40 protein-coding genes and 2 pseudogenes (1 of these 42 only partly in view) are annotated in these 57,671 nt (G+C 70.4%); 28 read left to right on the top strand and 14 right to left on the bottom strand.

Annotated elements, in window-relative coordinates:
- On the top strand, positions 1-289 hold the final stretch of the coding sequence (locus N5I75_RS22920; RefSeq protein WP_476680050.1) for a M1 family metallopeptidase. The gene continues 1,187 nt to the left of window position 1, outside the view; 289 of the gene's 1,476 nt are visible here — the last part of the coding sequence; its start codon lies beyond the left edge, outside the window; the stop codon is at positions 287-289.
- A 188-nt stretch (positions 290-477) separates the two neighbouring features.
- Complete coding sequence (gene hflX, locus N5I75_RS22915) at positions 478-2,001, top strand: GTPase HflX (protein ID WP_476680048.1); 1,524 nt, start codon at positions 478-480, stop codon at positions 1,999-2,001.
- A gap of 84 nt (positions 2,002-2,085) precedes the next feature.
- On the opposite strand, the pseudogene N5I75_RS22910 reads toward hflX, so the two are convergent.
- Positions 2,086-3,299, bottom strand: a pseudogene (locus N5I75_RS22910) (trypsin-like serine peptidase).
- A gap of 262 nt (positions 3,300-3,561) precedes the next feature.
- Positions 3,562-4,785, bottom strand: a complete 1,224-nt coding sequence (locus N5I75_RS22905) for a trypsin-like serine peptidase (protein WP_476680046.1) — start codon at positions 4,783-4,785, stop codon at positions 3,562-3,564.
- Positions 4,786-5,414: 629 nt separating this feature from the next.
- Here N5I75_RS22905 and N5I75_RS22900 point away from each other — a divergent pair.
- The 5 genes from N5I75_RS22900 (at position 5,415) to N5I75_RS22880 (ending at position 14,515) form a co-directional block, all read left to right on the top strand.
- Entirely contained in the window at positions 5,415-6,926 is a 1,512-nt protein-coding gene (locus tag N5I75_RS22900) for a diaminobutyrate--2-oxoglutarate transaminase family protein (RefSeq protein WP_476680130.1), read from the top strand.
- Between the two features lie 601 nt (positions 6,927-7,527).
- Positions 7,528-9,336 carry an IucA/IucC family protein gene (locus N5I75_RS22895; RefSeq protein ID WP_476680128.1) on the top strand — a complete coding sequence of 603 codons (1,809 nt, stop codon included), beginning with the start codon at positions 7,528-7,530 and terminating at the stop codon, positions 9,334-9,336.
- Positions 9,337-9,414: 78 nt separating this feature from the next.
- Positions 9,415-10,389: a GNAT family N-acetyltransferase gene (locus N5I75_RS22890; protein ID WP_476680044.1), complete on the top strand. Its 975-nt coding sequence runs from the start codon at positions 9,415-9,417 to the stop codon at positions 10,387-10,389.
- Between the two features lie 99 nt (positions 10,390-10,488).
- Complete coding sequence (locus N5I75_RS22885) at positions 10,489-12,477, top strand: IucA/IucC family protein (protein ID WP_476680042.1); 1,989 nt, start codon at positions 10,489-10,491, stop codon at positions 12,475-12,477.
- A 40-nt stretch (positions 12,478-12,517) separates the two neighbouring features.
- A complete protein-coding gene (locus tag N5I75_RS22880) occupies positions 12,518-14,515 on the top strand; it encodes an ATP-dependent DNA helicase (RefSeq protein WP_476680040.1) in 1,998 nt (665 codons plus the stop codon).
- A 156-nt stretch (positions 14,516-14,671) separates the two neighbouring features.
- On the opposite strand, the gene lexA is transcribed toward N5I75_RS22880, so the two are convergent.
- Positions 14,672-15,457: a transcriptional repressor LexA gene (gene lexA, locus N5I75_RS22875; protein WP_476680038.1), complete on the bottom strand. Its 786-nt coding sequence runs from the start codon at positions 15,455-15,457 to the stop codon at positions 14,672-14,674.
- A 549-nt stretch (positions 15,458-16,006) separates the two neighbouring features.
- On the opposite strand from lexA, the gene nrdR reads away from it, so the two are divergent.
- Together nrdR and N5I75_RS22865 are read left to right on the top strand one after the other, a co-directional pair.
- Positions 16,007-16,555 (top strand): transcriptional regulator NrdR, encoded by a 549-nt coding sequence (gene nrdR / locus N5I75_RS22870; RefSeq protein WP_476680036.1) that lies wholly within the window; start codon positions 16,007-16,009, stop codon positions 16,553-16,555.
- Between the two features lie 135 nt (positions 16,556-16,690).
- Positions 16,691-19,597 (top strand): vitamin B12-dependent ribonucleotide reductase, encoded by a 2,907-nt coding sequence (locus tag N5I75_RS22865; RefSeq protein WP_476680034.1) that lies wholly within the window; start codon positions 16,691-16,693, stop codon positions 19,595-19,597.
- 60 nt (positions 19,598-19,657) lie between these two features.
- Here the strand turns inward: N5I75_RS22865 and N5I75_RS22860 are convergent, their stop codons facing one another.
- On the bottom strand, positions 19,658-20,197 hold the full coding sequence (locus N5I75_RS22860) for a TerD family protein (RefSeq protein WP_476680032.1): 540 nt from the start codon (positions 20,195-20,197) through the stop codon (positions 19,658-19,660).
- A 125-nt stretch (positions 20,198-20,322) separates the two neighbouring features.
- On the opposite strand from N5I75_RS22860, the gene N5I75_RS22855 reads away from it, so the two are divergent.
- The 4 genes from N5I75_RS22855 to N5I75_RS22840 all read left to right on the top strand — a co-directional run bounded on the left by N5I75_RS22855 (position 20,323) and on the right by N5I75_RS22840 (position 23,525).
- Positions 20,323-21,144 carry an arylamine N-acetyltransferase family protein gene (locus tag N5I75_RS22855; protein ID WP_476680030.1) on the top strand — a complete coding sequence of 274 codons (822 nt, stop codon included), beginning with the start codon at positions 20,323-20,325 and terminating at the stop codon, positions 21,142-21,144.
- A gap of 34 nt (positions 21,145-21,178) precedes the next feature.
- On the top strand, positions 21,179-21,784 hold the full coding sequence (locus tag N5I75_RS22850) for a YdbC family protein (protein ID WP_476680028.1): 606 nt from the start codon (positions 21,179-21,181) through the stop codon (positions 21,782-21,784).
- A gap of 160 nt (positions 21,785-21,944) precedes the next feature.
- Positions 21,945-22,604, top strand: coding sequence for a histidine phosphatase family protein (locus N5I75_RS22845; RefSeq protein WP_476680026.1), 660 nt, complete (start codon positions 21,945-21,947; stop codon positions 22,602-22,604).
- 12 nt (positions 22,605-22,616) lie between these two features.
- The gene (locus N5I75_RS22840; protein ID WP_476680024.1) at positions 22,617-23,525 is read left to right on the top strand and encodes an ADP-ribosylglycohydrolase family protein; all 909 of its coding nucleotides are present in this window, start codon (positions 22,617-22,619) and stop codon (positions 23,523-23,525) included.
- Between the two features lie 79 nt (positions 23,526-23,604).
- Here N5I75_RS22840 and N5I75_RS22835 read toward each other — a convergent pair whose 3' ends face one another.
- Positions 23,605-25,161 (bottom strand): MFS transporter, encoded by a 1,557-nt coding sequence (locus tag N5I75_RS22835; RefSeq protein WP_476680022.1) that lies wholly within the window; start codon positions 25,159-25,161, stop codon positions 23,605-23,607.
- 145 nt (positions 25,162-25,306) lie between these two features.
- On the opposite strand from N5I75_RS22835, the gene N5I75_RS22830 reads away from it, so the two are divergent.
- The 3 genes from N5I75_RS22830 (at position 25,307) to N5I75_RS22820 (ending at position 27,369) form a co-directional block, all read left to right on the top strand.
- Positions 25,307-25,933, top strand: coding sequence for a TetR/AcrR family transcriptional regulator (locus N5I75_RS22830; protein WP_476680126.1), 627 nt, complete (start codon positions 25,307-25,309; stop codon positions 25,931-25,933).
- Between the two features lie 51 nt (positions 25,934-25,984).
- The gene (locus N5I75_RS22825) at positions 25,985-26,686 is read left to right on the top strand and encodes a ribonuclease HII (protein WP_476680020.1); all 702 of its coding nucleotides are present in this window, start codon (positions 25,985-25,987) and stop codon (positions 26,684-26,686) included.
- Positions 26,687-26,754: 68 nt separating this feature from the next.
- A complete protein-coding gene (locus N5I75_RS22820; protein WP_476680018.1) occupies positions 26,755-27,369 on the top strand; it encodes a hypothetical protein in 615 nt (204 codons plus the stop codon).
- Between the two features lie 81 nt (positions 27,370-27,450).
- Here N5I75_RS22820 and N5I75_RS22815 read toward each other — a convergent pair whose 3' ends face one another.
- Complete coding sequence (locus tag N5I75_RS22815) at positions 27,451-28,077, bottom strand: hypothetical protein (RefSeq protein ID WP_476680016.1); 627 nt, start codon at positions 28,075-28,077, stop codon at positions 27,451-27,453.
- A 216-nt stretch (positions 28,078-28,293) separates the two neighbouring features.
- Positions 28,294-30,456, bottom strand: a complete 2,163-nt coding sequence (locus tag N5I75_RS22810; RefSeq protein ID WP_476680014.1) for a RecQ family ATP-dependent DNA helicase — start codon at positions 30,454-30,456, stop codon at positions 28,294-28,296.
- A gap of 133 nt (positions 30,457-30,589) precedes the next feature.
- Here N5I75_RS22810 and N5I75_RS22805 point away from each other — a divergent pair, with 133 nt between their 5' ends.
- The 7 genes from N5I75_RS22805 to N5I75_RS22775 all read left to right on the top strand — a co-directional run bounded on the left by N5I75_RS22805 (position 30,590) and on the right by N5I75_RS22775 (position 41,975).
- Positions 30,590-31,990: a DUF4192 domain-containing protein gene (locus N5I75_RS22805; RefSeq protein ID WP_476680012.1), complete on the top strand. Its 1,401-nt coding sequence runs from the start codon at positions 30,590-30,592 to the stop codon at positions 31,988-31,990.
- A 503-nt stretch (positions 31,991-32,493) separates the two neighbouring features.
- Positions 32,494-34,416, top strand: a complete 1,923-nt coding sequence (locus N5I75_RS22800; protein WP_476680010.1) for a glycogen debranching N-terminal domain-containing protein — start codon at positions 32,494-32,496, stop codon at positions 34,414-34,416.
- Positions 34,417-34,558: 142 nt separating this feature from the next.
- A complete protein-coding gene (locus N5I75_RS22795; RefSeq protein WP_476680008.1) occupies positions 34,559-35,329 on the top strand; it encodes an NUDIX hydrolase in 771 nt (256 codons plus the stop codon).
- A 309-nt stretch (positions 35,330-35,638) separates the two neighbouring features.
- Positions 35,639-37,837: an ABC transporter ATP-binding protein gene (locus tag N5I75_RS22790; RefSeq protein WP_476680006.1), complete on the top strand. Its 2,199-nt coding sequence runs from the start codon at positions 35,639-35,641 to the stop codon at positions 37,835-37,837.
- Positions 37,838-38,146: 309 nt separating this feature from the next.
- Entirely contained in the window at positions 38,147-39,031 is an 885-nt protein-coding gene (locus N5I75_RS22785) for a FadR/GntR family transcriptional regulator (protein ID WP_476680004.1), read from the top strand.
- Positions 39,032-39,416: 385 nt separating this feature from the next.
- Positions 39,417-40,961 carry an RNA polymerase sigma factor gene (locus tag N5I75_RS22780; protein WP_476680002.1) on the top strand — a complete coding sequence of 515 codons (1,545 nt, stop codon included), beginning with the start codon at positions 39,417-39,419 and terminating at the stop codon, positions 40,959-40,961.
- Positions 40,962-41,144: 183 nt separating this feature from the next.
- Positions 41,145-41,975 (top strand): serine protease, encoded by an 831-nt coding sequence (locus tag N5I75_RS22775; RefSeq protein ID WP_476680000.1) that lies wholly within the window; start codon positions 41,145-41,147, stop codon positions 41,973-41,975.
- Between the two features lie 93 nt (positions 41,976-42,068).
- Here N5I75_RS22775 and N5I75_RS22770 read toward each other — a convergent pair whose 3' ends face one another.
- Positions 42,069-42,299 (bottom strand): DUF7455 domain-containing protein, encoded by a 231-nt coding sequence (locus N5I75_RS22770; RefSeq protein WP_361077104.1) that lies wholly within the window; start codon positions 42,297-42,299, stop codon positions 42,069-42,071.
- Between the two features lie 438 nt (positions 42,300-42,737).
- On the opposite strand from N5I75_RS22770, the gene N5I75_RS22765 reads away from it, so the two are divergent.
- The 3 genes and pseudogenes from N5I75_RS22765 (at position 42,738) to N5I75_RS22755 (ending at position 47,562) form a co-directional block, all read left to right on the top strand.
- Entirely contained in the window at positions 42,738-44,861 is a 2,124-nt protein-coding gene (locus tag N5I75_RS22765; RefSeq protein ID WP_476679998.1) for a DNA gyrase/topoisomerase IV subunit B, read from the top strand.
- 485 nt (positions 44,862-45,346) lie between these two features.
- Positions 45,347-45,829 (top strand): annotated as a pseudogene (locus N5I75_RS22760) (DUF485 domain-containing protein); the annotation flags it as partial.
- A gap of 137 nt (positions 45,830-45,966) precedes the next feature.
- On the top strand, positions 45,967-47,562 hold the full coding sequence (locus N5I75_RS22755) for a solute symporter family protein (RefSeq protein ID WP_476679996.1): 1,596 nt from the start codon (positions 45,967-45,969) through the stop codon (positions 47,560-47,562).
- Positions 47,563-47,594: 32 nt separating this feature from the next.
- On the opposite strand, the gene N5I75_RS22750 is transcribed toward N5I75_RS22755, so the two are convergent.
- The 3 genes from N5I75_RS22750 to N5I75_RS22740 form a co-directional block, all read right to left on the bottom strand.
- Positions 47,595-48,272, bottom strand: coding sequence for a response regulator (locus tag N5I75_RS22750; protein ID WP_476679994.1), 678 nt, complete (start codon positions 48,270-48,272; stop codon positions 47,595-47,597).
- Complete coding sequence (locus N5I75_RS22745; protein ID WP_476679992.1) at positions 48,269-49,936, bottom strand: sensor histidine kinase; 1,668 nt, start codon at positions 49,934-49,936, stop codon at positions 48,269-48,271. Before N5I75_RS22745 ends, N5I75_RS22750 begins: the two co-directional genes overlap by 4 nt.
- Before the next feature lie 114 nt (positions 49,937-50,050).
- Positions 50,051-51,328, bottom strand: a complete 1,278-nt coding sequence (locus N5I75_RS22740; RefSeq protein WP_476679990.1) for a citrate synthase — start codon at positions 51,326-51,328, stop codon at positions 50,051-50,053.
- Between the two features lie 97 nt (positions 51,329-51,425).
- Here N5I75_RS22740 and N5I75_RS22735 point away from each other — a divergent pair, with 97 nt between their 5' ends.
- Entirely contained in the window at positions 51,426-52,628 is a 1,203-nt protein-coding gene (locus N5I75_RS22735) for a citrate synthase/methylcitrate synthase (protein ID WP_476679988.1), read from the top strand.
- Positions 52,629-52,755: 127 nt separating this feature from the next.
- Here N5I75_RS22735 and N5I75_RS22730 read toward each other — a convergent pair whose 3' ends face one another.
- Positions 52,756-52,992 carry a hypothetical protein gene (locus N5I75_RS22730; protein WP_324769141.1) on the bottom strand — a complete coding sequence of 79 codons (237 nt, stop codon included), beginning with the start codon at positions 52,990-52,992 and terminating at the stop codon, positions 52,756-52,758.
- A 165-nt stretch (positions 52,993-53,157) separates the two neighbouring features.
- Positions 53,158-53,667, bottom strand: coding sequence for a DUF6082 family protein (locus tag N5I75_RS22725; protein WP_476679986.1), 510 nt, complete (start codon positions 53,665-53,667; stop codon positions 53,158-53,160).
- A 379-nt stretch (positions 53,668-54,046) separates the two neighbouring features.
- On the opposite strand from N5I75_RS22725, the gene N5I75_RS22720 reads away from it, so the two are divergent.
- Positions 54,047-55,249: a CobW family GTP-binding protein gene (locus tag N5I75_RS22720; protein WP_476679984.1), complete on the top strand. Its 1,203-nt coding sequence runs from the start codon at positions 54,047-54,049 to the stop codon at positions 55,247-55,249.
- On the opposite strand, the gene N5I75_RS22715 is transcribed toward N5I75_RS22720, so the two are convergent.
- A partial coding sequence (locus tag N5I75_RS22715) for a DNA gyrase/topoisomerase IV subunit A (RefSeq protein WP_476679982.1) occupies positions 55,246-57,671 on the bottom strand: 2,426 nt, incomplete at its 5' end. The genes N5I75_RS22720 and N5I75_RS22715 overlap by 4 nt on opposite strands.

Below are 57,671 nucleotides of genomic sequence, written 5' to 3'. Positions count from 1 at the left end.
GAAGATCAGCATTTTCCGCCCGGTCGTCTACGACGGCAGCGCCCTGGTCCTCTACGCGCTGCGCCAGGAGATCGGCAAGGAGGCGTTCGAACGCCTGGAGCGCGCGTGGGTGAGCACCCACGCCGACGAGAGCGCGACCACGGCGGACTTCGTCGCCCTCGCCTCCCGGGTCGCCGGACGCGACCTGACCGGCTTCTTCCAGGACTGGCTCTACGCGAAGAAGACGCCGCCGATGCCCGGCCACCCGGACTGGAAGTCCGACCCGGTGGGGAAGGCGGCGAAGAAGTAGGGCGCGCGGCAGGGCTTCGGCCCGGCTGTCACGGGAAATAACCCGGATGACGAGACGGCCCGTCCCGTGCGACCATCTTCGGGTCGGGAATCCCGGGGGCGGGCCGAGCGTTGTGCCTGATACCGGAGGCTCTGGGCAGCCAGGGCCCCGACCATCGAAGACCAGTCCTCCAGCGACGTAAGGATCCAATGACCTCCTCTTCTTCCCCTTCCCAGGACGCGCAGAGCTTCGCCCGGAGCCTTGCGCCGAACACCACCGAAGGTCTTCGGGCCGATGCCCTGATGGAAGAGGACGTCGCCTGGAGCCACGAGATCGACACGGCGCGGGACGGTGATCAGTTCGACCGCACCGAGCGCGCGGCCCTGCGCCGCGTGGTGGGCCTCTCCACCGAGCTCGAGGACGTCACCGAGGTCGAGTACCGCCAGCTCCGCCTGGAGCGCGTGGTCCTCGTCGGCGTCTGGACGTCCGGCACGGTCGACGACGCGGAGAACTCCCTCGCGGAGCTCGCCGCCCTCGCCGAGACCGCGGGCGCTCTGGTCCTCGACGGCGTCATCCAGCGCCGCGACAAGCCGGACGCGGCCACGTACATCGGCTCGGGCAAGGCGCAGGAGCTGCGGGACATCGTCCTGGAGACCGGTGCCGACACGGTCGTCTGCGACGGTGAGCTGAGCCCCGGCCAGCTCATCCACCTCGAGGACGTCGTCAAGGTCAAGGTGGTCGACCGGACCGCGCTGATCCTCGACATCTTCGCCCAGCACGCCAAGTCCCGCGAGGGCAAGGCGCAGGTCGCGCTCGCGCAGATGCAGTACATGCTGCCGCGCCTGCGCGGCTGGGGTCAGTCGCTCTCCCGGCAGATGGGTGGCGGTGGCTCCTCCGGCTCCGGCGGCGGCATGGCCACGCGTGGTCCCGGTGAGACCAAGATCGAGACGGACCGGCGCCGGATCCGCGAGAAGATGGCGAAGATGCGCCGTGAGATCGCGGAGATGAAGACGGGCCGCGAGATCAAGCGCCAGGAGCGCCGCCGCAACAAGGTGCCCTCGGTCGCCATCGCCGGTTACACGAACGCGGGCAAGTCGTCCCTGCTCAACCGCCTCACGGGCGCGGGCGTCCTGGTGGAGAACGCGCTGTTCGCCACCCTCGACCCGACCGTGCGCCGGGCCGAGACGCCGAGCGGCCGGCTCTACACGCTGGCCGACACGGTCGGCTTCGTCCGGCACCTGCCGCACCACCTCGTCGAGGCGTTCCGCTCCACGATGGAGGAGGTCGGCGACGCCGACCTGATCCTGCACGTGGTCGACGGTTCGCACCCCGCGCCCGAGGAGCAGCTCGCCGCCGTGCGCGAGGTCGTCCGCGACGTCGGGGCCACCAAGGTCCCCGAGATCGTGGTGATCAACAAGGCGGACGCGGCCGACCCGCTGGTCCTCCAGCGGCTGATGCGCCAGGAGAAGCGCTCGATCGCCGTCTCGGCCCGTACGGGCGCCGGGATCGAGGAGCTGCTCGCGCTCATCGACGTCGAGCTGCCGCGGCCCGAGGTCGAGATCGAGGCGCTCGTGCCGTACACGCACGGCAAGCTGGTCGCGCGGGCGCACACCGAGGGCGAGGTCATCTCCGAGGAGCACACCCCGGAGGGCACCCTGCTCAAGGCCCGCGTCCACGAGGAACTGGCGGCGGACCTCGCGCCGTACGTCCCGACGGCGGCGGGCACGCGCTGACGCCGAGCACCACGCGCCGTAAATGAAGGAGCCCCGCCCGGTCGACCGGGTGGGGCTCCTTGCTGCGTTCCGGCTGCTCAGCGCCTACTGGCCGCCGTGCTTCTCGCTCATCATGTCGAAGACCTGCTGCGCCTCACGGCCCAGCTGCGGTCCCGCGAGCCAAGTGTTGCCGGCCGGGCCGATCGACGTGTTCGACACCAGGACGGTCTTGCCGCTCCGCACGCGGAACCAGCCGCCGCCCGACGAACCGCCCGTCATCGTGCAGCCGATCCGGTACATCGTCGGCTGCTCGGGCTGAGCGAGAGCCGGCCGGGCCGGTCGAGGCACTTGTTCATCAGCAGACCGTCGAACGGGGGAGCGGCCGGGTAGCCCCACGCGCCCATCGACCCCACCGACTGGGCGGACGGCGCCGAGAAGTCCACCTCGAGCGCGTTGCCGACCGTTTCCTCCAGGGACTTGGTGCCCTGCTCAGGCTTCACGTGCAGCACGGCGAAGTCGTACGGCGCGCCCGCGCCGCCCGACTCGGCGCCCTGGTCGATCCACTCCTGCGAGGTGGAGGCCCAGTCGGCCCAGTAGGTGCCGTACGGGGCGATCTCCGTCTGCGTCGCATTGCGCAGCGCGCTCGCCGACTTGCCCTGGTCGTTGTAGGAGGGCACGAACGCGATGTTGCGGTACCAGCCGCCCGCCGAACCCGCGTGCACGCAGTGGCCCGCGGTCCATACGAGGTTCGACCTGCCCGGGTTGCGGGGGTCCTTCACGACGGTGCCGGAGCAGACCATCGAGCCCTCGGGGGAGTCGAAGAAGACCTTGCCGACCGGTGCCGCGTTCTCGTGGTACGGCGTCTTCTCGGCCCGCGCGGGAACCGGCTCGGGCTCCGGGTCGGTGACGCCCTGGTCGGTCGCGTAGTCCTTCGCCGCGATCGTCTTCTTCGGCTCCTCGGCGGACTTCATCCGCTCGGGCTTCCACAGGCCCTCGATGACCGGGTTGACGAAGTCGCCCGCCTCGCGCAGCCAGTCGTCCTTGTCCCAGTTCTTCCAGGCCCCGTTCTTCCACTTGTCGGGGTCGATGCCGTGCTTCTTCAGCTGATCGGCGAGGCCGGCCGCCAGCTCGGCACCGCCCTCGGAACCGCCGGACGCCTGCGACGAGGCGTCGGCCGTGCTCCCCGCCGCGCCCTCCTTGCCGTCCGAACCGTCATTGCAGGCGGTGGCGGTGAGTGCCAAGGCGGCGGCGACAGCGGTGGCGGCGACGACGGTGCGCCGTCTCCGGTCGCGGACGACGGACGGACGTGTGAAACGCATGGTGCAATTACCCCCGTGAGAAACGCAAGATCAAATGCAATCGAACGCAAGGTCTGACAGCTGTGTTTGTCATGTATTTGTCATTAGCTTGTCAGTGCCTAACAGCTGTAACTTCCTGAGCTTGTCAGTGAGGTCGCGGTCTCCGCGCGTACCCGTTCCGACACAGCACCCCACTATGCCTGGGGATGTGAGGACGAACGGCGGCGGGCCGGTGAAGGTTTCCGCACCCCCCAGCCGCCGCTCGGTGACACCGCCGGGCCGGTTACTGCCCGGCGTACTTCTTGCTCACGGCGTCATAGATCCCCTTGGCCTCCTTGCCGAGACGCGGACCGGCGAGCCACCCCGCCGTCACCGGACCGATCGAGGTGTTGGAGATCAGCGCCGGCTTGCCGTCGGAGCCCTGGCCGATCCAGCCGCCACCGGACGAACCGCCGGTCATCGTGCAGCCGATGCGGTACATCGTCGGGTCCGTCGTGTTCAGCGAGAGCCGCCCGGGCTTGTCCGCGCACTGGAACAACTGCTGGCCGTCGTAGGGCGGCGCCGCGGGGTATCCCTTGGCCGTCAGCTCGGAGATCTTCGGCACCGCCGGCGCGTTGAAGTCCACCGGAAGCGACGCGCCCACCGTCTCCTCCAGGGACTTGCCCGAACCGCCCTTCTCCGGCGTCACATGAATGACGGCGAAGTCGAACGGCGCACCCGCACCTCCGGTCGGCCCGCCCCGCTCGATCCACTGGTCGGACGTCTGCGCCCAGTTGCCCCACCACACACCGTACGGAGCCACCTCGCTCCTGGGTGCGCCCTGCAGATCGGCGGCCGACTTGCCCGCGTTGTTGTACGACGGCACGAACGCGATGTTGCGGTACCAGCCGCCCTTCGCACCCGCGTGCACACAGTGACCGGCCGTCCAGATCATGTCGGACTTGCCGGGGTGGGCGGGGTCGGAGACCACGGTGGCCGAGCAGACCATCGACCCCTCGGGGCCGTCGAAGAACAACTTGCCCGCGTACGGCGCGCTGTCGTGGTACGGCGTCGCGGCGACCGCCGCCTTCACCGGCTGCGGCGTCGGGTCCGTCACGCCCTGGTCACCGGAGATGTCGTTCTCGTCGACTTCGCCGCCAGGGTTCTTGTCGGCGTCCTGCATCCGGTCCGAGTCCCACAGGCCCTCGATGATCGGGTTGACGAAGTCCTGCGCCTCACGCAGCCACTTGTCCCGGTCCCAGTTCTTCCACTCGCCGTTCTTCCACTTGTCCGGATCGATCCCGTGTTCCTTCAACTTCTCCTTGATGTTGTCCGGGATCTGGAACGAGCCGCCGCCCGCGCTCGCGGAGGACGACGCCTTGTCGCTCGCCTCGTCCTCGCTCGGGCCGCACGCGGTCGCGGTGAGGGCGAGCACCGCGCCGAGAGCAACGGCCGCCGCCACGGGGGACGTTCTGCCGCGCACGCTCCTCGCGCGGCGATCGGCGAACAGCGGACGTATGGATCGCATGGTGGGACTCCCCCTGGGCTTCGAGATCAGTGCACTGCCGAAACAGTCGAACATGCGCGGTGGACGGGCCGCTTCGCCCCTCCCCGAACGGCAACCCACACTATGCCGGTGCCGTCGGGGACGACCGACGGAACAGCAACGGTTCCGTCACGGAGGGATCTTGGGGGTGGGGTGGGATGGGGTGGGGATGGGGTGGGCGTGATTCGAGGCGGGACGGGTGTGATCCGGTGCGGGGTGCGGGGTGCGGGGCGGTGGGGACCGGTGCGGGGCGGGTGGGGTCCGGTGCGGTCCGGCGTGGCTTGGGTGCGAACTAGTACGGCTCGGGTGCGAACTGGTACGGCTCGGGTGCGATTGGGTGTGATCTGGTGCGACCTGGTGCGGGCGATCTGTGGCGCAGGTCTCCCAAGGAGTCTGCGGCTGGGCCGTGTTTCCGCCGCGCCCTCGTCGTTAGGGCCTACTGGGGGTCCGCGGTCGGCACTCAGCCCTCGAACCGTCCTGGCGTGCTGCCGGGACGGCCCTTCGCTGCTGTGTCCGCCGACTCGGTCCGCCCTTCGGTGTGCCGACGAGCCCAGTCGGCCGTCTACGCAGCGGGAGGACCAGCAGCCGTGGCCTTGACCGGAGAGGCCCCCTTGGAAGGGGATGCGCGCGGGACATCCGCACGCGAAAGCGCCCTGCACGACGGCATCCTGCGCCGCCAGTCCGCGCGGGAGTCGGCCGCGCGGACCTACGCGCGCGCCCTGCCGATCGTGCCGGTACGGGCCCGCGGCCTCACCATCGAGGGAGCGGACGGCCGCCGATACCTGGACTGCCTCTCCGGCGCGGGCACCCTCGCCCTCGGCCACAACCACCCGGTGGTGCTCGAAGCCATCCGCAAGGTGCTCGACTCCGGAGCGCCGCTGCACATCCTCGACCTGGCCACCCCGGTCAAGGACGCCTTCACCACCGAGCTGTTCCAGACCCTGCCGCCCGCCCTCGCCGACCGGGCCCGCATCCAGTTCTGCGGCCCGGCCGGAACGGACGCCGTCGAAGCCGCCCTGAAACTGGTCCGCGCCGCCACCGGCCGCCCCGGCCTCCTCGCCTTCGCCGGTGCCTACCACGGCATGACCGCCGGGGCCCTCGAAGTATCGGGCGGCGCCCAGGACATCCGGGTCGCGCGCCTCCCCTACCCGCAGGACTACCGCTGCCCGTTCGGTATCGGCGGCCCGCGCGGGGCCGAACTCGCCGCCCGCTGGACCGAGACGCTCCTCGACGACACCAAGTCGGGGGTGCCGCTCCCGGCCGGCATGATCCTTGAACCGGTGCAGGGAGAGGGCGGCGTCATCCCCGCCCCCGACACCTGGCTCCGCCGCATGAGGGCGCTCACCGAGGCCCGGGGGATCCCGCTGATCGCCGACGAGGTGCAGACCGGGGTCGGCAGGACCGGCGCTTTCTGGGCCGTCGACCACAGCGGTGTCGTGCCGGACGTGATGGTCCTGTCCAAGGCGATCGGCGGGAGCCTCCCGCTCGCCGTTGTCGTCTACCGTGACGACCTCGACGTCTGGGGCCCCGGCGCCCACGCCGGAACCTTCCGCGGCAACCAGCTCGCCATGGCCGCCGGCACCGCGACCCTCGCCTACGTACGCGAGAACGGCCTCGCCGAACGCGCCGGCGCCCTCGGGACCCGCATGATGGCCCAACTCCGCGCACTGGCACGGGAGTACCCCTGCATCGGCGACGTGCGAGGGCGCGGCCTCATGATCGGGGTGGAACTGGTCGACCCAGCAGGGGCCACACGCCCCACCACCCATGTGGCGCCGGCCGCCGCCACCGCCCGTACCGGCAACGAGGCCGAGGGCGCGATCACCGCCACTGACGCCGGGGGATCCGCTTATCCCGCCGGCGCCTTGCACACCGGCCCCGACGACCTCACAGCCGACCCCCTCCTCGGCGAACCGGCGACCATGCCGCTCCCCGCCGCCCCGGCGCTGGCCGCGGCCGTCCGCGACGCCTGCCTGGACCGCGGCCTGATCGTCGAACTCGGCGGCCGCCACTCCAGCGTCGTACGCCTCCTGCCTCCCCTCACCATCACCGATGAACAGGCAGCGGCGATCGTCGACCGGCTCGCGGACGCCCTGGCCGCCGTAGCCCGGACGCACTCCTAGCCACAGCAGCACACGGCGGCACGCCCTGCCCCAGCGACAGCCGCGGTAACCGGAAAAGCCGGACCACCGCCCCACGGAGCCTCTCACCCCACGCAAGGAAGCCCTCTTGAACGCCACTCCCGCATCCGACGGCCGCCCCCGCCCCCTCGCCGCAGGCGCCTGCGACCCGCAGACCGCGAGCGACCCGGAGCACGAAGCGGCCCCCCGGCTCAAGACCGGCGTCCAAGAGGCCGAACGTCCGCACACCTCACTCACCGACGCCACCGGCACTCTCAACGCCGACGGGGCCACGGACATCGTCGACGCCACGGATGCGTTCCGCACCACGGACGCGTTCCAGCCGACGGACGCCATCCAGGCCAAGGGCGCTTTCCCAGACACGGACGCTATCCAGGCCGAGGACGAGGACCTTTTCCAGATGACGGATGCCATCCAAACCAAGGCCGCGATCCAGACCAAGGCCGCGATCCAGAACGCGGACGCTATGCAGGCCAAGGGCGGCTTCCAGAACGCGGACGCCGTCCAGGCCAAGGGCGGCTTCCAGAACACGGACGCCTTGCAGGCCAAGGGCGCCGTCCAAACCAAGGGCGCCATCCAGGCGATGGACGCCGTCGACCTGCTGGAGCACCCCGATCCGGCTACGGCCGCCCAGCTCGCGGCCGTGGAGAACCTGCTCCGCTGTTGGGTTCGCGAGAACAACCTCACCCCTCCTCCCGTCGGCGCCCTCCGCATCGCCCTGCCCGCGAGCGGCACAGCCCTCCTCGTCCCGATCCACTACTGGTCCCTCACCGGCTGGCACCGCTTCGGCCTGCCCTACCTGGAGGACGGCCCCCAGGGCGCCCCTTGCGTGGACGCGGTCACCCTCGCCGCCCTTTTGAGCCGGGAATCCGCACCGCCGGAGGGCGCTGAGTCCGGCTCCACCGCGACCGAGGACGGGGCCACGGGCTCGGGCGAGGGCGGCGACCTCGTGGCCCGCGTAGCCGACTCCGTCCGCCGCACAACCGAGTTCATCGCCGACCGCCGTCAACACCGCGAGGACGACCCCGACCGCTTCCTCGCCGGGGAACAGGCACTGCTCCTCGGTCACCCGTTGCACCCGACGCCCAAGAGCCGCGAGGGGCTGTCCGAGACCGAAACACGCCTGTACTCACCGGAACTGCGCGGCTCCTTCTCCCTGCAGTGGATCGCCGTCGCTCCGGACGTCCTCGCCCACGACTCGGCCTGGACCGAACGCGGCCGCACCATCCCCGCTCCCCACCTCACCTCCCAACTCGCCGGACCCGGCCTCCCTCTGCCGGACGGCTACGCCGCCCTGCCTCTGCACCCCTGGCAGCTCCGCGAACTGCGGCACCGCCCGACCACCGCCGCCCTCCTGGACGCCGGCCTGCTGCGCGAACTCGGCCCGCACGGCGAGCCCTGGTTCCCCACCTCCTCCGTCCGCACCCTGTACCGGCCCGGCACCCAAGCGATGCTGAAGCTCTCCCTCGGCCTGCGGATCACCAACTCCCGGCGCGAGAATCTCCGCAAGGAACTGCGCCGAGGCGTCGAGGTCCACCGGCTGCTCCGCAACGGCCTCGCCGAGCAGTGGCGCGCCGCCCACCCCGGGTTCGACATCGTCCGCGACCCGGCCTGGCTCGCGATCGACGACGCTTCCGGCGACCCCGTCCCCGGGATCGATGTCATGATCCGCAACAACCCCTTCCGCCCTGGCGACGACGTCTCGTGCATCGCCGGTTTCGTCTCGCCCCGGCCCCCGTACGACCCGGCGGGCCAAGTGGACCGCACCCCGATGAGCTCCCGCCTCGCCGAGACCATCGCCCGCCTCACGACGCGGACCGGACGATCGCGCGGCGCCGTCGCGACCGAGTGGTTCCTGCGCTACCTGGAGCACGTGGTGCGCCCCGTGCTCTGGCTCGACAGCGAAGCCGGTGTCGCCCTCGAAGCGCACCAGCAGAACACCCTCCTCCTGCTCGACACCGACGGCTGGCCCATCGGCGGCCGCTACCGCGACAACCAGGGCTACTACTTCCGCGAGTCCCGCAGAGCCGAACTCGACAAGCGCCTCCCCGGCATCGGCGCGCTCAGCGACACCTTCGTCTCCGACGACGTCACCGACGAGCGGTTCGCCTACTACCTCGCCATCAACAACGTCTTCGGCCTCATCGGCGCCTTCGGCTCGCAACGGCTCGCCGACGAGCGTCTGTTGCTCGCCGCGTTCCGTCGCTTCCTCGTCGAGGCCGCCACCGGCGCCACCCGACTGCGCAGTCCGCTGCCGAGCCGCCTGCTGGACTCACCCGAGCTGCGCTGCAAAGCGAACCTCCTGACCCGGCTGCACGGCCTCGACGAACTCGTCGGCCCCGTCGACACCCAATCCGTCTACGTCACTCTCACCAACCCCCTCCATGTCTGAAGTCCTCGTCCACGAGCCGACCAGAAGGCCCCGCCCGTCCTACTGAACCCCGCACCACTCCCTGAGAGGAGCGCTGCCGTGCCCCCTGCTGATGCGACTACCGGCGCCGAGGCCGCCGCGGAGCCCGCCACCGCCACCGTCACCGCCGCCGGTGCCGATCCGGACGAGGCCACCGTCGCGCCGACGGACCCGGACTGCCAGGACACGCTCGACCTGCGTCTGTCCGATGAAGTGGTGGCGCTCATCGCAGAGCAGGACGGCCCGCGCGAGCAGGGAGGGAAGGGAGGGCAGGGAGGCCACGGTGCGTACGGGAGGCCCGTCGAGAGCTACGGGCGGGGCGGACAGAGCGGGCAGGCCGAACGGCATGGGCGGGACGGCCAGGACGCGCCGGGCGGGCGGCTCGGTCAGAACGGGCGGCCCCCCAAGCGCGGGGTGGGCGGCGGGCCATGGAGCGTCCCCGCCTTCACCCGCGCGCCCCGGCCCGACCTGCTCGACCACGTGGGGGAGTGGGGACCGGTCACCACTCCCTCCGGTGTCTTCCAGCTCGTCCCGGCCCGCATCGAACGGGACCTTGAGCTCATCAGTCGCTGGATGAACGACCCCGCCGTGGCCGCCTTCTGGGAACTTGCCGGCTCCGAGACCGTCACGGCGGACCATCTGCGCCCGCAGTTGGACGGCGACGGCCGCAGCGTGCCCTGTCTCGGCGTCCTCGACGGCACACCCATGAGCTATTGGGAGATCTACCGCGCCGACCTCGATCCGCTGGCCCGTCATTACCCCGCTCGTCCGCACGACACCGGGATCCACCTCCTCATCGGTGGTGTCGCCAATCGCGGCAGGGGACTCGGAACCACGCTCCTCAAAGCCGTGGCCGACCTCGTACTCGACCATCGCCCGCAGTGCGGACGCGTCGTCGCAGAACCAGACCTTCGCAACACCCCTTCCGTCTCCGCTTTCATGAGCGCCGGCTTCCGCTTCTCCGCCGAGGTGGACCTCCCCGACAAACGGGCCGCGCTCATGGTCCGTGACCGGGCCCTGCGCACCCTGCTTTGACCTGGTCACTCGTAGTACACCGCTCGACCCGATCCGGTTCCCTCGCGAGGAGTTCCCGTGCCGAAATCGCCAGTCGTTACGAACCCGGTAGAGCCGCCCGTGTTGTACGACCCGCCCGAGCTCACGCGAGAGAACTGGGACAGGGCGGGAGCGCGTCTGCTGGCGAAGTTGATCGGCGAATTCGCGTACGAGGAGATCCTCCGGCCACTGCCTGTCGACCCGGAGACGGTCACCGCCCCCGGCCACCACCCGTACACCCTGACCGTCCCCGGCCGGGACCGGGTGGAGAAGGAGACGGACCGGGACGTTCAGGGACAGCATTCGGAGACCGGCGGGGGCACGCTCCGGTTCAGGGCCCGCCGGGGCGCGTACGGCAGCTGGCAGGTGGACGCCGAAAGCATCGAGTGGTTCGCCGAACCCAGCGCGGCGGACGACGACGTGGTCACCTCCGTGGGGTCGGCCGACACTCCCGTAATCGCAGCCGTCGCGTCGGCCGTCACCCCCGCCACGTCGGCGGACGACGACGCAGCCCCGCCCCCTACCTCGGCCGCCTCCGAACGCTTCACCGACCCCCTCGTCTTCCTCCTCCGCATCAGCCACCTCATCGGCCTCGACGGCACCACCCTCGGCCACCTCATCCGCGAGCTCTCCATCACTCTCGCCGCGGACGCCCGCCTGGACCACACCGCGATGACGGCGTCCCACCTCGCCGACCTCGGGTACGCCGAACTCGAGGGCCACCAGACCGGTCACCCCTGGATCGTCCTCAACAAAGGACGGCTCGGTTTCTCGGCGACCGACACCTCTCGCTGGGCGCCGGAAGCACGGCGCCCCACGAGCCTCCCCTGGATCGCCGTGCACACCAGCCTCGCCACATACCGCGGCGCCGCCGGTCTGGAATCCGCCGAACGTCTCTACTCCCGCGAACTCGATGCGGCGACCCGCCAACTGTTCGCGGACAACCTGCGCGCACGGGGCCTGGACCCGGACACGTACCTCTACCTGCCGGTGCATCCCTGGCAGTGGGACGACACGGTGGTTCCGCTCTTCGCTCCCTCCATTGCCGCGGACGTGATCGTTCCGCTGCCTGCGGACGGCGACGTCCGACTGCCCCAGCAATCGATCCGTACGTTTCTCAACACCAGCCGCCCGGAGCGGCACACGGTCAAACTGCCGCTGTCGATTCTCAACACCCTTGTGTGGCGTGGACTTCCGACGGAGCGCACTGTCGCCGCTCCCGCCGTCACCACCTGGATGCACGGCCTCCGCGATGCGGACCCCTTCCTCAGGGACGAGTGCGGAGTCATCCTGCTGGGCGAGGTGGCATCCGTGGCGGTGCGGCATCCCTTGTACGGGGGCCTCGACGAAGTTCCCTACCAGTACAAAGAGTTGCTCGGTGCCATCTGGCGGGAGCCGGTGACCCGCTACCTCGCTCCCGGCGAGCGGGCCCGTACTCTCGCCTCCTTGTTACTCGTCGATCCCGGCGGACGCGCGTTCACGACAGAACTTATTGCGCGCTCCGGACTCGATGCGAAGACCTGGCTGCGCCACCTCTTCGCCGCGATCCTGCCGCCCCTGCTGCGCTTCCTGTACCACTACGGCACCGTGTTCTCACCGCACGGGGAGAACGCCATCATCGTCTTCGACGAGCACGACGTACCGGTGCGCCTGGCGGTCAAGGACTTCGTGGACGACGTCAATGTCAGTGGGCATCCGCTCCCGGAACTCGAGTCCATGCCGGACGACGTCCGGGCCGTACTGCTCACAGAGAGTCCCGCTTTCCTGACGCAGTTCATCCATTCCGGGCTCTTCGTCGGCGTCTTCCGCTACCTGGCGCCCCTGTGCGAGGCACAACTCAACCTTTCGGAGACGGAGTTCTGGTCCCTGGTGCGCGCCGAGATTCTCCGCCACCACGCCCGCTTCCCCGAGCTGAAGGAGCGGTACGAGATGTTCGACCTGCTCACACCCCGTATCGAGCGTTTGTGCCTCAACCGCAACCGCCTCCACCTCGACGGCTACCGCGACCGGGCCCACCGCCCGCACGCCGCCGTGCACGGCACCGTGGCCAACCCCCTCCATCAACCGTGATCGCCGGATTGTCAGTGGGTCCGTTTAGGGTGGTCGAGCTATGACGAAGCCCTCACTCCCCGAGCTCCTGCACGCCGCCGTCGCCGCCGTCGGCGGCACGGAGCGCCCTGGCCAGGTGACCATGGCCGAGACCGTCGCCAAGGCGATCGACGACGGTTCCCATCTGCTTGTCCAGGCGGGCACCGGCACCGGTAAGTCCCTCGGCTATCTGGTGCCGGCGCTGGCGCACGGGGAGCGCGTCGTGGTCGCCACGGCCACGCTGGCCCTGCAGCGCCAGCTCGTCGAGCGGGACCTGCCGCGCACGGTGGAGGCGCTGCACCCCCTGCTGCGTCGCCGCCCCACGTACGCCATGCTCAAGGGCCGGTCGAACTATCTCTGCCTGCACCGTCTCCACGAAGGCATGCCGCAGGACGAGGAGGAGGGGCTCTTCGACCAGTTCGAGGCGGCCGCGCCGACCAGCAAGCTCGGGCAGGATCTGCTGCGCATGCGGGACTGGGCGGACGAGACGGAGACGGGCGACCGGGACGACCTCACGCCCGGTGTCTCCGACCGCGCCTGGTCCCAGGTCTCGGTGTCGTCCCGGGAGTGTCTGGGCGCGTCGAAATGCGCGTACGGGCAGGAGTGCTTCGCGGAGATGTCCCGCGAGCGCGCCAAGCTCTCGGACGTCATCGTCACCAACCACGCGCTGCTCGCGATCGACGCCATCGAGGGCGCCCCGGTCCTGCCGGAGCACGAGGTCCTGATCGTGGACGAGGCGCACGAGCTGGTGTCCCGGGTGACCGGGGTCGCGACCGGCGAGCTCACGCCCGGCCAGGTCAACCGTGCCGTGCGCCGTGCCGCCAAGCTGGTGAACGAGAAGGCGGCCGACCAGCTCCAGACCGCCGCCGAGGGCTTCGAGCGGCTCATGGAGCTGGCCCTCCCCGGCCGTCTGGAGGAGATCCCCGAGGACCTCGGCTACGCGTTGATGGCGCTGCGCGACGCCGCCCGTACGGTCATCTCCGCCATCGGCGCCACCCGGGACAAGTCCGTCCAGGACGAGGACGCCGTACGCAAGCAGGCGCTCGCCTCCGTGGAGACGATCCACGATGTCGCGGAGCGGATCACGAACGGTTCGGAGTGGGACGTCGTCTGGTACGAGCGGAACGAGCCTCGCGCGGGCTCCTCGTTCCGGCAGAGCGGGGCGTCCTTGCGGGTCGCCCCCATGTCCGTATCGGGCCTGCTGCGCGAGAAGCTCTTCACCGACCGCTCGGTGACCCTGACGTCGGCGACCCTGAAGCTGGGCGGGGACTTCAACGGCGTCGGGGCTTCGCTCGGCCTCGCGCCCGAGGGCACCCAGGGCGATGATGTGCCGGTGTGGCAGGGCGTCGACGTGGGCTCGCCGTTCGACTACCCCAGGCAAGGCATCCTCTACGTCGCCAAGCACCTGGCCCGTCCTGCCCGTGAGGGCACGCGGACCGACATGATGGACGAGCTGACCGAGCTGCTCCAGGCGGCCGGCGGGAGAACGCTCGGGCTCTTCTCCTCCATGCGCGCCGCCCAGGCAGCGGCTGAGGAGCTGCGGACCCGGGTCCCCGAATATCCGATCCTGCTGCAGGGCGAGGACACCCTCGGTGAGCTGATCAAGAACTTCGCCGCAGACCCGAAGACCTGCTTGTTCGGCACGCTGTCGCTCTGGCAGGGCGTGGACGTACCGGGCACCGGCTGCCAGCTCGTCGTCATGGACAAGATCCCGTTCCCCCGGCCCGACGATCCGCTCATGAGCGCCCGCCAGAAGGCAGTCGAGGAGGCGGGCGGCAACGGCTTCATGGCGGTGGCGGCGACACATGCCGCGCTCCTCATGGCGCAGGGAGCGGGCCGACTCGTACGCGCGACAGGGGACCGCGGCGTCGTCGCCGTGCTCGACCCTCGCCTGGCGACCGCCCGCTACGGCAGCTACCTGCGGGCTTCTATGCCGGACTTCTGGTACACGACGGACCGCAACCAGGCGCGGCGCTCGCTCGCGGCGATCGACGCGGCGGCGAAGGCGGAGGGGAAGTAGCGCGGCGGGGTATGAGGCTAGCCCCGCGTCTGTCGTGACCCGGGCGGGGGCCCGCGTCCGCCGTAAACCGGAGCGACCCGCCCCGGCAGCGCCGAGCCCGGACAGCCCTGGGCCCCGGAACCGGCGCAGTTGGTTCCGGGGCCCGGTCAGGGAGAGTCAGACCCGGCGGAGGACCGCCACCACCTTGCCGAGGATCGTCGCCTCGTCACCGGGGATCGGCTGGTACGCCGCGTTGTGCGGGAGGAGCCAGACGTGGCCGTCCTCGCGCTTGAAGCGCTTGACGGTGGCCTCGCCGTCGAGCATCGCGGCCACGATGTCACCGTTCTCCGCGACGGGCTGGCGGCGGACCGTGACCCAGTCGCCGTCGCAGATCGCGGCCTCGATCATCGAGTCACCGACGACCTTGAGGACGAACAGCTCACCGTCACCGACGAGCTGCCGGGGGAGGGGGAAGACATCCTCGACCGACTCCTCGGCGAGGATCGGGCCGCCGGCGGCGATTCGGCCGACGAGCGGCACGTACGAGGCCGCCGGCTTGCCCGTCGTGTCCGTGGGCTGCGCGCTGGGCTGGTCCGAGCCCCGCACCTCGTAGGCGCGCGGGCGGTGCGGGTCGCGGCGCAGGAAGCCCTTGCGCTCGAGAGCCATCAGCTGGTGAGCCACCGACGACGTGCTGGACAGGCCGACGGCCTGGCCGATCTCCCGCATCGACGGCGGGTACCCGCGACGCTGCACCGAGTCCCGGATGACCTCGATCACACGACGCTGGCGGTCGGTGAGCCCCGAGCTGTCGGCGCGGATGCCTGGAGGTCGGCCGGGCAAGGAGCGGCCGGGCTTGGGCCCCTCCTGGGTCATGGCTGCGTCATTCACGGCATGCACCGGCTCGAGTCGTCCCTGGGCGCGGCCCTGGGCAGTGATCGTGGCACTGTCTGCGGTGGTGGTCACGTCGGTCGGCCCCTCTCGAGAATGTCTCCCTAGCTAGCCAACGGTAGTTCCTTTCGAAAGGTTGCGCCAAACACACGTTCGAGTGAAAAACCGTAGTTTGCTTGTCGTGATCACGCGCCTGGGTGTATGGCTAGCAGCCAGGAAGAGCGGCATTTCGGTTCAATCCGGTACGCTTCACCGCCGAGGCCGAGACTCGCTCTGAGGGCCGTCCCAGTCTGCCATTGGCGGCCTCGCTCACCGGGCACCGCCCCCTTCTCGCGTGCGTCGGGCCGATCCGACTCCGGGCGGAGGTCGGTCGGGGTCCGGTCGAGGGCTGTGGCCTGTGGTGTTTCCGGGCCGTGTGCGGACGACTCCGCTTTCGACGACACGCTCTAGTGCCCCAAAGGCAGCCGAACACCACATCTAGTGGTTGGATGGCATCAGCAGCCCAGGGGTTGTGGTCCCGGTGGTTTATCGGCCGAGGTCATCACCTATGCTTGGGGCTGCTTCGAGGGGCGGGAACAGCCTCTCGAGGCTAGTGAGGCGTGCCATGAGGAGGGTTGGGAGTACATGCACTGTCCCTTCTGCAGGCATCCCGACAGTCGTGTCGTCGACAGCCGCACGACCGACGACGGCACTTCGATCCGCCGACGCCGTCAGTGTCCGGACTGCTCCCGTCGTTTCACGACGGTGGAGACGTGTTCGCTGATGGTCGTCAAGCGGAGCGGGGTCACCGAACCCTTCAGCCGCACCAAGGTGATCAATGGTGTGCGCAAGGCGTGCCAGGGGCGGCCGGTGACCGAGGACGCGCTGGCTCTGCTCGGCCAGCGGGTCGAGGAAGCGGTGCGGGCCACCGGAAGTGCCGAACTGACGACCCACGACGTGGGCCTGGCCATACTGGGTCCGCTCCAAGAGCTTGATCTCGTCGCTTACCTGCGCTTCGCGTCCGTCTACCGGGCGTTCGATTCGCTGGAGGACTTCGAGTCTGCAATCGCGGAACTGAGGGAACAGGTGCTCGACACGGCGGCGTCGGGCTGCGCGGGCGGAGAGCGCGTAGAGAGTGACGGCGGGAGCGGTGGGGCCGTGGAGGTCCCCGTGCCCGCCCAAGCCGCCGACTGACCGGATCCGGTACAGCGGCGGTATCCACAGACCTGTTGCGGGCGGCATGAGCGGCGTCCGCGACACAAGACACACACCGTGCCACGGAATTTCGCGGCACTTCAGGGCGTTTTAGCCCGGTATATGGGAGGCGGCATGACAGAGACGGCGAGCGGCCCGGCACGAGGTTCCCGTACCAAGGGAACCAAGGCCACCAAGGGTCTGCGTATCGAGCGCATCCACACCACCCCCGGCGTGCACCCGTACGACGAGGTGGAATGGGCGAGCCGTGACGTCGTCATGACCAATTGGCGCGACGGCTCGATCAACTTCGAGCAGCGTGGCGTCGAGTTCCCCGAGTTCTGGTCGGTGAACGCGGTCAACATCGTCACCAGCAAGTACTTCCGGGGTGCCGTCGGCACCCCGCAGCGCGAGGTGAGCCTCAAGCAGCTCATCGACCGCATCGTGAAGACCTATCGGAAGGCCGGCGAGGACTACAAGTACTTCGCTTCCCCCGCCGACGCCGAGATCTTCGAGCACGAGCTGGCCTATGCCCTCCTGCACCAGATCTTCAGCTTCAACTCGCCGGTGTGGTTCAACGTGGGCACGCCGCAGCCCCAGCAGGTCTCCGCCTGCTTCATCCTGTCCGTCGACGACTCCATGGAGTCGATCCTCGACTGGTACAAGGAAGAGGGCATGATCTTCAAGGGCGGCTCCGGCGCCGGCCTGAACCTCTCCCGTATCCGCTCCTCCAAGGAGCTGCTCTCCTCCGGCGGCAACGCCTCGGGCCCCGTCTCCTTCATGCGCGGTGCCGACGCCTCCGCTGGAACGATCAAGTCGGGTGGCGCCACGCGCCGCGCGGCCAAGATGGTCATCCTCGACGTCGACCACCCCGACATCGAGGGCTTCATCGAGACCAAGGTGAAGGAAGAGGAGAAGATCCGCGCCCTGCGCGACGCGGGCTTCGACATGGACCTGGGCGGCGACGACATCACGTCCGTCCAGTACCAGAACGCCAACAACTCGGTCCGTGTGAACGACACGTTCATGAAGGCGGTCGAGCAGGGCGGCAAGTTCGGCCTGACGTCCCGCATGACCGGCGAGGTCATCGAGGAGGTCGACGCCAAGTCGCTCTTCCGCAAGATGGCCGAGGCCGCCTGGGCCTGCGCCGACCCCGGCATCCAGTACGACGACACCATCAACCAGTGGCACACGTGCCCGGAGTCCGGCCGCATCAACGGCTCGAACCCGTGCAGCGAGTACATGCACCTGGACAACACGTCCTGCAACCTCGCCTCGTTGAACCTGATGAAGTTCCTGAAGGACGACGGCCTCGGCCACCAGTCCTTCGACGTCGAGCGCTTCGCCAAGGTCGTCGAGCTGGTCATCACCGCGATGGACATCTCGATCTGCTTCGCGGACTTCCCGACGGACAAGATCGGCGAGAACACCCGCGCCTTCCGCCAGCTCGGCATCGGCTACGCGAACCTGGGCGCCCTGCTCATGGCGACCGGCCACGCCTACGACTCGGACGGCGGCCGCGCCCTCGCCGGCGCCATCACCTCGCTGATGACGGGTACGTCGTACAAGCGCTCGGCCGAGCTCGCCGCGGTCGTCGGCCCCTACGACGGCTACGCCAAGAACGCCACGCCGCACCAGCGCGTCATGAAGCAGCACGCCGACGCCAACACCGCGGCCGTCCGCATGGACGACCTGGACACCCCGATCTGGGCCGCCGCCACGGAAGCCTGGCAGGACGTGGTCCGCCTCGGCGAGAAGAACGGTTTCCGTAACTCGCAGGCATCCGTCATCGCCCCGACCGGCACCATCGGTCTCGCGATGTCCTGCGACACCACCGGCCTCGAGCCCGACCTCGCCCTGGTCAAGTTCAAGAAGCTGGTCGGCGGCGGCTCGATGCAGATCGTCAACGGCACCGTCCCGCAGGCCCTGCGCCGCCTGGGCTACCAGGAGGAGCAGATCGAGGCGATCGTCGCCCACATCGCCGACCACGGCAATGTGATCGACGCCCCGGGTCTGAAGACCGAGCACTACGAGGTCTTCGACTGCGCCATGGGCGAGCGTTCCATCTCCGCGATGGGCCACGTCCGCATGATGGCCGCGATCCAGCCATGGATCTCCGGCGCCCTCTCCAAGACCGTCAACCTGCCGGAGACGGCGACGGTCGAGGACGTCGAGGAGGTCTACTTCGAGGCGTGGAAGATGGGCGTCAAGGCGCTCGCCATCTACCGCGACAACTGCAAGGTCGGCCAGCCCCTCTCCGCGAAGACCAAGGAGAAGGAGAAGGCCGAGGTCACCGAGAAGACCGAGGCGGAGATCCGCAAGGCGGTCGAGAAGGTCGTCGAGTACCGCCCGGTCCGCAAGCGCCTCCCCAAGGGCCGTCCCGGCATCACCACCTCCTTCACGGTGGGCGGCGCCGAGGGCTACATGACCGCCAACTCCTACCCCGACGACGGTCTCGGTGAGGTCTTCCTGAAGATGTCCAAGCAGGGCTCGACCCTCGCGGGCATGATGGACGCCTTCTCCATCGCTGTCTCGGTGGGTCTGCAGTACGGAGTGCCGCTGGAGACGTACGTCTCGAAGTTCACGAACATGCGCTTCGAGCCGGCGGGCATGACGGACGACCCGGACGTGCGGATGGCGCAGTCGATCGTCGACTACATCTTCCGCCGCCTGGCGCTCGACTTCCTGCCCTTCGAGACCCGGTCCGCGCTCGGTATCCACTCCGCCGAGGAGCGTCAGCGTCACCTGGAGACGGGTTCCTACGAGCCCTCCGAGGACGAGGTCGACGTCGAGGGCCTCGCGCAGTCGGCGCCCGTCCAGACGGCGCAGACCGAGTCCCTGAAGGCCGTCGAGACGCCGAAGGCCGAGGCCGCCGCCGTGCAGCCCGTCCCGCAGCAGGCGCACACCAGCGCCGAGCTCGTCGAGATGCAGCTGGGCATCCAGGCCGACGCCCCGCTCTGCTTCTCCTGCGGTACGAAGATGCAGCGGGCCGGCTCCTGCTACATCTGCGAGGGCTGCGGCTCCACCAGCGGTTGCAGCTGATCGCCTGACCCGGAGGGGCGGCGGGACCAGCACGGTCCCGCCGCCCCTCCGGCGTACGCGCTACAGCTCCAGGGCGCCCATCGCGGCGGCGAACGTGGTGAGGTCACCGTCGAAGCCGTGTATCGCCTCACGGAACGACCACTCGCCGTCGGCGCCCCGGGTGAACTCGCCGAGTGTGGCCGCGGAGCTGCCCGCGACCGCCGAGAGGTCGTGCTGCGACAGATCGGTGTAATCCTTGCGGATGCGCACCGCGGTGTTCGCCACGTCGCCGAAGACCAGGGTCCGGTCCTGCCGCTCGTTCTGCTGGAGGACGACGCCGATCAGCACGCGCGCGTACGCGGGCGAGAGCCGCTCCAGTTCGAGCGTCATCACCTCGTCGAACCCGAAGCCCTGACCCGTCCTGCTGTCCCGGTCGAGGTGGATGGTCCCGTCGGGGGAGCGGCTGTCGAAGTGGACCAGATAGGCGGGGCTGCCGTGCGGGTCCTCGGCGGTGTACGTCCCGGCGACGAGATCCAGGTCGTGCGGGGGCGAGCCCAACGGGCTGGGGTCCCATTTCAGGCCGACCTCGACCCGCTCGATCCCCTTGCGGAGACTGCTCACGAACTCCCCCTCTGTGACGCGATGTTGCTTGCTACGAACACGCTACGTCCTCCCACTGACACAGCGCGGCCGGTACCGTCCGAAAACGGGTCGGTACGAGCGGCCGACGCATCGATCATTGGGGCATGACCTGGAACGCGAAAGAACTCAACATTGAGGCCTACTTGGGGCGCATCGGCTTCGCTGGCGACCTCAAGCAGGACGTGGAGACGTTGCGCGCCCTGCATCGTGCCCACCTGGCGGCGATCCCGTTCGAGAACCTGGAACTGATGCTGGGCAGGCCGGTCCTGCTTCACCTGCCCGCGGTGCAGGAGAAGCTGGTGCACAAGCGGCGGGGCGGCTACTGCTACGAACACAACCTGCTGTTCGCCGCTGTCCTGGAGCACATCGGGTTCACCGTCCGGGGCCTCGGCGCCCGAGTGCGGCTGAACACCGCGTCCCTGCGCCCGGTGACCCACATGCTGACGCGCGTGCAGGTCGACGGTGAGGAATGGCTCTGCGACGTCGGGTTCGGCGCGGCGGGGCTGCGGGAGCCGCTGCTGCTTGCCGACGGACAACAAATGACGCAAGACGCCTGGGAATTCGGTCTCGTCAAGGAGAGCGAGGGCGTCTGGGTGCTGCGCGGCAGTCGGCCCGACGACTGGCACGACGTGTACGCGTTCACTCTGGAGGAGCGCCACCCTGTCGACTACACGGTGCTGAACCACTACACGTCCAGTCATCCGCGGTCCACCTTCATCAGGCGCCCCGTGGCGCAGTACGGCACGGCGGACGCCCGCCGGATGCTCACGGGTGAGGAGTTCGTGATCGTCCACGCGGACGGCCGAGGCGACGAACGGGCCGTGCGGACAACAGAGTTGCGTACGGTGCTCGACCAGGAGTTCGGCATCGAGCTGAGCGACGACGACCTCACCGCATTGGTGCGCACGCACTACACCGGAGAGTGACCTCAGGTCACGCACCGCGCCGTACGATGGCGCGGTGCTGGTCAAGTGGATTCGCTGCGCTGTGGTGGACCGTCGGGGGTTCGAGCGGGGGCAGCGGAAATGGGCGGGGCTCCTGGGGGAGCCGGGGTTCCGGGGGCAGGGCGGGGGCTGGAGCAGAAAGCAGCCCGATGTGGCGCATGTCTTCGGTTTCTGGGAGAGCCGTGCCTTCTACGACTCCTTCATGGCACGCACCCACGACAGGCTCGCCGCGGGCCAGACGGGCACCTACCGCGACATGCAGGCAAAGCTGTTCGACCACCTTTTCGACGTGAAGACGGGCTTCGAGCCGCGCTTCACGGACGCCGACGTCGTCCGTGTCGCGCACTGCAAGGTGCACGCAGAGCGAGCGGAGCACTTCACGCTGATGCAGCAGAGGGTGTGGAACCCGGCGATGGCCGGCTCACCGGGCATGGTCCGCGGCCTCTTCGGCGAGGCGCCTGGCGACGAGTTCCTGGTCCTGTCCATGTGGCTGTCGGCCGCCGAGCACGGCAAGTACCAGGTCCAGCGGGTGGAGCGGTTGTCCGTGCGCGCCGAGACCGACCTCGACATCGAGGCCATCGACGGCGACATCGTGCAGCTCGAGCCGACCTGGACGGTGTGAACGCGCGACCACGCGCGCGTGGTCGCGCAACCGGGCGAGGCGCCTGAAGGGCACTTCGCGAGCGCCTCAGTCACTTCGAGAACACTAGAGACGCGTCACATCCGCCGGATGGAGCCCGTACGAGTGCTCGAAATCGGCCAGACCGATCTAGTGTTTGGGCATGGCACGACCGCGGCGCATCGTTCTTGTCCGACACGGCGAATCCGAAGGCAACGCCGACGACACCGTGTACGAGCGTGAGCCCGACCATGCCCTGGCGCTCACCGAGGCCGGACGGCAGCAGGCCGAGGAGACCGGCAAGGAGCTGCGGGAGCTGTTCGGCCGCGAGCGGGTGAGCGTGTACGTCTCGCCCTATCGGCGCACCCATGAGACGTTCCAGGCGTTCCGGCTCGACCCCGATCTCGTCAGGGTGCGGGAGGAGCCCCGCCTCAGGGAGCAGGACTGGGGAAACTGGCAGGACCGCGACGACGTACGGCTCCAGAAGGCGTACCGCGACGCCTACGGGCACTTCTTCTACCGCTTCGCCCAGGGCGAGTCCGGGGCGGACGTGTACGACCGCGTCGGGGCGTTCCTGGAGAGTCTGTACCGCAGCTTCGAGCATCCGGACCATCCGCCGAACGTGCTGCTCGTGACGCACGGCCTGACCATGCGACTGTTCTGTATGCGCTGGTTCCACTGGACGGTCGCGGAATTCGAGTCGCTGTCGAATCCCGGGAACGCCGAGACGCGGATGCTCGTTCTCGGGGAGAACGGGAAGTACGCGATGAACCGGCCATTCGAACAGTGGTGTGACCCCCATTCCTACGGGGCCACCGGATAGAGTGGCGGGCCGATGACCATTGACTCCTCTCCCGACAGGCGTCTGGACCGCGCCCTGTCCAGTCTGCGCGGACTGTCCGTGGGTGACGCGCTGGGATCGCAGTTCTTCGTGCCGGTGAACTACCCACTGCTCAAGCGCCGGGCGGTGCCCGACGGGCTGTGGCAGTGGACCGACGACACCGAGATGGCGTGCTCCGTGGCGGCCGTTCTGGCCGCGCACGGCCGCATCGACCAGGACGCCCTGGCCCGGTCGTTCGCCGAGCACCATGACTTCGACCGTGGGTACGGCCCCGCCGTGAACAGGCTGTTGCGCCAGGTCAGGGAGGGCGGCGACTGGCGGGTGCTGGCGTCCGCACTGTTCAAGGGCCAGGGGTCGTGGGGCAACGGGGCGGCGATGCGTATCGCCCCGCTCGGTGCCTACTACGCCGACGACCCGGAGCAGGCCACGCACCAGGCCGAGATCTCCGCGTACCCGACGCATCAGCACCGGGAGGCCGTCGTCGGCGCGATGGCGGTGGCCGCCGCCGCGGCGCTCGCGGCCGACCGGGCCGGTCCACCGACCCCGCAGGCCCTGCTCGACGGCGTGCTCGCGCTCGTACCGCGCAGCGCGGTCGAGGCGGGGCTGCGCCGGGCCAGGGACATGCTTGACTACGGCGACCCGGCGACCGTGGCCGCGGTACTCGGGTGCGGGCGGCGGACCACGGCGCACGACACCGTGCCGTTCGCCCTGTGGTCTGCCGCGCGTGGACTCCGCGACTTCGAGCAGGCCTTCTGGAGCACCGCCCAGGTCGGCGGGGACATGGACACGACGTGCGCGATCGTGGGCGGCATCGTCGCAGCGGGCGGGCGCACCCAGCCGCCCGCCGAGTGGCTGGAGCGGACCGAGGCCCTGCCGGACTGGGCGCCGACCGTAACAGTCTGACCTGCGCGGGAGCAGCGGGCGCGATAGGTGCCGACCGGGCCTCGCGGTCCGGTCGGCACGCACGATGACCGCTTGAGCGTCAGCCCGCCCCGGGCCCCGCCGCGCTCGCGGTGCCGGAGAGCGCCGCCAGATCGCTCTTGCGGACCTTGATCACCAGCAGGGCGACGGCCAGGGCGAGGACCGCCATCGCCGCTGCTGGTATGAAGGCCGTCGAGATGCCGTGTGCCAGCACCTCGTGGCTCCACGGTGCGGGCAGCTCGTGCGTCTTGGCGAACTCGGCCTTCTGCTCCGGCGAGGCATGGGCCATGAAGTCGGCCACCTGGTCCTTCGCCTCGTCACGGCTCGCCGCACCGAAGACGGTGGTCAGGATGGAGAGCCCCAGCGAACCGCCGACCTGCTGTGTCGTGTTCAGCAGGCCGGACGCCGCCCCCGCCTCGTGCGGTGCGACTCCGGAGACCGCGGTGAGCGTCACCGTGACGAAGTTCAGGCCCATGCCGAAGCCGAATATCAGCATCGGGCCGAGGACCCCGCTCACGTAGGAGCTGTCGGGGCTGATGAATGTCTGCCAGGCGAGCCCGACGACCACGAGCGCCGATCCGCCCGCCAGGAACGGCTTCGGACCGAGCACCGGCAGGAACCGCTGCGACAGACCGGCACCGAACGCGATCGCCACCGTGACCGGCAGGAAGGCGAGGCCGGCCTTGATCGGCGAGTAGCCCAGCACGTTCTGCACGAACAGCACGATGAAGAAGAACATGCCGAACATGGCCGCGGCGAGGCTCAGCATGATCACGTACGTCCCCGACCGGTTGCGGTCGACGAACATCCTCAGGGGAGTGATCGGTTCCTTCGCCCGGCTCTCGATGGCCACGAACGCCAGCAGCAGCACGACCGAGGCGCCGAACGACGCGAGGGTCAGGTTGTCCCGCCACCCCTCCTCGGCAGCGCGTATGAACCCGTACACGAGGGAGGCCATGCCGAGTGTGGACGTGAGTGCGCCGGAGATGTCGAAGCGTCCCGGGTGGCGCTCGGACTCGTTGATGAATCTGGGTGTGAGAACCGCGATGAGGATGCCGATGGGTACGTTCACGAACAGCACCCAACGCCAGTCGAGCCACTCCGTGAGCATGCCGCCGGCCAGCAGGCCGACGGCGCCGCCGCCCGCCGAGACCGCGGCGAAGACTCCGAAGGCGCGGTTCCGCTCGGGGCCTTCGGGGAACGTGGTCGTGATGAGGGCCAGTGACGTGGGTGACGCGATTGCGCCACCGACGCCCTGGAGGGCGCGCGCGGCCAGCAACTGCCAGGGTTCCTGCGCGAGCCCGCCCAGGAGGGAGGCGAAGGTGAACAGCAGGATGCCCGCCATGAAGACCCGGCGGCGACCGAGGATGTCACCCGCGCGGCCACCGAGGAGCAGCAGCCCGCCGAAGGTGAGGGTGTAGGCGCTGACGACCCAGGTGAGGTCGGTCGTAGAGAAGCTGAGGGCGTTCTGGATGTGCGGGAGCGCGATGTTCACAATCGTCGCGTCGAGGACCACCATGAGTTGACAGGCGGCGATGACGGCGAGAGCGATGCCGGGGTGCCCCTCCCGGCGGGCCCCTCCCGGCTTCTGATCGTGCGTTAACTGAGAGGTTGACACTATGGATCCCCCACGAGCGATTTAGTGAACGAGCCCGTTCACTGTCGCGTCAACGGTAGTGACTCCCCTACAGTGAACGCAACCGTTCACTGCAATTGCTGCCGTGCGTCCCGTGCCGCTCGCCCTGCTCAACGGAGAGATGACGATGGTTACTTCGCGCTGGACGGCCGATTCCGCTCAGACGGCCGCCTCCATGCGCAGGCGTGGGCCCGTGCTGGAACGGGCCATCCTGGACGCCGCGCTCGATCAGCTCAGTACGGTCGGCTGGAACGGCCTCACCATGGAGGGCGTGGCCGCCGGCGCGCAGACCGGCAAGGCCGCGGTGTACCGGCGCTGGCCCTCCAAGACGGACCTTGTCGTGGACGCCCTGCAGTCGGGGCTGCCCACACTGGAGGACGCCCCGGACCTCGGGGACGTCCGCGAGGATCTGCTGGAGCTGTGCCGCCAGATGCGGGCTGCCATGTACTCGCGCCCTGGATTCGCGATTCGCTCAGTGCTTCACGAATGTGACGCATTCACCGCCGAGCGGTTTCACGGCGTGATCGTCGAGGGTGTTGTCGAGCCCGGCGTTCAGATGATCAAAGCGGTCCTGGAGCGCGGGATCGAGCGGGGCGAGGTGCGATCTGACGCCGTGAGTGATGCCGTGTGCGACGTCATTCCCGCGCTGATGATGTACCGCTCCAAGGTGTGCGGAAGCGAATGGGAGGAGGCGGATCTGGTGGCGATGATCGACCAGGTCATGGTCCCCCTCCTCCGGCGCCACGGGGACTGAGGCCGACCGGGTGTCGAGGCGTGGTGCAGGCGGCGTACGCTGTATGCCGCCATGCCGTACGAACCACCCACCCACACCGTCGAGCGCTCCCTGCGCGCTCGCACCGGAGCCAAGATCGTCGCCGGTGTCGACGAGGTCGGCCGCGGTGCCTGGGCGGGCCCGGTCACGGTCTGTGCCGCCGTCACAGGACTGCGGCGCCCGCCGGAGGGGCTCACCGACTCCAAGCTGATCAGCCCCAAGCGCCGCGAGGAACTCGCGGAGGTGCTGGAGAGCTGGGTCACCGCACACGCCCTCGGTCACGCCTCGCACGAGGAGATTGACGGCATGGGCATGACCGCGGCGCTGCGTCTCGCCGCCACCCGCGCCCTCGAAGCGCTCCCGGTGCGGCCCGAAGCGGTGATCCTCGACGGCAAGCACGACTACCTCGGTGCGCCCTGGCAGGTCCGTACGGTGATCAAGGGGGACCGTTCCTGCATCGCTGTCGCCGCGGCGTCGGTGATTGCCAAGGTCCGCCGCGACAAAATGATGGCCGAACTGGGCACCGACCATGCACACTTCGGGTTTGCGGCCAACGCCGGATACCCGTCGCCGGTGCACCGTGCCGCGTTGGAGGAGTGGGGGCCCACCCCGCACCACCGGCTCACGTGGGCGTATCTTGATGCGCTGCCCCAGTGGCGGCACCTCAAGAAAGCCCGCAGTTGGGCGGAGGAAAGCGTTCCGGAAATCGAGGGCCAGCTCGGCTTCGACTTCTGACCATTGCCTTCGCATCGATGTGCCACCCGCTGACGCGAACCGCACCCGCGTTTGATAAATATCAGCTCATGCCTCTCATTCCCGAGGAGCCTCAGATTCACGAGAGTGCCCAGGGTCCCCGCACCGCGCCGACCCCTCGCCCTGTACCCGGCCCGCGTCCCGCGGCGCCGCCGCGACCCGGCCGCCCGGGTCCCGCAAGGCCCACACCGCCCGTGCAGCGCACCGCGCGCGAGGCGGCGCCCGCCGCCGAGCCGGGACCGAAGGCCGCCGCCGTTCCCTCGACCTCGACCGCACAGCCGCAGGTCCAGCTCATCCCGGCCTCGGCCGACGGTGCGCTGGACGCCGCGGAGGAAGCCGTCGACCTCCTGCTCGACACGGGCCGCGCGCCCGGCGACGTGCTGGTGATCACCACGGGTGACCCGCACCCGTGGGCCGCGCACGAGCTGTCGTTCGGTGAGGACGCCTACTGGGCGCAGCACGACGCGCGCGAAGACGTCTTCTACGCCGACGCCTCCGCCCTGAGCCGTGCCGCCGCGCGGCCGGTGGTCGTCGTCGCCGTGAACGGCGGCGCCGACGACGTGACCACGAAGACGCTGCCGCTCGCCCTCGGCCGGGCCGGTGCCCTGCTGATCGTGTGCGGTGACCCGCAGCGCGTGAACACGCTGCTGGGCGCCGGGGTCTGACGCGCCGCTTGCCGGCTGCCCGCACCGTCCGACGGTGTCCGGGGAGTCCGGCAGGCCGGTGCGTGCCCGCCCCGGCGGGCTTCAGCGAGCCGCCGCGCGGCGGAGCGTCTCCGTCGCGGCGCCGCCGGTCCGCGGCGTCGGCTCCGCGTCGCCGCCGAGCATGTCCGTCACGGATCCCACGCTCGGGCGACGGCCGCCGCGGCCCTCGCCGAGCACCTGCCAGCCGTCGCGCGTCATCGTGATGTACGCGCCACAGCGCAGCCCGTGCAGGGTGCAGGCGTCCCGCAGCCCCCACATCCAGGCCCCGTCCTCCTCCGTCCACCGGTTGTCGCCGTCGCGGCAGTACAGCAGGACTGCCGTACGGACCGGGGTGCGGCGGCGCAGGTCGTGCGGGATGATCCGGCGCAACTGCGCGAGCAGCGAGTTGCGGAACGCCCAGCCGTCGGTGCCGCTCTCGCGGCGGGTGAACGAGGCGCTGGCGCTCAGCCGCTCCTCCGGGTCGAGAACGGCCACCACGGCGGTCCGGGGTATCGGCCGGTGCCGCGCGTGCAGGCCGCTGACGACCTCACGCGGGCTGCGCAGCAGCGGAATACCCGCCGCCGCCCACTCCGCGGGCTCCAGCAGCCTGGTGGGACGGTCGGTGGCAGTGGCACGCATCAAGGACGCGGACATCGACGCGGCCGAGGACGGAGCGAATCCGAAGGTCACGGTCCTCCCTTCGGCTGGACGCCCGCACGCGGGCAGGGGCGGACTGGGGGAGCGCACCGCGGCACAGCCCAGCCGGGTCATGGGGGCCACGCGGGGAGCACTGCCAATTCTTCCCGCCGCGCAGGCGCACGGCAACGAGCAATTGCGGTCCGGAGCCGGTATCTGGCGATGCGTCTTCAATGTTCTTTCCCACCGCCGGGGGCTCCGACGCATCAGTCAGCCCTGCACCGCGAGGACCAGCGGCAACACCCCCGTGGCTCCGGCCCGTCGAAGCAGTCGGGCGGCCATCGCCAGCGTCCAGCCGGTCTCCGTGTAGTCGTCGACGAGGAGTACCGGGCCACCCGCGCGCGTGAGCGTCTCGCCCAGCTCGGCAGGCACCGTCAGGGTGCCCTCCAGGGCACGAAGGCGCTGCGCGCTGTTGCTGCGCGGAATGTGGGCGATGTCGCTGCCCGGCGCGTAATCGAGGCGCCCCAGAAGAGGTATGCGGCCGACCTGCGCGATGCCCGCCCCCAGCGATTCGATGAGCTGGGGCCGCGTGTGGGACGCGAGGGTGACCACGCCCACAGGGCGCGGCTGCGCGTCCGAATCCGCGCTCGCCCAACCGCCCGGCCCCTTGGCCCAGTCGGCCAGGACCTCCACGACGGCCCGCGCGACATCGTCGGGCACCGGCCCGTCGGGGGCCTGCGGCGTGAGCAGCGGGCGCAGCCTGTTTCCCCAGCCGATGTCCGAAAGCCGGCCGAGCGCCCGCCCCGTGCCCGCCTGTTCGCCCGCAGGGATGCGCCCCTTGAGGTCGATGCCGACAGCCGCGAGCCCGGTGGGCCACATCTTGCGGGGCTCCACCTCGACGCCCGGGCGCCCGAGTTCACCCCGGGCCGCGTCCAGCGCGTCCGGCGCCACGGCGGCCTCGAAGCGGGCGCCCGCGCAGTTGTCGCAGCGTCCGCACGGCGCCGCCGCGTCGTCGTCCAGCTGGCGCCGCAGAAACTCCATGCGGCAGCCGGTCGTGGTGACGTAGTCGCGCATGGCCTGCTGCTCGGCCTCACGCTGCTTCGCGACCCAGGCGTAGCGCTCGGTGTCGTAGATCCACGGTTGGCCCGTGGCGATCCAGCCGCCCTTCACCCGGTGCACGGCGCCGTCCACGTCCAGGACCTTGAGCATGGTCTCCAGGCGGGAGCGCCGCAGCTCCACCAGAGGTTCGAGAGCCGGGAGCGAGAGCGGCCCGTCGGACTGCGCGAGTACGTCCAGTGTGCGCCGCACCTGCTCCTCCGGAGGGAAGGCGAGCGAAGCGAAGTAGCGCCAGATCGCCTCGTCCTCCTTGCCCGGGAGGAGCAGTACCTCCGCGTGCTCGACACCGCGCCCCGCACGCCCCACCTGCTGGTAGTAGGCGATCGGGGAGGAGGGCGAGCCGAGGTGCACGACGAACCCGAGGTCCGGCTTGTCGAAGCCCATGCCGAGCGCGGAGGTGGCGACCAGCGCCTTCACCCGGTTCGCCAGGAGGTCCTCCTCGGCCTGCTGCCGGTCCGCGTTCTCCGTCTTGCCCGTGTAGGAGGCCACGGTGTGCCCGCACTGGCGCAGGTAGGAGGTGACCTCCTCGGCCGCAGCGACCGTGAGTGTGTAGATGATCCCCGAGCCCGGCAGCTCGTCGAGGTGCCCGGCGAGCCAGGCCAGCCGGTGCGCGGCGTCCGGCAACGCCAGCACACCGAGGCTCAGGCTCTCGCGGTCGAGCGGGCCGCGCAGCACGAGGGCGTCCGAGCCGCCGCCGGTGCCGAGCTGCTCCGCGACGTCCGCCGTCACGCGTGCGTTGGCCGTAGCCGTCGTGGCCAGGACGGGGACGCCCTGCGGCAACTCGGCGAGCATGGTGCGCAGGCGCCGGTAGTCGGGCCGGAAGTCGTGTCCCCAGTCGGAGATGCAGTGCGCCTCGTCGACCACCAGAAGGCCGGTGGCCGCCGCCAGCTGCGGCAGGACGTTGTCCCGGAAGTCAGGGTTGTTCAGCCGCTCGGGGCTGACCAGCAGCACGTCGACCTCTCCGGCCGCCACTTCGGCCCGTACGGCGTCCCACTCCTCCACGTTCGACGAATTGATCGTGCGGGCGCGGATCCCGGCCCGCGCCGCCGCCTCCACCTGGTTGCGCATCAGCGCGAGCAGCGGGGAGACGATCACGGTGGGGCCGCCGCCGCGCTCGCGCAGCAGCGCCGTCGCGACGAAGTACACCGCGGACTTGCCCCAGCCCGTGCGCTGCACGACGAGGGCGCGTCTGTGCTCTGCGACCAGGGCCTCGATCGCGCGCCACTGGTCCTCGCGCAGGCGGGCCGTCCCACTCGGGTCGGAGACCAGGCGCGCGAGTACGGCATCGGCCGCCGTCCGCAGATCTTCGTTGCTCATGCCCCTATGCAACCCGATGGGACTGACATCGCGCGAACGAGGGCGGCGACCTGTGGACAACTCATGTCGTGTCCCTGATCGAGGTTATCCACAGCCCGAAACGGAGCATGCCGATTCGCGGCATGGTCGTCCCATGACGAATCACGAGCAGCCGGCCGGTGCGACCGGCCAAGCGAAGATCACCCTGAGCACGGCCGGCGAACTCGCCGAGGCACTTCCGTACTTGCTCGGGTTCCGCCCCGACGACAGCGTCGTCCTCGTCGCCCTGCACAAGCGTCGCTTCGGCGGCCGGGTGCGCCTCGGAATTCCCGAGCGTCCCGAGGACTGGCCGTCCGTGGCACAGCAGATGGCCCACTGCCTGATCCAGGAATGTGAGCGGCGGGACGGGAAGCCGGACAGCGTCGTCGCCTTCCTCTGCCAGGACGCGTCGGTCACGGCGCCCGACTCCCCGCAGCGCGTCATGGAACGGCTGCGCCCCTTCGCCCAGCTCCTGCGCACCGCGTGCGGCTGCCTCGACGTGCCCGTCACGGAAGCGCTGTGCCTCGCGAACGGCAGGTACTGGTCCTACTGCTGCCCACGCCCCGCGTGCTGCCCGCCGGAGGGCAACCCGATCAACACGGGCGAGACGTCCGTGATGGCGGCGACAGCGGCGTACGCCGGCATCCACGTCCGCGGATCGGTGCAGGAAGTCCGGGCGCGCCTGGCCCCTCTGCAGACGGCACTCGTCGCGGAGCAGACCCGGGCGCTGGACGCGGCCGCGATGGACCTCGTGCCGAGGATCCTCGCCGGTGTCTCCCGCGAGGAGGTGGAGGCGGAGACCCTCGACCTCGCCCGCTGCGTCATGCGCCGCCTCCTGGACGCGCGCCGTGAGGACGCGGATCTGGAGGCCGACCTCAGGGACGACGAACTACTGGCCCACGACGAAGCCGCCACGCTGATCCTCGGCCTCCAGGACCGGGAGACCAGGGACCGGGCGGCCGAGTGGATGGAAGGCGCGGAAGCCGACTGCGCGCTCCGCCTGTGGAGGGCACTGGCGCGCCGTTGCGTCGGCTCCTACGGGGAGTACGCCGCGGCGCCCCTGTCCCTCGCGGGCTGGATCGCCTGGTCACTGGGCGACACCGTCGAGGCGGACCAGGCGCTCGAGATGGCCCTCACCGTCGACCCCCGCTACGTCTTCGCCCGGCTTCTCAACGCGGCGAGGGCCGACGGTGTCGACCCGGAGCCGGTACGGCGGTCGCTGCGCGGGCAGCGGGTGGGCCGGGAGCAGAGCGCCGACTCGACCTCGAAAGCGCAGGACGCGGAGTCCGCGTCGGGTGGCGACCACACCGCGGAGGAGGCGGATGCCGGGCAGGGCGGAGCTGCCGTGGACCCGGGCGTGTCCCGGGCGGCCCGTGGTCTGGAGGCCGCGCTACGGCGTCGCCCCGATCGGCGCCCACGCGCGGGGACCCGTCCCGCACGGGCCGGAGCCCGGGCACCGCGACGGCCTTCCAACAACCGCCGCGTCACCAGGCAGCGCACCCGGGACGACGGATGACCAGCGCCGTGGCGCGGGCCCGTGGTCCAGGAGGCGGGTGGTTCGCCCCACTGTGGCGTTACTTGCGGCGGGGCGACTCCGTTCATCCGGGTGTCGGCAACGGCAGCCGGACCTGGTCGGCGCGTCCAGCAGCCCGGCAGGACGCCGCCACCGTCGGCGGCCGCGCGACAAGGGAGGCGCCCGATGCGGGAGTTGCAGCGAAGGCCGGTCGTGCTCCGGGTCGTCACGGCATGGCGCGGCCGGAAGCTCAGGACGAGGTGGTGTCCAGCCGTGCGGAACGCGCAGGCGGCTGCCCTGGAAGGCGGGCGGTCGTCGTGACGGCGGACATCGCGGGACAGCCGAACGCGGGGGTCTCCCGGGCAAAGCCGGCTGAGCAGGGAAACACCCCTGTGCCGCGCGCGGGGCCGCCTCGCCTTCGCGGGGGTTCCGGTGCGGCGGGGCAGGAGCAAAGGGAACAGGCCGCTGCACCAAGGCCCGCCTCCGCGTTGCCTTCTGCTCACCGGATGCTGGTCTGTGTGGCCCTTCCAGCCATGGCGATCTCCGCCGAGCACGGGCAACTGACCGGTCAAGGGCTGCAAGGCTTCTACCGGAATGGACGGCGGCTGCTGTCCCGGTGCGAGGTGCGGGTGGCGGGCCGGGAACCGATTGACGTGGAAGCCCGTATGGTCGCGGCCGACCACGCCCGCTTCGTGGGAACCGTGCGGGCTGCGCCGGACGCGGGGCCTGACCCGGACGTGCTCGTGGAACGGATCCGGCACGCCGACGGCACGGAACGCATCACGCTGCACAGTTCGGCCCCGAGGCCCTTGCGGCTTCCCCTGGAGGTGGCGCTCGGCACGGATTTGGCCGAACTCGGCGCGGTGGCCGCCGGGAATCCAGGCAGAGAGCTCCCGGCGACGGTGCACGACGCGGGGATGCGCTGGGCCACCTCCACAGGCCACATCCTGGTCACGGCACATCCGCCGCCCACGGACGCGCTGGCGTCCGCGGGGCTGCTGCGCTGGGAGTTCGAGCTGCCGCCAGGCGGCACCCGCACCGTGGAGCTGCGCGTGCACGCGGGCGGCGAACGGATGAGCAAGACCCTCGGGCGCAGCACGCTCCAACCCTTCGCAGCGGCCCAGGCACAAGGGGACGACCCGCGCGTGGAACCGCTGCTGCGCACCTGCATCGACGACCTGCGGGCGCTCCTGCTGCGAGACCCCGCGCATCCGTCGGACGTGTATGCGGCGGCGGGCGCGCCCTGGCGCTGCGGCATGGCACCCGCCGAGGCGCTGGCCACCGCCAGAATGGTGCTGCCCTTGGGAACGCGTCTGGCCGGGAGCACGTTGCGTGTCCTCGCTCGCCGGCAACAGCCGGCAGCAGGGCGGGAGTTCGGGCGGCTTCCGGGACCACTGCGACACATGGGCCCGCGACTGCCACCGAGCTGTACCGGCGTCGAGGCCACGCTCCAGTTCCCCGTGCTTCTGGCCGAGGCGCGTCGCTGGGGACTTCCCGAGCGGGAGGTGACCGAACTTCTTCCGGCGGCGGAGCGGTGCCTCCGATGGCTGCGTGCCGCCACCGGTGAAGGCCCGTACCTGCCCGATCCCGGACCGGGAGCACCCCTGCGCTGCGAGACGCAGGCCCATGCCCACCGCGCCGCCGTCCTCGGCGCCGACCTGCTCGACGCGTACGGCAGACCCGGGGCCGCGGAGTTGCGGCACTGGTCGAGTGAGCTGAGACGACGGTTCCGACAGGACTTCTGGGTGGACGACAGAACCGGCGGCAGACCAGCCGCCGCGCGGACCGCGGACGGACGCCCGATCACGCACCTGGGCAGCGGCTCCGCCCACCTTCTGGACACCGGGCTGCTCGGAGCGGGTGCCTTCGCACCGGGCCTGCTCGACAAGGTGCAGACCGAGCAGCTCGCGCGCCTGCTCGGCAGCCCCGATCTGGATTCCGGCTGGGGGCTGCGCACGCTGGGGACGAAGGAGATGTCGTACAACCCGTTCGGTCACCGGGCGGGGGCCGTCCGGGTGCAGGAGACCGCGATCGCCGTGGCCGGCCTGGCCGCCGCCGGGTACGAGAAGGAGGCATCCTCCCTGCTCGGCGGCGTCCTGGCCGCCGCGGAGACGTTCAAGTACCGGCTGCCGGAGATGTACGCGGGGGAGCAGCGCATGCGGGGCGGCGCCCCACTGCCGCACCCCGCAGCCTGCAGACCGGCCGCCGTCGCCGCTGCGGCCGGGGTACACCTTCTGGCCGCGCTCGCGGGTATCCGTCCGGACACGCCTGCCGGGACGGTGACCCTGACGCCGATGAGCAGCGCGCCGCTCGGCGAGATCGGCCTGACGGGACTCCGCGTGGCGGGCCAACCCTTCTCCGTACGGGTCAGCCGGCTCGGCCTCGCCATGGTCGAGGAGGCGGCGGACGTTCTGCAGCTGGGCGGGTGAGCCGGTCGGCCCTTGATGATCCGAAGGCTGCATGTCACCCGGACTGAGGAGCGGCCACGAAGCGGCCGACAAGCTGCTGTGAAGCGGGAAAGCAACGAGTGAAGGGAGTGTTTATCGTCAGGCAGACGACTATGATCGTCGCATGTCGCCCTACGACCCGTCGGCTTTCCCGCCCTTCGCTGTCACCGTCGACCTGGTCGTGCTCACGGTGCGCCGACACGCGCTGTGCGCGCTGGTGGTGCGCCGCGGGGAGGCACCCTTTCAGGGCCGTTGGGCGCTGCCCGGAGGGTTCGTCCGGGACGACGAGGACCTGACCGCGGCGGCCGCGCGGGAACTGGCCGAGGAGACCGGACTGTGCGCCCACGACGCGGACGCGCCCGCGCAGGACAACGGGGCACACCTGGAGCAGCTGGGGACCTACGGAGACCCGAAGCGTGACCCCCGCATGCGAGTGGTGAGCGTCGCCCATCTCGCCCTCGCGCCCGACCTGCCGGCACCTCGTGCGGGCGGGGACGCGCACAGCGCCCGCTGGGCCCCGGTCGAGGAACTGCTCAACCAGGACGGGTACGAGCGGGACGGCAGGGAGAGCGAGCTGACCGCGCCGCTCGCGTTCGACCACACGCAGATCCTGTCGGACGGCGTCGAACGGGCCCGGTCGAAGATCGAGTACTCGTCGCTCGCCACAGCGTTCTGCCCGCCGGAGTTCACGGTCGGGGAGCTCCGCCGCGTGTACGAAGCGGTCTGGGGCGTCGCCCTGGACCCGCGCAACTTCCACCGCAAGGTGACCGGGACACCCGGGTTCCTGGTGCCGACCGGGGGCACCACCACGCGCCAGGGCGGCAGACCGGCCCAGCTCTTCCGCGCGGGTGGGGCCACGTTGCTCAACCCGCCGATGCTGCGCCCGGAAGTCTGACCGAAGGGCCCTGAATCGCCTCGACTCGCGGGCCCAGTGGGGGCCTTGCGCGACTGCGCGCGTCACGCGACGCGTCCGTTGGTCAGGGCTTCGGCGCGGAACGATCACGGTCCTTTTCTGAGGTACGTCGATGGGCGATGCCTGACACCGCGTAAGGCGTGCACGACTTTGCTGCCGCCTGCGCCCATTCCTGCCCGAAAAGCCGGAATTGGCGCGTTATCTTGCTGAAGTACCCACGAGGCTCGACTGCCGCCCGAGCGGTGGACGGGCCCCGGCCGCCGGGCGGTCGCCCATCCTGTGAGAGAAGCGATGATCCAGGCCATCGGACTGACCAGCAACGTCCGCAAGGAGCGCCCGCCCGCGGTCGACGACGTGTCCTTCGACGCGCGGACGGGTCGTGTCACCGCGTTGGTCGGTGACCGGGGGGCCGGAAAGACGACCGTCGTGCGGCTGATACTCGAACTGCAACAAGGCCGTGGCATCACCTACTTCAGAGGCCGGCCACTGCACCGTCTGCCTCATCCGGCGCGCGAGGTGGGAGTTCTGCTCGGCGACGTGCCCGGCAATCCCGCCCGCACGGTCCGAGGTCACCTGCGCATGCTCTGCGCGGCGACCGGGGTGCCGGTCCAGCGCGCGGACGAAGTCCTCGAAGTCGTCGGACTGGTGAGCCTGCGCGACGAACGTCTCGGCACCTTGTCCCGCGGCATGGACCGGCGGCTCGGCCTCGCCTGCGCCCTGCTCGCGGACCCGCACACCCTGGTGCTCGACGGTCCCGCCGACGGGCTCTCGGTCCGCGAGCACACGTGGCTGCACGGCATTCTGCGCGCGCACGCGGGGCTCGGCGGCACGATCCTGTTCACCACGGACGACCCCAAGGAGGCGGCACGGACCGCGGACCGGGTCGTCACGCTCGTCGAGGGCCGCGTGGTCGCGGACCAGGACGCCATCGAGTTCGCGCGCACACGGTTGCGACCCCGGGTCGCCGTCCGCAGCCCGCACGCCGCGCGCCTGGCTGTCCTGCTGGCCAAAGAGGCACGCACTGCCAGGCGCACCGTCGAGGTGATCACCGAGGGCGGCAGCCACCTCTCCGTGTACGGCAGCAGCTGCGCGGAGGTCGGAGAGACGGCCTTCCGGCACGGCATCCTGGTCCACCAGATCGCGGACGAGACCGGTGACAGGGGTCCCACGGCGCCGCGGCCCCTACCGCCCGGCGGCACTCCGCCCCCGGCCACCGAAGAGCCGGGGCAGCCCGCCGCCGCTGCGGGAACGATCACGGCTCCAGGGCAGCCCGCCTCTGCGAAGCAGCCCTTTACCCCGGAGGGGCAGCCTGCCTCCGCGGGACAGCCCGCCGTCGCTGCGGAAACGATCACGGCTCCGGGGCAGCCCACCTCTGCGAAGCAGCCTTTCAACCCGGAGGGGCAGCCTGCCTCCGCGGGACAGCCCACCTCCGCAGGGCAGCCCGTCGCCCCAGGACACCACGCCCCTGCGGGGCAGCCCGTCGCCCCGGTACACCCCGCCCCTGCGGGGCACCGCACTGCCTCCGGGCAGACCACCAACGCGGAGCAGCAGTCCCCGCCCTCGGCACGCGAACCCCTCACCCCTACGGGCCACCGCACCGCCCTTACCGACCCGGCCGCCCCCCACTCCGTACCCCGTAACCGCGCCCTTGGCGCACCGCACTCCTCCCGCCCGGGACACGCCCTCTCCCCGCTCCCACCCCCCATCACCGTCCGCCCCGCCCGCAGCCCCCTCCGCCCGGTCCGCTACGAGCTGCGGCGGGTCACCGGTATCGCCACCGGGCACGTCACCGTCGGGCTCGTACTGGTCGTCTCCGCCGTGCTGTCCGTGCTGCTCGCCCGCGTCGGACACACGCCGCAAGCCCGCCTGCTCGCCGCCTGGCCGCAGGAACTGCCGCTGCCGCCCGCCGCACTAGGCGCAGGGCTGCTCGGCGCGTTCGCCTTCGGCGACGAGTTCCGGCACCCCGCGCTCGCGGCGGACCGCGGCACCGTCCCCCGGCGCCTGGGACTGCTCGCCGCCAAACTGCTCGTCAGCGCGGCGACCGCTGTCCTCATGGCCGGCCTGGTCGTCGGCTGCGATGCCGCGCTGCTCCACCTCGTATACGGACCGGAGCTCACGGAAGTTCCCGTCGACTGGACGGCGTTGACGGCGAGTTGGTTCGCGCTGGTCGTCGCGTGCGGCTGGGCGGGGGTCCTCGCATCCGGAGTCTTCCGGTCCACCGCGGCCGGGCTCGCGGCCGTGGTGGCCGTCCCCGTCGTCATCGTGCCGCTCGTACACAAGGCCCTCGAAGGGCCCTCTGTGCGAACGGCCGCCGGACTGCCCACCAGGCTGCGGGATCTGGCCCTAATGCATTGGCCGTTCGGCGCGGAGCGCCTCGTCGGCGGAGCCGTGCGTCTCGTCGCCCAACCCGTCGGCGGCGCAATGATGTTGTCGCTCGGTGCTCTGCTCTGCGCCTACCTGCTCACGGTGCTGCGTCCCAGACCGCGCTGACGCCACCGGTACCCGGCAACCGCCGTCCCCGCGCAGGAGACCGCAGCACCCAACGGATCGAACCCACGCCGACCACTCCACCGGGCCGAACTCCACTCCGGGCATCCCACCGGACCGGCGACCGCACCAGACAGCACACGACACACAGCACACCGCCCACCTCCAGCACCCCCACTGCACACAACTCCCCCTGTTTCGCCCACTTCTTTCCGATAAGGCGTCAATTGCAGCGAAGGGGGAGATCACCCTTTCGTGTGCTTTTCACCAAAGACCTCAAGGGAGTTGGGGCCAGAGCCGACAACTCATTCCGTGAGTACCCTTGCGCACACCATGATGACCGCCGCCCGCTCCGCCGACTCAGGCCTCGCCGGACCGGGCGAACTCGACCGCTACCCCTACACGGGATCGAACGCCGACCGCGTCGGCGCCCCCGTCTGGGACAGCCCGGACCAGGATCTCGGCCGGGTGGGCCGACGCGCCGCGGGCAGCCGGGGCCGCGGTCTGCATGGCCAACTAGTCCAGCAGTTGGGGCAGATGATCGTCTCCGGCGACCTCGGCGCGGACCGCCCGCTCGTGCCCGAGGAGATCGGCCAGCGCTTCGAGGTGTCCCGCACCGTCGTCCGCGAGTCCCTGCGCGTCCTCGAGGCCAAGGGGCTCGTCAGTGCCCGGCCGAACGTCGGCACGCGCGTGCGCCCCGTCAGCGACTGGAACCTGCTCGACCCCGACATCATCGAGTGGCGCGCCTTCGGGCCGCAGCGCGACGACCAGCGCCGTGAGCTGAGCGAGATGCGCTGGACGATCGAGCCGCTCGCCGCGCGCCTCGCCGCCGGCCACGGCCGTGAGGACGTGCAGCAGCGTCTCGTCGACATGGTCGAGATCATGGGGCACGCGCTCGCGCAGGGGGACTCGATCACGTTCTCCCGCGCCGACGCGGAGTTCCACTCGCTGCTGATCCAGCTGGCCGGGAACCGGATGCTGGAGCACCTCGCGGGCATCGTCTCCGCCGCCCTCCAGGTCTCCGGCGGGCCCGTCACCGGCTGTGACCGGCCGAACGAGGCGGCTGTCGCGCACCACGCGCGCATCGCTGACGCGCTCGCCACGGGCGACGGATCCGGTGCCGAGGCGGCCATGCGCCAGCTCCTGCTGGTCCACCCCGATGTCGAGCGCGTGGTGCCCGCGCCGCGTGAGCACTGACCCTCCGGCCCCGCGGCGGAGCGAGGAGTACGAACCTGGTGTCGCCGGACGGCGCCCGCTGTGCGCCACGCGCGCGTAGGCGGGCGCCGTCCGGCGGATCGGCCGTGTGGGTGCGTCGCTCATACACTGACCTGATCTGTCCGAATCCGTAGGTTTTTGACCGATTACGGGGTGTGACTCGGGCCACGCAGATTGGGCGTAACGCTCCACGGAGCAATGCGATGACCTAAGAGGTGACAGCCGAGGAGGGAATACAGCAGCCGTGCGAGGCGCTGTCCATCTCCCCGGCGCCCGCCCGCGCCGTCGGCCCATCCCCAAGTCGTCGGTCGTCGGCTCCGGTCCACACAGGACGGGGCCGGAAGCCGTTTTCCAACGTTCCGAGAGGTTGTTCGTGTCGGCCAGCACATCCCGTACGCTCCCGCCGGAGATCGCCGAGTCCGTCTCTGTCATGGCGCTCATTGAGCGGGGAAAGGCTGATGGCCAGATCGCAGGCGATGACGTGCGCCGTGCGTTCGAAGCCGACCAGATTCCGGCCACTCAGTGGAAGAACGTTCTGCGCAGCCTCAACCAGATCCTCGAGGAAGAGGGTGTGACGCTGATGGTCAGTGCCGCTGAGCCCAAGCGTCCCCGAAAGAGCGTCGCAGCCAAGAGTCCGGTCAAGCGCACCGCCACCAAGACCGTCGCGGCCAAGACGGTCACCCCGAAGAAGGTCGCTGCCACGACCGCTCCCGAGCCGACGGCCCCCGAGGCCGGCGCCGAGGAAGCCGAGTCGGTCAAGAAGACCGCGGCCAAGAAGACGGTCGCCAAGAAGGCCACCGCCAAGAAGACCGTCGCCAAGAAGGCCACCGCCAAGAAGACGGCCGGCAAGAAGGACGACGAGCTCCTCGAGGACGAGGCCGCCGAGGAGACCCCGGGTACCGCCAAGGCCGGCGAGGGCGAGCCCGCCGAGGAGGGCCAGGGCTTCGTCCTGTCCGACGACGACGAGGACGACGCGCCCGCCCAGCAGGTCGCGGCCGCCGGCGCCACCGCCGACCCGGTCAAGGACTACCTCAAGCAGATCGGCAAGGTCCCGCTGCTCAACGCCGAGCAGGAGGTCGAGCTCGCCAAGCGCATCGAGGCCGGTCTGTTCGCCGAGGACAAGCTGGCCAACGCCGACAAGCTCGCCCCCAAGCTCAAGCGCGAGCTGGAGATCATCGCCGAGGACGGCCGCCGAGCCAAGAACCACCTCCTGGAGGCCAACCTCCGCCTGGTGGTCTCCCTGGCCAAGCGCTACACCGGCCGCGGCATGCTCTTCCTGGACCTCATCCAGGAGGGCAACCTCGGTCTGATCCGCGCGGTCGAGAAGTTCGACTACACCAAGGGCTACAAGTTCTCCACGTACGCCACGTGGTGGATCCGCCAGGCCATCACGCGCGCGATGGCCGACCAGGCCCGCACCATCCGTATCCCGGTGCACATGGTCGAGGTCATCAACAAGCTCGCGCGCGTGCAGCGCCAGATGCTCCAGGACCTGGGCCGTGAGCCCACCCCGGAGGAGCTGGCCAAGGAGCTCGACATGACCCCCGAGAAGGTCATCGAGGTCCAGAAGTACGGTCGCGAGCCCATCTCCCTGCACACCCCGCTCGGCGAGGACGGCGACAGCGAGTTCGGTGACCTCATCGAGGACTCCGAGGCCGTGGTCCCGGCCGACGCCGTCAGCTTCACGCTCCTGCAGGAGCAGCTGCACTCCGTGCTCGACACGCTCTCCGAGCGCGAGGCGGGCGTCGTCTCCATGCGCTTCGGTCTCACCGACGGTCAGCCGAAGACCCTCGACGAGATCGGCAAGGTCTACGGCGTCACGCGCGAGCGCATCCGCCAGATCGAGTCGAAGACGATGTCGAAGCTGCGCCACCCGTCGCGCTCGCAGGTCCTGCGCGACTACCTCGACTAGTCGAGGACCGGACGGCGCCGCCGTACGGCTCTCCGAAGGCCCGGCACGTTCCCCGAGCGGGGATGTGCCGGGCCTTCGGTGTACGCGCTCTCGTGCGCGTCTCAGGAGGGTTCCTCGCGGTGCGGCGAGCGCACGGCTCAATCACTCTAGGTGTTTCATAACAACCTAGAGTGAGGAGATTGTATGCGTCGTCCATTCACCAAGGGGTTGCCCGTTCCGCTTGCCGTGCTGGTCGCAGCGGCCGTCCTGCCCCTGGCGTCGTCGGCCACGGCGGTCGCCGACGAAGTGATCATCGGCGGCAGCCCCGTCAAGACGTCCGACCATCCGTGGGTGGTGGCGCTCTCCAGCCGTGACCGGTTCGGGTCAGCGCGCTCCGGCCAGTTCTGCGGAGGTGTGGTCGTCGGCCGCTCCACGGTCGTCACTGCGGCGCACTGCATGAGCGAGGAAGTGCTCGGAGTGCCGCGCAACAGGGTCAACGACCTGAAGGTGATCGCGGGCCGGACGGACCTGCGGACGTCGGAGGGGGACGAGATCCCGCTGCGCAGCGAGTACATCAACCCCGAGTACGACTCCCGTACCAACTCCGGCGATGTGGCGGTCCTCACCCTGTCCAAACCGCTGCCCGAGGGGGACGTGCTCCCGATGGCGGCGGAGGGCGACCCGGCCTACGCGCCGTACACGGACGCGAACGTCTACGGGTGGGGCGACACGACCGGGGCCGGCGCCTACTCGGACACGCTGCGCGCCGCCCAGGTGAAGATTCTGGCGGACGACGTCTGCGAGAAGGCGTATCCCGGCACCGCGGACGGGAAGTACGTGGCGAAGACGATGCTCTGCGCCGGGGAGCTTGCGGGCGGCAAGGACGCCTGTCAGGGCGACAGTGGCGGCCCGCTGGTCGCCAAGGGCAAGCTCGTCGGCCTGGTCTCCTGGGGGAGCGGCTGCGGGCGCCCCAAGAGCCCTGGCGTCTACACCCGTGTCTCGGACGTGGTGAAGGTGATGCAGCAGCACGGCTGACACGGATACGAGGACGGGCGGCCTCCCCGGGTGGGGGGAGACCGCCCGATCACCGGCCTGGTGCCGGAGCTGGCTCGTCGTGGGTGCGAGGTGTCAGCGTTCCTCGGTCTCGGCGCTTGCCGGAACGGCGGTGAGCCGCTCCGTCTCGTCCTGTATCTCAGCGGCGATCTTCTTGAGTTCCGGCTCGAACTTGCGCCCGTGGTGGGCGCAGAAGAGCAGTTCACCACCGCTGGACAGGACGACGCGCAGGTACGCCTGGGCGCCGCAACGGTCGCAGCGGTCAGCGGCCGTCAGGGGGCTCGCGGGGGTCAGAACAGTAGTCACGTCGCCTCTTCTCTAGCTCGACGAGCTGTCGTACCAGGGTCAACATCCAACCAGGCCGAAAACGTTCCCGCTCGCGGCTTTTCCTCGAAAATTTTCTTCGAGACCGGCTGTGTGTTGCCGGGTGGCGGCGAATGTGCCGTATTGCGTCTCTTACGTGTACGGGTTCGCGCGTTCTGTCAGGTCGGTCCTCCCCGGCTGGCTTGCCGGTTGTTCAAGAGGACGTGCCCGGAGCCTAAATGGTTCATGCCTCGAAGGGAACGTGATGTGTGCGGCACTCCGTCGAAGGATCGAACAGGCATACGAGGGTGGATTAGTCTGGGCGGAGTCGAGGGTGGCGTTACAACGGCTCTACCAGGCCTCGGTACCCTCTGACGGGCGACCAGCGCCGGCCCTTTACCCACAAGGGCCCCATCTGAAATTCAGCGAGGAGCGAACCGCGTGACCGCCGACACGTCCGTGCCGTCCACAGCGTTGCTGACCGGAGCAGACCGGGACGGTTCCAACTACACCGCGCGGCACCTTCTCGTCCTCGAGGGGCTCGAAGCCGTACGCAAGCGTCCGGGCATGTACATCGGCTCGACCGACAGCCGCGGTCTGATGCACTGCCTCTGGGAGATCATCGACAACTCGGTCGACGAGGCCCTCGGCGGCTTCTGCGACCACATCGAGGTCATCCTGCACGACGACGGCTCCGTGGAGGTGCGGGACAACGGCCGCGGCATCCCCGTGGACGTCGAGCCCAAAACCGGCCTTTCCGGTGTCGAGGTCGTCATGACCAAGCTCCACGCGGGCGGCAAGTTCGGCGGTGGCTCGTACGCGGCCTCCGGCGGTCTGCACGGCGTGGGCGCCTCCGTGGTGAACGCGCTCTCCGCGCGGCTCGACGTGGAGGTGGACCGGGGCGGCCACACGCATGCCATCAGCTTCCGCCGCGGCGTCCCCGGCGCCTTCTCCAAGGCCGGACCCGACGCGCCCTTCGACCCCTCGGCCAGGCTGAGCAAGGTCAAGAAGACTCCGAAGAACCGCATGGGCACCCGTATCCGCTACTGGGCGGACCGGCAGATCTTCCTCAAGGACGCCAAGCTCTCCCTCGAGAACCTGCACCAGCGCGCCCGCCAGACCGCCTTCCTGGTCCCCGGCCTGACCATCGTCGTACGCGACGAGTACGGCCTCGGCGAGGGCGGCAGCAAGGGCGAGGAGAGCTTCCGCTTCGACGGCGGCATCAGCGAGTTCTGCGAGTACCTGGCCCACGACAAGGCGGTCAACGACGTCCTGCGCGTCACCGGCCAGGGCACCTTCAAGGAGACCGTCCCCGTGCTCGACGAGCACGGACAGATGACGCCGACCGAGGTCACCCGCGAGCTCGGCGTCGACATCGCGCTGCGCTGGGGCACCGGCTACGACACGACCATCAAGTCGTTCGTGAACATCATCGCGACGCCCAAGGGCGGCACCCACGTGAGCGGCTTCGAGCGCTCGCTCACCAAGACGATGAACGAGGTGCTGCGCACCCAGAAGCTGCTCAGGGTCGCCGAGGACGACATCATCAAGGACGACGCCCTCGAGGGCCTCACGGCCGTCGTCACGGTGCGCCTTGCGGAGCCGCAGTTCGAGGGGCAGACCAAGGAGGTCCTCGGCACGTCGGCGGCCAACCGGATCGTCGCCAACGTGCTGGCCAAGGAGCTCAAGGCGTTCCTGACCTCCACCAAGCGCGACGCCAAGGCGCAGGCCCGCGCCATCATGGAGAAGGCCGTCGCCGCGGCCCGCACGCGCATCGCGGCACGTCAGCACAAGGACGCGCAGCGCCGCAAGACGGCCCTGGAGTCCTCATCCCTGCCCGCGAAGCTCGCCGACTGCCGCAGCGACGACGTGGAGCGCAGCGAGCTCTTCATCGTCGAGGGCGACTCCGCGCTCGGCACCGCCAAGCTCGCCCGGAACTCGGAGTTCCAGGCCCTCCTGCCGATCCGCGGCAAGATCCTCAACGTTCAGAAGTCGTCCGTCTCGGACATGCTGAAGAACGCCGAGTGCGGCGCGATCATCCAGGTCATAGGGGCTGGCTCCGGCCGCACCTTCGACCTCGACACGGCGCGCTACGGAAAGATCATCCTGCTCGTCGACGCCGATGTCGACGGCGCGCACATCCGCTGCCTCCTGCTCACGCTGTTCCAGCGCTACATGCGGCCCATGGTCGAGGCCGGCCGCGTCTTCGCCGCCGTGCCGCCGCTGCACCGCATCGAACTGGTCCAGCCCAAGAAGGGCCAGGACAAGTACGTGTACACGTACTCGGACCGCGAGCTGCGGGAGACGCTGCTCGAGTTCCAGCGCAAGAACGTGCGCTACAAGGACTCGATCCAGCGGTACAAGGGTCTGGGCGAGATGGACGCCGACCAGCTGGCCGAGACCACGATGGACCCGCGCCACCGCACGCTGCGCCGGATCAACATCGGCGAGCTGGACGCCGCCGAGCAGGTCTTCGATCTGCTCATGGGCAACGACGTGGCACCGCGCAAGGAGTTCATCAGCAGCTCCGCGGCGACGCTCGACCGCTCGCGCATCGACGCGTAACCGGCCCCGCGCCACCGTGCGGCTCCACCCCGGGGTGGAGCCGCACGATCCACCCCGGGGTGGAGCCGCACGATCCACCCCGGCTCCATTTTCTGACCTGGACCGCGCGCCTGACCGCTGACCGCACATGGTGGCTGCTCCCCGCGATCCTCTCCATCAGCGCGCTGCACGACGGCGGCCACACGAACGCGCACCACGTGACGGGCTCGGTCGTCCTGCTCCTGCGCGGCCGCGGCCTGGGCCTTCTTCCGCACCGCACTCGACCACCTGCCGTGGCCCTCGCTCGGACTGGTCGCCGTACTCCTCCTGATCGCGACCGGTGCGCAACAGGCCGGTGCGTCACGCGTACAGGAACGGACTCGCGAAGCCACCGGAGGCGTCCATCACCTAATGGGGTGAAGGACTTGAGAGGAGAGTCCGGGATCTTCCCGTTCTGTCCATCCTTGGCCACGCGGCCGTAGTGGGCCGCGGACAAGGAGAGTTCGGTGGAGAAGCACGACGGGCGCGGGACGGCGCGGCCCCGGACCGGTGATCGCGGTGGCACGGGCGATCCCTGGAACGACGCGCCTGACGCGGGGTGGGGCGACTGGGACGGCACGGGCGCACCGGCGCCCTCCCTGCCCCACCAGGCCGCGCGCCGGGAGCGAAGCACGGCGGGGGTCTACCTGGAGGTGCAGCGCAGCGCCGCCTTCCAGGAGGTGCGCGGACGCTATCGGAGGTTCGTCGTCCCCGCGACAGTGATCTTCTTCGCCTGGTACCTCGCGTACGTCGTGGCCGCCACGAGCGCGCCCGCGCTGATGGCCCGGCCGGTGGCGGGAGCGGTGAACGTGGCGATGCTGGCGGGGCTCGGCCAGTTCGCCAGTACGTTCCTGCTGACGTGGCTGTACGCGCGCCATGCCCGCCTCCGCCGGGACCGCCTCGCGCTCCAACTCCGCTGGGACACGCAGGAGCTGGCCCGCGAGGCCCGCGATCGCGAGCCATCGGACGGACCCCCACGCACAAACGGTTACCCAGCCACGCACGAGTCCCCGGACACGACCAGGTCCCCACACCTGAACGGTCCAGTGGACACGCACGGTTCGGCGTGGAGCGAAGGCGGGCGACGGTGACCGGGACGCATCAGACATGGGCGCTGGTCCTGTTCAGCGCGTTCGTGGCGGTCACGCTCGCCATCACGACCTGGGTGGGGCGCAAACGGCACGGCTCGGCCGAGGAGTTCTACGCGGGCGGCCGCCTCTTCTCGCCGATGGAGAACGGTTTCGCCATCGCCGGGGACTACATGTCGGCCGCGTCGTTCCTCGGCATCTCCGGCCTCATCGCGCTCTACGGCTATGACGGGCTGCTCTACTCCGTGGGCTTCCTCGTCGCCTGGCTCGTCGTGCTCTTCCTCGTCGCCGAACTGGTGCGCAACTGCGGACGGTTCACGATGGCCGACGTCGTGGCGTCCCGGATGCGGGAGCGTCCCGTACGGATCGCGGCGGGAACTTCTTCGGTCACCGTGTCCGTTCTCTATCTGGTGGCGCAAATGGTGGGGGCGGGCAGCCTGGTCGCGCTGCTGCTCGGTGGTGAGAGCGGTGCGGCGCAGGCGTGGACCGTCGTCGGCGTGGGCGCGCTCATGGTGATCTATGTGTCGATGGGAGGGATGCGGGCCACCACGTGGATCCAGATCGTGAAGGCCGTTCTGCTCATGGGCGGGGCGATCACCTTGACCGTGCTCGTCCTGGCGCGTTTCCACGGTGACGTCGACCACCTGCTGCGCTCGGCCGCGGCGCGCAGCGGGCACGGCTCCGACTTCCTCGTGCCCGGTCTGAAGTACGGCGGGAGCTGGACCGCTCGCCTGGACTTCATCAGCCTGGGCCTCGCGCTCGTCCTGGGCACGGCGGGCCTTCCGCACATCCTGTCGCGCTTCTACACCGTGCCGACCGCGCGGGCCGCCCGCCGCTCGGTGGTGTGGTCCATCGGGCTCATCGGCAGCTTCTACCTCATGACGATCGTGCTCGGGTTCGGCGCGGCCGCGCTCGTCGGCTCCGCCGCCGTACGGGACTCGAACGCGGCGGGGAACACGGCGGTTCCGCTGCTCGCCCTCGACCTGGGCGGCGGAGCGGACTCCACGGGAGGCACCGTGCTGTTCGCGGTCGTCGCGGCGGTCGCCTTCGCCACCATCCTCGCCGTCGTCGCCGGGATCACACTCGCCTCCTCGGCGTCCGTGGCGCACGACCTGTACGCCTCGCTGCGGCGCGGGCGCGGCGGGAAGCGGCGCAGCGAGGTCGCGGTGGCGCGGGTCGCCGCGGCCGGTGTCGGCGTGGTCGCGATCGCGCTCGGGCTGCTCGCGCGCGATCTGAACGTGGCGTTCCTCGTCGGCCTGGCCTTCGCCGTCGCCGCATCCGCCAACCTGCCGGTGCTGCTGTACTCGCTGTTCTGGCGGGACTTCACGACGCGCGGGGCGGTGTGGTCGGTGTATGGCGGGCTCGTGCCGGCGCTCGCTCTCGTCGCGCTGTCACCGGTGGTCTCGAGGAGCCCGACGTCCCTGTTCCCGGGGGTCGACTTCCAGTTCTTCCCGTTGGAGAACCCGGGGCTCGTCTCCATCCCGCTCGGCTTCCTGGCCGGCTGGCTGGGCACCATGACCTCCGCCGAGCCGCCGGACGAGGCCAAGCACGCGGAGACCGAGGTGCGGTCGCTGACCGGCGCCGGGGCGGTCTGACTCCGGCCCGTCGGTATGCAGGGGCGGCCCCCTCAGCGGCCCGCGGCCCACTCGTAGCGGTGCTCGGGCCGCCCCGTGTCGCCGTACTTCAGGCTCAGCCGCACCCGCCCCGTGCGTTCGAGCAGCTTCAGGTAGCGCTGGGCGGTCTGGCGGCTGAGCCGGGTCAGGTCGGCCAGCTCCTGAGCGGAGAGCGGCCCTTCGGCGTTCATCATGGCCTTGCGCACGAGTTCGGCCGTGGTGGGGGAGTGGCCCTTCGGCAGCTCGGGCGCGGGGGTGGCCGACAGCGCGCCGAAGAGCCGGTCGACCTCCGCCTGCTCGGCCTCGCCGCCGCCGTCGAGAGTGCGGCGCAGTGCCGCGTACGCCTCCAGCTTGCCGCGCAGGCCGGCGAACGAGAACGGCTTGACGAGGTACTGCAGCGCCCCGTGTCGCATCGCCGCCTGGACGGTCGCCACGTCGCGCGCCGCCGTCACCATGATCACGTCGATCTGGTGGCCGCGCTCCCGCACGGCGCGGGCGACGTCGAGGCCCGTCTCGTCCGGCAGGTAGTGATCCAGGAGGACGAGGTCGACGGCGCGGTCCTCGATACGTTCCAGGGCCTCGGCCGCGCTGTGCGCCTTGGCGGCCACGCGGAAGCCGGGGATCTTCGCCACGTAGGCGGCGTTCACGTCGGCGACGCGCGTGTCGTCGTCCACGACCAGGACCTCGATCACCGGACCTCCTCGGCCGCGTCCGGGACGATGCCGGTCGCAGACGCACCGACGGCCTCCGCGAGCGCCTCCGGCAGGACGACGACGAACTCGGCGCCCCCCGCGGCCGACGCCGTCACCTCGGCCGTGCCGCCCTGCCGCTCGGCGAGCCGTCGTACGAGGGCGAGGCCGATGCCGCGTTTGCCGTACGCGGGCGGCTCCTTCGTGGTCCAGCCCTCCGTGAACACGGCCTCCCGCTGATCGGCCGGGATCCCCGGCCCCGTGTCGCGCACCCGCAGGACCGCCGTCGCCCCTTCCGCCCGCAGAACCACCTCCACGCGCGCGTGGCGCCCCGAGCCGGCCGTCGCGTCGACGGCGTTGTCGACCAGGTTGCCGACGATGGTGACAAGACCGCGCGGATCGACGAGCCGGTCCGGCAGCGCGGTGTCCCGCGAGATGTTCAGCGCGACCCCGCGCTCCGCGGCGACCGTCGCCTTGCCCACCAGCAAGGCGGCGAGCAGCGGGTCCTGGATCTTCTCGGTGATCTGCTCCGCGGTGACCCGGTGCGCGCCCGCGACCTCGCCGACGAACTCCGCCGCCTCCTCGTACATCTCCAGCTCGAGGAGGCCGAGGAGGGTGTGCATCCGGTTGGCGTGTTCGTGGTCCTGGGCGCGCAGGGCGTCGATGAGCCCGCGCGTGGAGTCGAGTTCGCGGCCGAGCTGCTCCAGCTCCGTGCGGTCGCGCAGGGTCGCGACGGCGCCGCCGTCGTCGGTGGGCATGCGGTTGGCGACCAGGACGCGTTGACCGCGCACCGTCAGCAGGTCGGTGCCGGAGACGTGGCCCGCGAGCACGTCCGTCGTACGCCCCGGACCCAGGGCGTCCTCCAGGAGCTGCCCGATGGCCTCGGCGCCGAGGCCGAGGAGACGCTGCGCCTCGTCGTTCAGGAGCCGGATCCGTCCGGCGCGGTCCAGCGCGACGACGCCCTCGCGGATGCCGTGCAGCATCGCCTCGCGCTCGGCCAGGAGCGCTGAGATGTCGGAGAACGCCAGGTCACGGGTCTGCCGCTGCACACGCCGCGAGATCAGGTAGGCGGCGAGCGCGCCCACGGCCAACGCCCCTCCCGCGTACGCGAACAGCCCCGGGATCGCGTGGATCAGGCGGGCGCGGACGCTGTCGTACTCGATGCCGACCGACACCGCGCCCACGATGGCCCCGTCAGCGCCCCTCAAGGGCACTTTGCCGCGCGCGGAGCGCCCGAGGGTACCGTCGTCGATCTCCATCACGTCGCGGCCCGCGAGAGCGTCGCTGGGATCCGTCGAGACGACCCGGCCGATCTGAGCGCGGTCGGTGTGCGACCAGCGCACCCCCTCCTTGTTCATGATCACGACGTACTCCGCGCCGCTGGCCCGCCTGATCCGCTCCGCCTCGGCCTGCACGGGGCCGCGCACCGTAGGCCGTGAGGACCGCAGGTCGGCGGCGATCTGCGGCTGCGCGGCCGTGGTCTGCGCGATGGCGAGGGCGCGCCGCATCGCCTGGTCGTCGAGCTGCTCGCTCAACGGGGCGAGGAACAGCCCGGTCGCCAGCACCGCCACCCCGGCGGCGATCGCCACCTGCATCAGCAGTACCTGCGCGAACACGCGCCTCGGCAGACCGAGACGCAGGCGGCGGGCGGGGGAGGTCGGGCTCATGGTGACGAACGGTACGGGTCCCTCCGCCCCCGTTCGTAGCCCTTGTGGCGCGGATCTCGTACGACGATGGCGACGCTCAGGGCGCTCACGCGCGCGGGCCGACACCCCTTTAGGTCACTCCTCGGCCTGCCCGGGCGGTGCCGGCAAGGGCTGCGGCGGGCGCGGACCCACGTAGTGGCCGGTGGGCCGCATCCGCAACGGGCGCTCCTTGTACTCCTCCAGGGCGTGCGCGATCCAGCCCGCCGTGCGGGCCACGGCGAAGATCGTCTCCCCGGCCTCGGGCGGCATCCCGTACGTGGCGGTGAGGGCGGCGAGGGCCAGGTCCACATTGGCGTGCAGGTCCGTGTGGCGGGCGGTCGTCGCCACGACGTCGCGGGCCGCCGCCAGCGCGGAGTGCGCGGCGGGGAGGTCCTCCAGGGCGGCGAACAGCGCCCGCGCGCGTGGGTCCTCGCCCTTGTAGAGGCGATGGCCGAGCCCCGGCACACGGCGACCCGCCCGCAGCTCGTCCGCGACCACCGGGCCGGCGCTGCCGCGCTCCAGGACGTCGAGGAGCATCCGGTGGGCAAGGCCGCTGGCCGCGCCGTGCAAGGGGCTCTCCAGGACGCCCAGGCCCGCGGAGACGGCGGCGTACGGGTGTGCCCTGGCCGACGCGGCGACACGGACCGCCAGCGTGGAGGCGGCCAGGTCATGGTCGACGAGCAGGGCGAGGGCCAGGTCCAGGACGCGCAGCGCCGCCTCGTCGGGTTGCTGGTAGGACAGACGGCCCCACAGGCGCTGCGCGATCGGTTCGCCGTCCGCGTACGTGTCCCGTTGCAGGGGCTGCGCCGCCGCGAGCGTCGGGATGAGGGAGCGTGCGGCACCGAGGACGGACTGATCGGACAGGTCGTAGCGCATGGGGTCGGCGGTGGCGGCGGCGACCGCCGCCACCCGCAACCGGTCCACCGGGCTGCTGTGGTCCGGCAGGCCGTGCACCGCGCGGCGTGCCGCCGCCAGCGACTCCTTGGAGGCGGTGAACCGTGCGCCGGGCCGCAGGGTGCCCGTCCACAGCCACTCCGCGACTTCCTCGTACGAGTGACGGGCCGCCAGCTCCGCCGCGTCGACCCCCCGGAAGAAGTACCGGTCCGCGTCGATGAGCGTGATCCGGGTGCGTACGGACAGTTCGTCGGGGCTCGAACCCGCCGCGCCCTCACGCCTGTTGCGGCGGGCGAGGGCCTCGACCTCGGCGGCGTCGAAGGTGCTGCCGCGTCTGCCCTGGCCGCGTCGGCTGGTCAGCTGCCCGCGGCTCACATACGCGTACACCGTCTCGGGCTTCACGCCGAGCAGTTCGGCGGCCTCCTGAGTGCTCAGTCGGCGGGTGGCTTGGTGGGCCGGTGCGGGTTCGTGATCCCTCATGCGCGTCACCGTATCCGTCTCGCTTCGTATTGATTCAATCAATATTGACAGAGATCCAGTCAAGCATGGACAGTCGAATCAAGTTCAGGGAGGAATCATGCCGATCAACCGGACCCCGGTCGCCCCCGCAGCCACCGCTGCCGCCACCACGGCCGCCCCTGTCGTCGACGTACCGCGCGGGCTGGCGGGCGTCGTCGTCACCGACACCGCACTCGGTGACGTCAGGGGACAGGAAGGCTTCTACCACTACCGCCAGTACTCGGCCGTCGAACTCGCGCGGACCCGTGGCTTCGAGGACGTCTGGCACCTGATGGTCCACGGCGAACTGCCGGACGCTGCACGGTCGGCGGCCTTCGCGCGCGAGACCGCGGAGTTGCGCGCCCTGCCCGACGAGGTGCGGGCCGCGCTTCCCGCCATCGCCCGGGCCGGCGCCGTCTCCGGGCCGCTGGCCGGGCTGCGGACGGCCCTCTCGCTGTTCGGTGCCTCGCAGGGCTTCCGGCCCGTCTACGACATCGACGCCGACCGGCGCAGGGCGGACACCCTCGCCGCGGCGGCGGTCGTCCCCACGGTCCTCACCGCCCTGCACCGGCTCGGCGAAGGCCTCGACCCGGTGGAGCCCAGGGTCGATCTGCCGTACGCGGCCAACTACCTGTACATGCTGACGGGCGCGGAGCCGGACCCCGCCCATGCGCGGGCCGTCGAGCAGTACCTCATTTCAACCATTGATCATGGTTTCAACGCGTCGACCTTCACGTCGCGCGTGATCACCTCCACCGGAGCCGATGTCGTCGCCTGTCTCGTCGGTGCGGTGGGCGCCCTGTCGGGCCCCTTGCACGGCGGAGCGCCCAGCCGCGCGCTAGACACCCTGGACGCGATCGGCACCCCGGACCGCATCGATCCCTGGATCCGCGAGCGCGTCCTGGCCGGCGACCGGATCATGGGGTTCGGGCACCCGGTCTACCGCACGGAGGACCCGCGCTCGCGGATGCTGCGCGGTATCGCCGAGGGGTTCGGCGGCCCGCTGGTGGAGTTCGCCGTCGAGGTCGAGCGCCAGGTCGAGGCCATCCTGGCGGAGCTGAAGCCCGGCCGTGAGCTGCACACGAACGTGGAGTTCTACGCGGGCGTGGTCATGGAGCTGTGCGGGCTGCCGCGCACGATGTTCACGCCGACGTTCGCCGCGGCGCGCGTGGTCGGCTGGAGCGCCAACATCCTGGAGCAGGCCGAGGATTCGAAGATCATCCGCCCGGCGGCGCGGTATGTGGGCGCGGAGCCGCCGGTGGCCGTGCCCGCACTTCGCTGAGGCTGCGGCTGACTGCGGCTGAGGTGGGGACTGAATCCGAGGTGCAGGACGGCCGCCGACGTGAGCACCGTCGGCGGCCGTCCTGGTTGCGGTCCGCAAGGGACCGCGAGCGAGCGGAAGGGATCCGTCAGGCGTCGGGGATGTCGCTCTTGGCGCGGAGCAGGGTCTCCCGGTTCACGATCACGATGCGCTCGTAGTCGGCGACCCCCGCGTCCGCCGGGAGTTCCTTCTTGAGCTCGGCGGTGGCCTCCGTGCCGATCACGGCGAAGTTCCCGTCGCTGAGTTCGAAGACATCGGGGCAGGTGGCGCCGGAGGCGCTTCCGCGAGCGCTCGGGGGCACCCCGATGCGACGTACGATTTTCAAGGGGACCGGTTCCTTCTGGGAAGAGCGATGTTACGGCGACACAGTAATGGGCCGAACGACGCTGGATGGTACCGATACCCCTTCGTGCAACGGGAGTTGACCGAAAATTTCACTGAGACGGGTGAGTGTCGGAAGGGTCGGCGGGAGCCTGGGCGAGCGGCTGTTTCAGAGGGGCGGTGGTTCGCCCACGACCCACCACTCGTCCGTGTCCGCCTCGTCCCGCTCCTGAAGGAGCGTTTCAGCGATGTGCCCGACCTCCGCTTCCGTGGAGTTCGGGTCGAGCGAGGCCCGGTGGGGGCGTGTGGCCTCCCAGTACTCCCTGATGTACGCGCTCTGGAAGAGTTCGCGCAGATGTCCCCGGAGCTGGCGCCGGTCCAGGAGCCCCGCCTCGTAGAGGTGGAAGGCGTTGACGTACCAGAGGTTGGCGTAGAGGTACTGGCGCCGTCGCTCCGGTGAGAGGTCCTGGCCGTAGCCGTCGATCACGACGGCCAGGGAGGGGTCGTCGATGGCCTTGCTCAGGAGCTCCCAGTGCATGTGCTGCTGATGGGCGCGGGCCAGCCGTCGCCGTTCCGTGGCCGCCCCCGCGCGGCCGGGACCGTACTGGTGCCACAGATGTGCCGTGGTGGTGCCTGCGAGCGCACCGGTGATCATTGCGGCGACCAATGGTCGCCACATCCTCAAACTCTGTGTGGCCATGTCAACCCCCGATTCAGGCGACCGCCCGCCGGTCGCCGGACGCGGGTCGACGGGCTTGCGGACCGGCGAGCAAGGCGATGGGCGGCGCGCTTGCCGTCTCCCAAGGGTGCCGAGCGGCTCTGATCGGCAGGGAGGCGGAGAGGAGGCGCACGGAAGCATGCTGGGTCGCGGAAACCGTCGCCATATCGAACGTCTGCCCAGTGCGGGCGCTAACAATCGTTCACTTCGCGGCAGTTCCGCGATGCCTGGGGTTCAGTGCCGCCTGCCTGGGGTCCCGTGCCGCCGTGCCCGAGATCCGGACGGTGCCGCGCCTAAGGTGGATCGGCACGATATCCGTACGAGAGCTGGAGAGAGCACGTTGAGCAAGGCGAGCAACCCGGGCCACGCGAGCCGGCAGATCCCCGTCGTCGTCCTCGCGGGGTTCCTCGGGTCGGGGAAGACCACGCTGCTCAATCACCTGCTGCACCACAGCGGTGGCTCGCGGATCGGCGCGATCGTCAATGACTTCGGGGCGATCGAGATCGACGCCATGGCCGTGGCGGGCCAGCTCGGCGACTCGACGGTCTCGCTCGGCAACGGGTGCCTGTGCTGTGCCGTGGACGCCGGTGAACTTGATGTGTATCTGGACAAGTTGACTCGGCCCGTCAATGACGGTCATGAGATGGACGTCATCGTGATCGAGGCGAGCGGCATCGCGGAACCGCAAGAGCTGGTGCGCATGGTGCTCGCCAGTGAGAACCCGCGCATCGTGTACGGCGGGCTGATCGAGGTCGTGGACGCGGCCGAGTTCGACGCGACCCGGGAGAGGCACCCCGAGGTGGAGCGGCATCTGGGGATCGCGGACCTCGTCGTCGTCAACAAGGCCGACCGGGTCGCGGACGCGGAACGGGGGCGTGTCCTGACCACCGTGCGCGGGGCGGCCGGGCCCGCCGCCGTCGTCTGCGCCTCGTACGGGCGCGTCGACCCCGAGCTGCTCTTCGACTGCCGTCCCGCGACGGAGCGCATCGGGCAGCTCTCCTTCGACGACCTGCACCGCCACGACGAGAGCGACAGCGGAGGCCACGGCGGAAGCCTCAGCGGCGGCGAGGCGCACGCCGCGCACCTGCACTCCGCTTACGACAGCCTCGCCTTCACCTCCGACGTGCCCATGAACCCGCGCCGCCTGATGGACTTCCTCGACGGACGCCCCGAGGGGCTCTACCGCATCAAGGGCTACGTCGATTTCGGCGCCGCCGACCCGGCCAACCGGTACGCCGTGCACGCCGTCGGGCGGTTCCTGCGGTTCTACCCGGAGCCCTGGCCCGTCGGCGACGAGCCCGACGGCGAGCCGCACCTCACCCAGCTCGTCCTCATCGGGACCGGGATCGACACCCAGGCGCTCCGCGAGCAGCTCGACGACGCCAAGAAGGACGACGCCAAGGACACGGACACCGCCGAGCACACGGGAAACGCCCCGCACACCGTCGACGAGCACGGCATGTGGGGCGTTCTCCGCTACGTGCAGGACAAGGGCGAGGACCCCGGCGACGACCCGCGCGAGGCCGACGCCGAGAGGATCTAGACCGGCCCCGCCACCGCCGCGACCGTCTTCGGCAGCGAGATCCCCGAACCGTCGCGGCGCGGGTCCATCTCGGTCAGCTCGGCCGGCATCCCGTTCTTCTGCGCCGCGCGCGCGGGCGCCGGGCCCGCCCAGGCGAGGCTCAGGCAGTCCTCGCCCTTCAGGAAGCGCTGGCAGCGCACGCCGCCGGTCGCGCGGCCCTTGCGCGGGTACTGGTCGAACGGGGTGAGCTTGGCCGTCGTCTGCACCGAGTCGTCGAGCGTGCCGCGCGAGCCCGCCACCGTGAAGACCACCGCGTCGGCCGCCGGGTCGACCGCGGTGAACGAGATGACCTTCGCGCCGGTCGCCAGCTTGACGCCGGCCATGCCGCCCGCGGGACGGCCCTGCGGACGCACCATGGAGGCCTGGTAGCGCAGCAGTTGCGCGTCGTCGGTGATGAAGACCAGGTCCTCCTCGCCGGTCCGCAGCTCGACCGCGCCGACGATGCGGTCACCGTCCTTGAGGGTGATGACCTCCAGCTCGTCCTTGTTGCTCGGGTAGTCCGGCGTCACGCGCTTCACGACGCCTTGTTCGGTGCCGAGGGCGATGCCGGGCGACGACTCGTCGAGCGTCGTCAGGCAGACGACCTTCTCGTCCGCGCCGAGGGTGGAGAGGAACTCGGAGATCGGGGCCCCGCCGGACAGGTTCGGCGCGGCCGCCGTGTCCGGGAGCTGCGGCAGGTCGATGACGTTCAGACGCAGCAGCCGGCCGGCGGAGGTGACCGCGCCGATCTCACCGCGGGCCGTCGCCGGTACCGCGGAGACGATCACGTCGTGCTTGGTGCGTTTGCCGTTCTCGTCCGCGGCGAACGGTTCGCCGTTGGCCGTACGGGCGAGGAGGCCGGTCGAGGAGAGCAGGACGCGGCACGGGTCGTCGGCCACCTGGAGCGGGACGGTGGCCACGGCCGGGCCCGACGACTCGAGCAGCACGGTGCGCCGGTCGGTGCCGAACTTCTTGGCTACGGCCGCCAGTTCCGAGGAGACGAGCTTGCGCAGCTCGGCGTCGGAGTCGAGGATGCCGGTCAGCTCGTCGATCTCGCCGTTCAGCTTGTCGCGCTCGGACTCCAGCTCGATGCGGTCGAACTTGGTGAGGCGGCGCAGCGGCGTGTCCAGGATGTACTGCGTCTGGATCTCGCTCAGACCGAAACGGCCGATGAGCCGCTCCTTGGCCTGCGCGCTGTTGTCGCTGGAGCGGATGAGGCGGATGACCTCGTCGATGTCGAGCAGCGCGACGAGGAGGCCCTCGACGAGGTGCAGCCGGTCCCGCTTCTTGGTGCGGCGGAACTCGCTGCGGCGGCGCACGACCTCGAAGCGGTGGTCCAGGTAGACCTCAAGGAGTTCCTTGAGGCCGAGGGTGAGCGGCTGGCCGTCCACGAGGGCCACATTGTTGATGCCGAAGGACTCCTCCATCGGCGTCAGCTTGTAGAGCTGCTCCAGGACGGCCTCCGGGACGAAGCCGTTCTTGATCTCGATGACCAGGCGCAGGCCGTGCTCGCGGTCGGTGAGGTCCTTGACGTCGGCGATGCCCTGGAGCTTCTTGTTGCCGACGAGCTCCTTGATTTTCGCGACGACCTTCTCGGGGCCCACCGCGAAGGGCAGTTCGGTGACGACGAGGCCCTTGCGGCGCGCCGTCACCGTGTCCACGGCGACCGTGGCCCGGATCTTGAAGGTGCCGCGCCCCGACTCGTAGGCGTCCTTGATGCCGGACAGGCCGACGATCCGGCCGCCCGTGGGCAGGTCGGGTCCCGGCACGTACTTCATGAGCGTCTCGAGGTCGGCGCCCGGGTGCTTGATCAAGTGCCGGGCGGCGGCGATCACTTCGCCCAGGTTGTGCGGCGCCATGTTCGTCGCCATGCCGACCGCGATGCCCGATGCCCCGTTCACCAGCAGGTTCGGGTACGCCGCCGGGAGGACGAGGGGCTCCTGCTCCTGCCCGTCGTAGTTCGGGGCGAAGTCGACCGTGTTCTCCTCGATCGACTCCGTCATCAGGTCGGCGGCCGGGTCCATGCGGCACTCGGTGTACCGCATGGCGGCCGGACGGTCGTCGTTGCCCAGTGAACCGAAGTTCCCGTGCCCGTCGACCAGGGGGACGCGCATGGAGAACGGCTGGGCGAGGCGCACCAGGGCGTCGTAGATCGACGCGTCGCCATGGGGGTGCAACTTACCCATGACCTCGCCGACGACGCGGGCGCACTTCACATAGCCGCGTTCGGGGCGCAGGCCCATCTCGTTCATCTGGTAGACGATCCGACGGTGGACGGGCTTCATCCCGTCGCGGGCGTCGGGCAGGGCGCGCGAGTAGATGACCGAGTACGCGTACTCCAGGTAGGAGCCCTGCATTTCGTCGACCACGTCGATGTCGAGGATCCTCTCCTCGAAATCGTCGG

This window comes from Streptomyces sp. R818, from assembly GCF_056172735.1.
The sequence above is the reverse complement of the archived record's forward strand: the minus strand, read 5'-3'. Positions and strand labels throughout refer to the sequence as shown.

Excerpts from the sequence above, each read along its gene's own strand:
- hflX (WP_476680048.1), top strand. The coding sequence starts at position 478 with ATGACCTCCTCTTCTTCCCCTTCCCAGGACGCGCAGAGCTTCGCCCGG.
- N5I75_RS22905 (WP_476680046.1), bottom strand. The coding sequence starts at position 4,785 with ATGCGATCCATACGTCCGCTGTTCGCCGATCGCCGCGCGAGGAGCGTG.
- N5I75_RS22895 (WP_476680128.1), top strand. The coding sequence starts at position 7,528 with ATGGACGCCGTCGACCTGCTGGAGCACCCCGATCCGGCTACGGCCGCC.
- N5I75_RS22880 (WP_476680040.1), top strand. The coding sequence starts at position 12,518 with ATGACGAAGCCCTCACTCCCCGAGCTCCTGCACGCCGCCGTCGCCGCC.
- nrdR (WP_476680036.1), top strand. The coding sequence starts at position 16,007 with ATGCACTGTCCCTTCTGCAGGCATCCCGACAGTCGTGTCGTCGACAGC.
- N5I75_RS22865 (WP_476680034.1), top strand. The coding sequence starts at position 16,691 with ATGACAGAGACGGCGAGCGGCCCGGCACGAGGTTCCCGTACCAAGGGA.
- N5I75_RS22855 (WP_476680030.1), top strand. The coding sequence starts at position 20,323 with ATGACCTGGAACGCGAAAGAACTCAACATTGAGGCCTACTTGGGGCGC.
- N5I75_RS22845 (WP_476680026.1), top strand. The coding sequence starts at position 21,945 with ATGGCACGACCGCGGCGCATCGTTCTTGTCCGACACGGCGAATCCGAA.
- N5I75_RS22840 (WP_476680024.1), top strand. The coding sequence starts at position 22,617 with ATGACCATTGACTCCTCTCCCGACAGGCGTCTGGACCGCGCCCTGTCC.
- N5I75_RS22830 (WP_476680126.1), top strand. The coding sequence starts at position 25,307 with ATGGTTACTTCGCGCTGGACGGCCGATTCCGCTCAGACGGCCGCCTCC.
- N5I75_RS22825 (WP_476680020.1), top strand. The coding sequence starts at position 25,985 with ATGCCGTACGAACCACCCACCCACACCGTCGAGCGCTCCCTGCGCGCT.
- N5I75_RS22820 (WP_476680018.1), top strand. The coding sequence starts at position 26,755 with ATGCCTCTCATTCCCGAGGAGCCTCAGATTCACGAGAGTGCCCAGGGT.
- N5I75_RS22810 (WP_476680014.1), bottom strand. The coding sequence starts at position 30,456 with ATGAGCAACGAAGATCTGCGGACGGCGGCCGATGCCGTACTCGCGCGC.
- N5I75_RS22805 (WP_476680012.1), top strand. The coding sequence starts at position 30,590 with ATGACGAATCACGAGCAGCCGGCCGGTGCGACCGGCCAAGCGAAGATC.
- N5I75_RS22800 (WP_476680010.1), top strand. The coding sequence starts at position 32,494 with ATGCTGGTCTGTGTGGCCCTTCCAGCCATGGCGATCTCCGCCGAGCAC.
- N5I75_RS22795 (WP_476680008.1), top strand. The coding sequence starts at position 34,559 with ATGTCGCCCTACGACCCGTCGGCTTTCCCGCCCTTCGCTGTCACCGTC.
- N5I75_RS22790 (WP_476680006.1), top strand. The coding sequence starts at position 35,639 with ATGATCCAGGCCATCGGACTGACCAGCAACGTCCGCAAGGAGCGCCCG.
- N5I75_RS22775 (WP_476680000.1), top strand. The coding sequence starts at position 41,145 with ATGCGTCGTCCATTCACCAAGGGGTTGCCCGTTCCGCTTGCCGTGCTG.
- N5I75_RS22745 (WP_476679992.1), bottom strand. The coding sequence starts at position 49,936 with ATGAGCCCGACCTCCCCCGCCCGCCGCCTGCGTCTCGGTCTGCCGAGG.
- N5I75_RS22740 (WP_476679990.1), bottom strand. The coding sequence starts at position 51,328 with ATGAGGGATCACGAACCCGCACCGGCCCACCAAGCCACCCGCCGACTG.
- N5I75_RS22735 (WP_476679988.1), top strand. The coding sequence starts at position 51,426 with ATGCCGATCAACCGGACCCCGGTCGCCCCCGCAGCCACCGCTGCCGCC.
- N5I75_RS22725 (WP_476679986.1), bottom strand. The coding sequence starts at position 53,667 with ATGTGGCGACCATTGGTCGCCGCAATGATCACCGGTGCGCTCGCAGGC.